Origin of the sequence: Sphingomonas sp. M1-B02, assembly GCF_026167525.1 — a bacterium.
Taxonomy (GTDB): domain Bacteria; phylum Pseudomonadota; class Alphaproteobacteria; order Sphingomonadales; family Sphingomonadaceae; genus Sphingomonas.
In genome coordinates this window covers 3,083,991-3,139,523 of sequence record NZ_CP110679.1, presented here as the reverse complement: position 1 = coordinate 3,139,523, position 55,533 = coordinate 3,083,991, and the positions used below count along the sequence as shown (strand labels likewise).

The 55,533-nt window shown below is 66.6% G+C and carries 56 protein-coding genes (2 of these 56 running past the window's edge); 24 read left to right on the top strand and 32 right to left on the bottom strand.

Annotation, left to right across the window (positions count from 1 at the left end; all coding sequences use genetic code 11):
• A protein-coding gene (locus tag OKW87_RS15100; protein WP_265540732.1) for an SDR family oxidoreductase crosses the window boundary here: on the top strand, positions 1-543 show its 3' portion. 243 nt of this gene lie to the left of the window's left edge; 543 of the gene's 786 nt are visible here — the last part of the coding sequence; its start codon lies off the left edge, out of view; its stop codon occupies positions 541-543.
• On the opposite strand, the gene OKW87_RS15095 is transcribed toward OKW87_RS15100, so the two are convergent.
• Entirely contained in the window at positions 540-2,798 is a 2,259-nt protein-coding gene (locus OKW87_RS15095) for an NADP-dependent malic enzyme (protein ID WP_265540731.1), read from the bottom strand. The two genes, OKW87_RS15100 and OKW87_RS15095, sit on opposite strands and share 4 nt — an antisense overlap.
• A gap of 122 nt (positions 2,799-2,920) precedes the next feature.
• On the opposite strand from OKW87_RS15095, the gene mutS reads away from it, so the two are divergent.
• Positions 2,921-5,503 carry a DNA mismatch repair protein MutS gene (mutS, locus tag OKW87_RS15090; RefSeq protein ID WP_265544150.1) on the top strand — a complete coding sequence of 861 codons (2,583 nt, stop codon included), beginning with the start codon at positions 2,921-2,923 and terminating at the stop codon, positions 5,501-5,503.
• The gene (locus tag OKW87_RS15085) at positions 5,500-5,727 is read left to right on the top strand and encodes a hypothetical protein (RefSeq protein WP_265540730.1); all 228 of its coding nucleotides are present in this window, start codon (positions 5,500-5,502) and stop codon (positions 5,725-5,727) included. The genes mutS and OKW87_RS15085 overlap by 4 nt, the downstream gene beginning before the upstream one ends.
• Before the next feature lie 389 nt (positions 5,728-6,116).
• On the opposite strand, the gene OKW87_RS15080 is transcribed toward OKW87_RS15085, so the two are convergent.
• From OKW87_RS15080 to uvrB, 3 genes are all read right to left on the bottom strand, one after another.
• On the bottom strand, positions 6,117-6,665 hold the full coding sequence (locus OKW87_RS15080; protein ID WP_265540729.1) for a hypothetical protein: 549 nt from the start codon (positions 6,663-6,665) through the stop codon (positions 6,117-6,119).
• A 43-nt stretch (positions 6,666-6,708) separates the two neighbouring features.
• The gene (locus OKW87_RS15075) at positions 6,709-7,134 is read right to left on the bottom strand and encodes a hemerythrin domain-containing protein (protein ID WP_265540728.1); all 426 of its coding nucleotides are present in this window, start codon (positions 7,132-7,134) and stop codon (positions 6,709-6,711) included.
• 78 nt (positions 7,135-7,212) lie between these two features.
• Positions 7,213-9,411 carry an excinuclease ABC subunit UvrB gene (gene uvrB, locus OKW87_RS15070; protein ID WP_265540727.1) on the bottom strand — a complete coding sequence of 733 codons (2,199 nt, stop codon included), beginning with the start codon at positions 9,409-9,411 and terminating at the stop codon, positions 7,213-7,215.
• Positions 9,412-9,464: 53 nt separating this feature from the next.
• Here uvrB and OKW87_RS15065 point away from each other — a divergent pair, with 53 nt between their 5' ends.
• Entirely contained in the window at positions 9,465-10,013 is a 549-nt protein-coding gene (locus tag OKW87_RS15065) for a DUF3617 domain-containing protein (protein ID WP_265540726.1), read from the top strand.
• Positions 10,014-10,019: 6 nt separating this feature from the next.
• On the opposite strand, the gene OKW87_RS15060 is transcribed toward OKW87_RS15065, so the two are convergent.
• Together OKW87_RS15060 and OKW87_RS15055 are read right to left on the bottom strand one after the other, a co-directional pair.
• Positions 10,020-10,487: a hypothetical protein gene (locus OKW87_RS15060; RefSeq protein WP_265540725.1), complete on the bottom strand. Its 468-nt coding sequence runs from the start codon at positions 10,485-10,487 to the stop codon at positions 10,020-10,022.
• A gap of 84 nt (positions 10,488-10,571) precedes the next feature.
• On the bottom strand, positions 10,572-11,738 hold the full coding sequence (locus OKW87_RS15055; protein ID WP_265540724.1) for an MBL fold metallo-hydrolase: 1,167 nt from the start codon (positions 11,736-11,738) through the stop codon (positions 10,572-10,574).
• Positions 11,739-11,810: 72 nt separating this feature from the next.
• Here OKW87_RS15055 and ligA point away from each other — a divergent pair, with 72 nt between their 5' ends.
• The 5 genes from ligA (at position 11,811) to OKW87_RS15030 (ending at position 19,740) form a co-directional block, all read left to right on the top strand.
• Complete coding sequence (gene ligA, locus OKW87_RS15050) at positions 11,811-13,889, top strand: NAD-dependent DNA ligase LigA (RefSeq protein ID WP_265540722.1); 2,079 nt, start codon at positions 11,811-11,813, stop codon at positions 13,887-13,889.
• A 164-nt stretch (positions 13,890-14,053) separates the two neighbouring features.
• On the top strand, positions 14,054-16,717 hold the full coding sequence (locus tag OKW87_RS15045; protein WP_265540720.1) for a TonB-dependent receptor: 2,664 nt from the start codon (positions 14,054-14,056) through the stop codon (positions 16,715-16,717).
• Positions 16,718-16,875: 158 nt separating this feature from the next.
• Entirely contained in the window at positions 16,876-17,985 is a 1,110-nt protein-coding gene (locus tag OKW87_RS15040) for a sensor histidine kinase (protein WP_265544149.1), read from the top strand.
• Positions 17,982-18,785, top strand: a complete 804-nt coding sequence (locus tag OKW87_RS15035; protein WP_265540718.1) for a LytR/AlgR family response regulator transcription factor — start codon at positions 17,982-17,984, stop codon at positions 18,783-18,785. Before OKW87_RS15040 ends, OKW87_RS15035 begins: the two co-directional genes overlap by 4 nt.
• Before the next feature lie 202 nt (positions 18,786-18,987).
• The gene (locus OKW87_RS15030) at positions 18,988-19,740 is read left to right on the top strand and encodes an isocitrate lyase/PEP mutase family protein (RefSeq protein ID WP_265540716.1); all 753 of its coding nucleotides are present in this window, start codon (positions 18,988-18,990) and stop codon (positions 19,738-19,740) included.
• A gap of 165 nt (positions 19,741-19,905) precedes the next feature.
• Here the strand turns inward: OKW87_RS15030 and OKW87_RS15025 are convergent, their stop codons facing one another.
• A complete protein-coding gene (locus OKW87_RS15025) occupies positions 19,906-20,769 on the bottom strand; it encodes a LysR family transcriptional regulator (RefSeq protein ID WP_265540714.1) in 864 nt (287 codons plus the stop codon).
• A 175-nt stretch (positions 20,770-20,944) separates the two neighbouring features.
• On the opposite strand from OKW87_RS15025, the gene bla reads away from it, so the two are divergent.
• On the top strand, positions 20,945-21,751 hold the full coding sequence (gene bla, locus OKW87_RS15020; RefSeq protein ID WP_265540713.1) for a class A beta-lactamase: 807 nt from the start codon (positions 20,945-20,947) through the stop codon (positions 21,749-21,751).
• 100 nt (positions 21,752-21,851) lie between these two features.
• On the opposite strand, the gene OKW87_RS15015 is transcribed toward bla, so the two are convergent.
• The 3 genes from OKW87_RS15015 to OKW87_RS15005 form a co-directional block, all read right to left on the bottom strand.
• Complete coding sequence (locus tag OKW87_RS15015) at positions 21,852-22,160, bottom strand: DUF3297 family protein (protein WP_265540711.1); 309 nt, start codon at positions 22,158-22,160, stop codon at positions 21,852-21,854.
• Positions 22,161-22,175: 15 nt separating this feature from the next.
• Complete coding sequence (locus tag OKW87_RS15010) at positions 22,176-23,828, bottom strand: FAD-dependent oxidoreductase (RefSeq protein WP_265540709.1); 1,653 nt, start codon at positions 23,826-23,828, stop codon at positions 22,176-22,178.
• Positions 23,829-23,913: 85 nt separating this feature from the next.
• Entirely contained in the window at positions 23,914-24,267 is a 354-nt protein-coding gene (locus OKW87_RS15005) for a hypothetical protein (protein WP_265540708.1), read from the bottom strand.
• Positions 24,268-24,402: 135 nt separating this feature from the next.
• Here OKW87_RS15005 and OKW87_RS15000 point away from each other — a divergent pair, with 135 nt between their 5' ends.
• Positions 24,403-24,801 (top strand): EVE domain-containing protein, encoded by a 399-nt coding sequence (locus OKW87_RS15000; RefSeq protein WP_265540706.1) that lies wholly within the window; start codon positions 24,403-24,405, stop codon positions 24,799-24,801.
• Between the two features lie 49 nt (positions 24,802-24,850).
• On the opposite strand, the gene typA is transcribed toward OKW87_RS15000, so the two are convergent.
• Complete coding sequence (typA, locus tag OKW87_RS14995; protein WP_265540705.1) at positions 24,851-26,677, bottom strand: translational GTPase TypA; 1,827 nt, start codon at positions 26,675-26,677, stop codon at positions 24,851-24,853.
• A gap of 95 nt (positions 26,678-26,772) precedes the next feature.
• On the opposite strand from typA, the gene OKW87_RS14990 reads away from it, so the two are divergent.
• From OKW87_RS14990 to OKW87_RS14980, 3 genes are all read left to right on the top strand, one after another.
• Positions 26,773-27,345 (top strand): NADPH-dependent FMN reductase, encoded by a 573-nt coding sequence (locus tag OKW87_RS14990; protein ID WP_265540703.1) that lies wholly within the window; start codon positions 26,773-26,775, stop codon positions 27,343-27,345.
• A 104-nt stretch (positions 27,346-27,449) separates the two neighbouring features.
• Positions 27,450-28,655 carry a toxic anion resistance protein gene (locus OKW87_RS14985; RefSeq protein ID WP_265540702.1) on the top strand — a complete coding sequence of 402 codons (1,206 nt, stop codon included), beginning with the start codon at positions 27,450-27,452 and terminating at the stop codon, positions 28,653-28,655.
• A gap of 3 nt (positions 28,656-28,658) precedes the next feature.
• A complete protein-coding gene (locus tag OKW87_RS14980) occupies positions 28,659-29,372 on the top strand; it encodes a hypothetical protein (protein WP_265540701.1) in 714 nt (237 codons plus the stop codon).
• Here OKW87_RS14980 and OKW87_RS14975 read toward each other — a convergent pair.
• Positions 29,351-29,800 (bottom strand): Rrf2 family transcriptional regulator, encoded by a 450-nt coding sequence (locus OKW87_RS14975; RefSeq protein WP_265540700.1) that lies wholly within the window; start codon positions 29,798-29,800, stop codon positions 29,351-29,353. The genes OKW87_RS14980 and OKW87_RS14975 overlap by 22 nt on opposite strands.
• Positions 29,801-29,896: 96 nt before the next feature.
• Here OKW87_RS14975 and OKW87_RS14970 point away from each other — a divergent pair, with 96 nt between their 5' ends.
• The gene (locus OKW87_RS14970; protein WP_265540699.1) at positions 29,897-30,667 is read left to right on the top strand and encodes a class I SAM-dependent methyltransferase; all 771 of its coding nucleotides are present in this window, start codon (positions 29,897-29,899) and stop codon (positions 30,665-30,667) included.
• Here OKW87_RS14970 and OKW87_RS14965 read toward each other — a convergent pair.
• The 3 genes from OKW87_RS14965 to ubiA are packed head-to-tail and all read right to left on the bottom strand — an operon-like array spanning position 30,664 to position 33,725.
• Positions 30,664-31,440 carry a 3'(2'),5'-bisphosphate nucleotidase CysQ gene (locus OKW87_RS14965; RefSeq protein ID WP_265540698.1) on the bottom strand — a complete coding sequence of 259 codons (777 nt, stop codon included), beginning with the start codon at positions 31,438-31,440 and terminating at the stop codon, positions 30,664-30,666. The two genes, OKW87_RS14970 and OKW87_RS14965, sit on opposite strands and share 4 nt — an antisense overlap.
• On the bottom strand, positions 31,433-32,779 hold the full coding sequence (locus tag OKW87_RS14960) for a TldD/PmbA family protein (RefSeq protein ID WP_265540697.1): 1,347 nt from the start codon (positions 32,777-32,779) through the stop codon (positions 31,433-31,435). Before OKW87_RS14960 ends, OKW87_RS14965 begins: the two co-directional genes overlap by 8 nt.
• A 31-nt stretch (positions 32,780-32,810) precedes the next feature.
• Positions 32,811-33,725: a 4-hydroxybenzoate octaprenyltransferase gene (gene ubiA / locus OKW87_RS14955; protein ID WP_265540696.1), complete on the bottom strand. Its 915-nt coding sequence runs from the start codon at positions 33,723-33,725 to the stop codon at positions 32,811-32,813.
• A 110-nt stretch (positions 33,726-33,835) separates the two neighbouring features.
• Between ubiA and OKW87_RS14950 the strand changes: the two genes are divergently transcribed.
• Both OKW87_RS14950 and OKW87_RS14945 read left to right on the top strand, forming a co-directional pair.
• Entirely contained in the window at positions 33,836-34,576 is a 741-nt protein-coding gene (locus tag OKW87_RS14950; RefSeq protein ID WP_265540695.1) for a 16S rRNA (uracil(1498)-N(3))-methyltransferase, read from the top strand.
• A gap of 55 nt (positions 34,577-34,631) precedes the next feature.
• A complete protein-coding gene (locus OKW87_RS14945) occupies positions 34,632-36,008 on the top strand; it encodes a glutamate--cysteine ligase (protein ID WP_265540694.1) in 1,377 nt (458 codons plus the stop codon).
• Here OKW87_RS14945 and OKW87_RS14940 read toward each other — a convergent pair.
• Positions 36,005-36,550, bottom strand: a complete 546-nt coding sequence (locus OKW87_RS14940) for an MOSC domain-containing protein (protein ID WP_265540693.1) — start codon at positions 36,548-36,550, stop codon at positions 36,005-36,007. The two genes, OKW87_RS14945 and OKW87_RS14940, sit on opposite strands and share 4 nt — an antisense overlap.
• 40 nt (positions 36,551-36,590) lie before the next feature.
• Positions 36,591-37,889: a methyltransferase family protein gene (locus OKW87_RS14935; RefSeq protein WP_265540692.1), complete on the bottom strand. Its 1,299-nt coding sequence runs from the start codon at positions 37,887-37,889 to the stop codon at positions 36,591-36,593.
• Between the two features lie 118 nt (positions 37,890-38,007).
• Between OKW87_RS14935 and OKW87_RS14930 the strand changes: the two genes are divergently transcribed.
• The 3 genes from OKW87_RS14930 to OKW87_RS14920 are packed head-to-tail and all read left to right on the top strand — an operon-like array spanning position 38,008 to position 41,175.
• Positions 38,008-39,897 (top strand): M61 family metallopeptidase, encoded by a 1,890-nt coding sequence (locus OKW87_RS14930; RefSeq protein WP_265540691.1) that lies wholly within the window; start codon positions 38,008-38,010, stop codon positions 39,895-39,897.
• Between the two features lie 33 nt (positions 39,898-39,930).
• The gene (ppa, locus tag OKW87_RS14925; RefSeq protein WP_265540690.1) at positions 39,931-40,515 is read left to right on the top strand and encodes an inorganic diphosphatase; all 585 of its coding nucleotides are present in this window, start codon (positions 39,931-39,933) and stop codon (positions 40,513-40,515) included.
• A gap of 18 nt (positions 40,516-40,533) precedes the next feature.
• On the top strand, positions 40,534-41,175 hold the full coding sequence (locus tag OKW87_RS14920; protein WP_265540689.1) for a DUF1345 domain-containing protein: 642 nt from the start codon (positions 40,534-40,536) through the stop codon (positions 41,173-41,175).
• A gap of 9 nt (positions 41,176-41,184) precedes the next feature.
• Here the strand turns inward: OKW87_RS14920 and OKW87_RS14915 are convergent, their stop codons facing one another.
• The 3 genes from OKW87_RS14915 to OKW87_RS14905 are packed head-to-tail and all read right to left on the bottom strand — an operon-like array spanning position 41,185 to position 42,928.
• The gene (locus tag OKW87_RS14915; RefSeq protein WP_265540688.1) at positions 41,185-41,544 is read right to left on the bottom strand and encodes a TfoX/Sxy family protein; all 360 of its coding nucleotides are present in this window, start codon (positions 41,542-41,544) and stop codon (positions 41,185-41,187) included.
• Positions 41,544-42,026, bottom strand: coding sequence for a GNAT family N-acetyltransferase (locus tag OKW87_RS14910; RefSeq protein ID WP_265540687.1), 483 nt, complete (start codon positions 42,024-42,026; stop codon positions 41,544-41,546). The genes OKW87_RS14915 and OKW87_RS14910 overlap by 1 nt, the downstream gene beginning before the upstream one ends.
• Positions 42,023-42,928 carry a DMT family transporter gene (locus OKW87_RS14905; RefSeq protein WP_265540686.1) on the bottom strand — a complete coding sequence of 302 codons (906 nt, stop codon included), beginning with the start codon at positions 42,926-42,928 and terminating at the stop codon, positions 42,023-42,025. Before OKW87_RS14905 ends, OKW87_RS14910 begins: the two co-directional genes overlap by 4 nt.
• A 180-nt stretch (positions 42,929-43,108) precedes the next feature.
• Here OKW87_RS14905 and OKW87_RS14900 point away from each other — a divergent pair, with 180 nt between their 5' ends.
• Positions 43,109-43,369, top strand: coding sequence for a hypothetical protein (locus OKW87_RS14900; RefSeq protein ID WP_265540685.1), 261 nt, complete (start codon positions 43,109-43,111; stop codon positions 43,367-43,369).
• Between the two features lie 311 nt (positions 43,370-43,680).
• Here OKW87_RS14900 and ispG read toward each other — a convergent pair whose 3' ends face one another.
• Entirely contained in the window at positions 43,681-44,805 is a 1,125-nt protein-coding gene (gene ispG / locus OKW87_RS14895; RefSeq protein ID WP_265540684.1) for a flavodoxin-dependent (E)-4-hydroxy-3-methylbut-2-enyl-diphosphate synthase, read from the bottom strand.
• Positions 44,806-44,892: 87 nt separating this feature from the next.
• Between ispG and OKW87_RS14890 the strand changes: the two genes are divergently transcribed.
• From OKW87_RS14890 to OKW87_RS14880, 3 genes are read left to right on the top strand one after another with little or no spacing between them, the layout of a single operon-like run.
• A complete protein-coding gene (locus tag OKW87_RS14890) occupies positions 44,893-46,107 on the top strand; it encodes an acyltransferase family protein (protein WP_265540683.1) in 1,215 nt (404 codons plus the stop codon).
• Positions 46,108-46,139: 32 nt separating this feature from the next.
• Complete coding sequence (locus OKW87_RS14885; protein ID WP_265544147.1) at positions 46,140-47,093, top strand: isoaspartyl peptidase/L-asparaginase family protein; 954 nt, start codon at positions 46,140-46,142, stop codon at positions 47,091-47,093.
• On the top strand, positions 47,090-47,929 hold the full coding sequence (locus OKW87_RS14880; RefSeq protein WP_265540682.1) for a S1/P1 nuclease: 840 nt from the start codon (positions 47,090-47,092) through the stop codon (positions 47,927-47,929). Before OKW87_RS14885 ends, OKW87_RS14880 begins: the two co-directional genes overlap by 4 nt.
• Before the next feature lie 150 nt (positions 47,930-48,079).
• On the opposite strand, the gene OKW87_RS14875 is transcribed toward OKW87_RS14880, so the two are convergent.
• The 11 genes from OKW87_RS14875 to OKW87_RS14825 all read right to left on the bottom strand — a co-directional run.
• Positions 48,080-48,349 carry a hypothetical protein gene (locus tag OKW87_RS14875; protein WP_265540681.1) on the bottom strand — a complete coding sequence of 90 codons (270 nt, stop codon included), beginning with the start codon at positions 48,347-48,349 and terminating at the stop codon, positions 48,080-48,082.
• A gap of 91 nt (positions 48,350-48,440) precedes the next feature.
• Positions 48,441-48,653, bottom strand: coding sequence for a toxin-antitoxin system HicB family antitoxin (locus OKW87_RS14870; protein WP_265540680.1), 213 nt, complete (start codon positions 48,651-48,653; stop codon positions 48,441-48,443).
• Between the two features lie 10 nt (positions 48,654-48,663).
• Positions 48,664-49,569: an SPFH domain-containing protein gene (locus OKW87_RS14865; RefSeq protein ID WP_265540679.1), complete on the bottom strand. Its 906-nt coding sequence runs from the start codon at positions 49,567-49,569 to the stop codon at positions 48,664-48,666.
• 257 nt (positions 49,570-49,826) lie between these two features.
• A complete protein-coding gene (gene pal / locus OKW87_RS14860; RefSeq protein WP_265540678.1) occupies positions 49,827-50,339 on the bottom strand; it encodes a peptidoglycan-associated lipoprotein Pal in 513 nt (170 codons plus the stop codon).
• Positions 50,340-50,402: 63 nt separating this feature from the next.
• On the bottom strand, positions 50,403-51,788 hold the full coding sequence (tolB, locus tag OKW87_RS14855) for a Tol-Pal system beta propeller repeat protein TolB (protein ID WP_265540677.1): 1,386 nt from the start codon (positions 51,786-51,788) through the stop codon (positions 50,403-50,405).
• Complete coding sequence (locus OKW87_RS17495) at positions 51,788-52,087, bottom strand: TonB C-terminal domain-containing protein (RefSeq protein ID WP_322740318.1); 300 nt, start codon at positions 52,085-52,087, stop codon at positions 51,788-51,790. The genes tolB and OKW87_RS17495 overlap by 1 nt, the downstream gene beginning before the upstream one ends.
• A gap of 625 nt (positions 52,088-52,712) precedes the next feature.
• Positions 52,713-53,150 (bottom strand): protein TolR, encoded by a 438-nt coding sequence (gene tolR / locus OKW87_RS14845; RefSeq protein WP_265540676.1) that lies wholly within the window; start codon positions 53,148-53,150, stop codon positions 52,713-52,715.
• A gap of 148 nt (positions 53,151-53,298) precedes the next feature.
• Positions 53,299-53,985, bottom strand: coding sequence for a protein TolQ (tolQ, locus tag OKW87_RS14840; RefSeq protein ID WP_265540675.1), 687 nt, complete (start codon positions 53,983-53,985; stop codon positions 53,299-53,301).
• A gap of 7 nt (positions 53,986-53,992) precedes the next feature.
• Positions 53,993-54,439, bottom strand: a complete 447-nt coding sequence (locus OKW87_RS14835) for a YbgC/FadM family acyl-CoA thioesterase (RefSeq protein WP_265540674.1) — start codon at positions 54,437-54,439, stop codon at positions 53,993-53,995.
• 44 nt (positions 54,440-54,483) lie between these two features.
• Positions 54,484-55,506 (bottom strand): Holliday junction branch migration DNA helicase RuvB, encoded by a 1,023-nt coding sequence (gene ruvB / locus OKW87_RS14830; protein ID WP_265540673.1) that lies wholly within the window; start codon positions 55,504-55,506, stop codon positions 54,484-54,486.
• On the bottom strand, positions 55,503-55,533 hold the end of the coding sequence (locus OKW87_RS14825; RefSeq protein ID WP_265540672.1) for a hypothetical protein. The gene runs 371 nt beyond the window's last position; 31 of the gene's 402 nt are visible here — the last part of the coding sequence; the start codon falls outside the window, past its right edge — the gene reads right to left on this strand; its stop codon occupies positions 55,503-55,505. Before OKW87_RS14825 ends, ruvB begins: the two co-directional genes overlap by 4 nt.

Here is a 55,533-nt window from a genome sequence, read left to right as displayed (position 1 = left end):
CGCGAGCCGCGCCTCGACATCCTCGTCAACAATGCCGGCGCCGCCTGGGGCATGCCCTTCGACGAATTTCCCGAAGCTGGCTGGGACAAGGTGATGGACCTGAACGTCAAGTCGCCCTTCTTCCTGACCCAGGCGCTCCACGGCCTGCTCAAGGCGGGCGCGGCCGAGCGGCCCGCGAAGGTGATCAACATCACCTCCATTGACGGCCAGCGCGTCAATCCGTGGGAGACCTACAGCTATCAGGCGTCGAAGGCGGCGCTGATCCACCTCACTCGCCGCATGGCCGCGCGGCTGATCCAGGACGATATCGTCGTATCCTCGCTCGCGCCCGGCGCCTTCCCGAGCGACATGAACAAGGCCGCGCGCGATCATGCCGACGGCGTCGCCAAGCGGATCCCCGCGCGCCGCATCGGCGTCGCCGAGGACATGTCCGGCGCCGCAATCTACCTCGCGAGCCGGGCGGGCGACTATGTGGTCGGCGAGACGCTCACCGTCGATGGCGGCCTCGTCAACGCCTCACTCGGAGGCAGTATCGACAGCTAGCGCGCAATCCCTCCCGCCGCGAGCACCGCCAGCGTCACCAATTCGCTCGCCGTCGCGGTCATCGGCGCGATCTGGACCGGCTTTTCCATGCCGATCAGCATCGGGCCGATCGTCGAATCCCCGCCCAGTTCGCGCAGCAACTTTGCCGAGATGTTGGCAGATTGGAGCCCCGGCATGATCAGCACATTCGCCGGGCCCGAGAGCCGCGCGAAGGGATAGTTCGCCATCTGGCGCGGATTGAGCGCGACGTCGGGCGACATCTCGCCCTCATATTCAAACTCGGCACCGCGCTGGTCGAGCAACTTGATCGCGCCGCGGACATTGTCGAGCCAGCGGCCTTCGGGATTGCCGAAATTGGAGTAGCTGAGGAAAGCGACGCGCGGCTCATGCCCCATCCGCCGCGCGACTTGGGCGGTGCCCTCGGCGATGTCGGCAAGCTCCTCCGCGTTGGGCCGCTCGTTGACCGTGGTGTCGGCCATGAACACGGTATGCGACTGGCCGACCAGGACATGGACGCCGAACGCAGTGCGGCCCTCCTGATAGTCGATCACGCGCTTCACCTGGCGCATCGTCTCGGCATATGTGCGGGTGACGCCGGTGAGCATAGCATCGGCCTCGCCCAGCTGGAGCAGCAAGGCGCCGAAGATATTGCGATCGCGATTGACCATCCGCTCGATATCACGGCGCAGATAGCCCCGCCGCTGCAGCCGTTGGTAGAGGAACTCGACCATCCGCGGAACGAGCGGTGAATTGACGCTGTTATGGACTTCGAACTCGTCGGCGTCGGCGCCGAGCATGCGCAGCCGTTCGGCCACCGACTCGCGGCCGACCAGCACCGGCGTGCCATAGCCGCCTTCCTTGAACGCGATCGCGGCACGGAGCACGACTTCCTCTTCGCCCTCGGCGAAGATCACGCGCTTGGGGTGCGCGCGCGCACCTTCATAGGCGAGGCTGAGAACCGACGTCGTCGGGTTCAATCGCGCCTTCAGCGATTGTCGATAGGCCGCCATGTCGGCGATCGGCTTGGTCGCCACCCCTGAATCCATCGCCGCCTGCGCGACGGCGGCGGGCACCAGCTCCATCAGCCGTGGGTCGAAGGGCGCAGGGATGATATAATCGGGGCCGAACGTATGCTGCGTACCATAGGCAGCCGCGACTTCCTCGGGCACCTGCTGGCGGGCGAGTTGGGCGAGTGCCTGCGCCGCGGCGACCTTCATCGCATCGTTGATCGTCGTCGCGCGCACATCGAGCGCGCCGCGGAAGATGAACGGGAAACCGAGCACGTTGTTGACCTGGTTCGGATAATCAGAACGCCCAGTGGCGATGATCGCGTCGGGCCGCGCGGCCTTCGCGACCGGTGGGCTGATCTCCGGGTTCGGGTTCGCCATCGCGAAGATGATCGGCTTCGGCGCCATCGTCTTGAGCAATTCGGGTGGCAGGGAATTGGCCGAGGCGAGCCCGAGGAACACGTCCGCCCCGTCGAGCGCGTCGGCCAGGCTGCGCTTCGTGGTGTTGACCGCATGGGCCGACTTCCACTGATTCATGCTCTCCTCGCGGCCCTGGTAGATCACGCCCTTGAGATCGAGCATCAGCAGATTGTCGTGCGGCAGGCCCATCGCCTTGATCAGCTCGGCGCAAGCGATCGCCGCCGCGCCGGCGCCCAGCACCACGACATGCGTCGTCTTGATGTCGCGCCCGGTGAGATACAGCGCGTTGATGATCCCCGCTGCGGCGATGATCGCGGTGCCGTGCTGGTCGTCGTGGAAGACCGGAATGTTCATCCGTTCGCGCAGCGTCTGCTCGATCACGAAACATTCCGGCGACTTGATGTCCTCCAGATTGATGCCGCCGAAGCTCGGCTCCATCAGTTCGACCGCGTCGATGAAGCGATCGACGTCCTCGGTCTTGAGTTCGATATCGATCGAATCGACGTCGGCGAAGCGTTTGAAGAGCACTGCCTTGCCCTCCATCACCGGCTTGGACGCAAGTGCGCCGAGATTGCCGAGACCGAGGATCGCCGTGCCGTTGGAGATCACCGCGACCAGATTGCCCTTCGCGGTATAATCATATGCCAGCGCCGGATTTTCGGCGATCGCCAGCACGGGCACCGCGACGCCAGGCGAATAAGCCAGCGCCAGATCGCGCTGGGTCGCCATCGGCTTGGACGCGACGATCTCGATCTTACCGGGCCGCCCCTCGGAATGGTAGAGCAGCGCCTCGCGCTCCGAGAACTGGACGTTGGCTTCGTCGGACATGCATCTCTCCTGATCCGCCCCCTTTAGGCACGACTTGTCCCCAAGAAAACCCGCCCCGGGTGTTGATCGGGGCTTCGCATCCGCTAGGCGTCGCTGTGATGTCCTCGGCAGCCCCGTCCCCGATGATGGCGCAATATCTGGCGCTCAAGGCAGAGGCCGAGGATTGCCTGCTTTTCTATCGCATGGGCGATTTCTTCGAGCTGTTCTTCGACGATGCGAAGATTGCCAGCGCCTGCCTCGATATCGCGCTGACCGGGCGCGGCGAGCATGAAGGCGAGCGCATCCCGATGTGCGGCGTGCCGATCCATGCGATGGAGGGCTATCTCGCGCGGCTGATCAAGGCGGGGCATCGTGTCGCGATCGCCGAACAGATCGAAACGCCCGAACAAGCCAGGAAGCGGATGGGCGCCAAAGCGCTTGTCGCACGCGCGATCGTCCGCGTGGTCACGGCCGGCACGCTGACCGAGGAAGCGCTGCTCGACAGCCGCTCGGCGAACTGGTGCGCCAGTATCGGCGAAGTCGGCGACCAGGTGGTGATCGCCTGCGCCGACATTTCTACCGGCAGGTTCGAAGTCGTCGAGACCGACGCGGATCGCGTCTCCGCCGAGATCGCGCGGCTCGCCCCCGCCGAGATCATCGTCTGCGAAGCATCAGCCTTTCCCGATCTGGGCACGACGATGCGGCCAAAGGCGGATTTCGACAGCACGGCGGGCGAGACGAGACTGAAGCGGCTATACGGCGTCGCGACACTGGACGGATTCGGCAGTTTCTCGCGCGCGGCACTCGCCGCCGCGGGCGGGCTGGTCGCCTATCTCGATCATACCGCGCGGGGTGCGCTGCCCTTCCTGCGCCCGCCCCGGCTGAGCCGCACCGATGCGACGATGGCGATCGATCCCGCGACGCGCGACAGCCTCGAACTCTGCATCAGCCAGGCGGGGGTGCGCAAAGGCAGCCTGCTCGACAGCGTCGATCGGACGATCACCGGCGCCGGCGCGCGGCTATTAGGCGCCGATATCGCTGCGCCGCTGATGGATCGAACCGCCGTCGAGGCGCGGCTCGATCTGGTCCAGCGCTTCCACGACGATCCGGGGCTGCGCGACCTCGTGCGCGGCGCACTGCGGGCGCTGCCCGATATCGGCCGTGCGCTGGGCCGGCTCGCGGCGGGACGGGGATCCCCGCGCGATCTCGGCCAGCTCCGGGACGGGCTGGATGGCGCCTGGCGGCTGGGCGAGCGGCTGGACGCGCTGCCCGATATGCCGCCGTTGCTCGCCGCGCTGATCCCGCTGATGCGCGGCCACGGCGCGCTCATCGACCTGCTCGCGCGCGCGCTCGTCCCCGAGCCGCCGATCGAAGCCGACAAAGGGGGGTACATTGCGGAAGGCTACGACGCCGCGCTCGACGACCTGCGCGACGCAGGCGCGGGCGGGCGGCGGGCAATTGCGGCGTTGGAGGCCGACTATCGCCAGCGAACCGGCATCGGCGCGCTCAAGATCAAGCATAATGGCGTGCTCGGCTACCATATCGAAGTCGCCGCCCGGAGCGCCGATCCGCTGATGGCCGCCGACAGCGGCTTCACCCATCGCCAGACGCTCGCCGGCGTGGTCCGCTTCAACGCGCCCGATCTTCACGACGTGGCGATCAAGGTGACGCAGGCCGGCGCCCACGCGCTCGCCGCCGAGGCCGCGCATCTCGAAGAGCTTACCGCCACCGCGCTCGAACGACGCGAGGCGATCGCCGCCACCGCTGACGCGCTCGCCCGGATCGACGTGTCCGCCGCGCTGGCCGAACGCGCCGCCGAAGGCGGTTGGGCACGACCTGCGCTCGTTGATCATGCCTGTTTCGAGATCGAGGGCGGGCGCCATCCGGTGGTAGAGGAAGCGATTGCACGCTCGGGCGGGCGCTTCGTGGCGAACGACTGTTCGCTTTCCGAAAGTTCGCGACTGTGGCTGGTCACCGGCCCCAATATGGGCGGCAAATCGACCTTCCTGCGCCAGAATGCGCTGATCGCGGTGCTCGCGCAGGCCGGCAGCTATGTGCCCGCCACCCGCGCCAAGCTCGGGCTGGTCGATCGCCTGTTCAGCCGCGTTGGCGCCTCCGACAATCTGGCGCGCGGTCGCTCGACCTTCATGGTGGAGATGGTCGAGACCGCGGCGATCCTGGCGCAGGCCACCCCGCGCAGCTTCGTGATCCTCGACGAGGTCGGGCGCGGCACCAGCACCTATGACGGGCTCGCCATCGCATGGGCGGTGGTCGAGGCGATCCACGAGGATAATCGCTGCCGCTGCCTGTTCGCGACGCATTATCACGAACTGACCCGGCTGGCCGAGCGATGCGAGGCGCTGAGCCTGCACCATGTCCGCGCGCGCGAATATAAGGGCGACCTGGTCCTGCTCCACGAAGTTGCCGACGGCCCCGCCGATCGCAGCTTCGGGATCGCGGTCGCACGGCTCGCCGGCCTGCCGCCGACCACACTCAAGCGCGCCAAGGCGGTGCTCGAAAAATTGGAGGCGGGACGCGCGAAGACCGGCGGGCTCGCGGCGGGGCTCGACGATCTGCCGCTGTTCGCCGCGTTGGCGGAGCAGGAGGCCGAAGCCGTCGATGCGCTGCGCACCGAACTGGAATGCGTGGACGTCGATGCGCTCAGCCCGCGCGACGCGCTCGATTTGCTCTATCGGCTCAAGAAGCTCGCGGCGGACGGAGCATGACCACGCACGACCTTCAGGACCTGTTCCTTGCGACATTGCTGCGCAGGATCGGCGGTAATCGCCGGCGCTGGAAAACCGTGATCGGGCCGGTCCGCGTCTACGATCTTGCGACGCACGCACATTGCAACTGGAGCATCACGCCAAATGGGGCGTCAGCGGAAATCGCCTGCGTCGAGCGGATCGCCGACGAGCTGCGCCTCAGCCACCCGATCGTCAGCGGCTAAGCTCCAAAACGAAGAAGGCCGCCGGACACGCTTCCCAGCGTATCCGGCGACCTCCGACATGGTCAGCGATCGGAAGCTCCGAGCGCGGGAGACCATGCGGGCCGCAATGCTTTCGGCTGGCAGGCGTTGATTGGAGGAGAATACCTCCCGCTTGCCTGAAGGACGGAGGGCTTCCGTCCCCGCCTCAGCTCAGCGGCGCGTCTCCCGAACGAACTGAACCGACCCCTTTGCTGAACCATGAGACATCGGATCACCTCCTTTCGCTAGTTGAAACAGCGTGCCGCCACCGGCACGTGCAGGCATCATGAATCAGCGCGAGTCGCAGAACAAGTCTTGTTTTACGTTGCGATATCGACGATTCTCACAGGTCTGGGCGCGAGCCTCCCGGACTAGCGGCAATCCTCCGCCACGCGCAGGATTTCGGCCCAGGCCGGGATCACCAAGGTCGGCAATCCGGCACTCTCCATCACGAAGCGTCCGCGGCTGTAGCCCATCGCATCCGGCAACGCATCGCGCACGCCCAGTTCGGCGGCGAGATAATGCGGTGTGCCGCCGGTCGGTGCCATGCTCAGCGTGCGCAGCAGCGTCGACGTTCGCAACACGGCCGTCGCCGGCGTCGTCGCAGATCCCGCCCGGCGCGAGAGATAGAGTCGGGCACGATCGCGATCGCAGCGCAGCGTGAAAACCGCATCCTGGCCAGCCACCCCGAACAAGGCGATGCTGCCGCGACCGTCCTGGCGATAGGTCCAGGTGCCCGGCGTCAGCGGCCAATCGCGCCAATCCGCCCCCAGCGGAGCCGGCGCCGGAGCCGGGGCTGGCGCAGGGATCGGTACAGGCGCAGCCGGTGCCGGCCGGGGCTCCGGCTCGGATGGCGTCACGCAGCCTGTCACGGCCAGCGAAGCGGCGGAAATTGTTGCGATCATCAGGAGTTTGCGCATGCGGCGCCTTATGGGCGAACTGTTGCGCTGGCTCAACCGCCGATCAGGCGGCGCGAGCCTCGATCACGTGCAGGGCAAGCGTGTTCAGGCCGTCCTTCTCCAGCGCGATGCCGGCGGCGAGCGCCTCGAGTGCGGCTTCGGATTCTGCGCCGAACCTTTCCCATTCGCAGGCGATCCTGCCCAGCGGCCACGCATCGATATAGGCGGCGAAGCTTCTCGCCAGAGCGCGATGCTGATCGCGATAGCGTTCGGCGAGTTCGACCGCCGCATCGTCGCCCGAATCCCGCAACGCCTCATAAATCGCGCGGTCCTTGCGCGCGCAATGCGAGAAAAGCTGTTGCGCCATCGTCCACCGCATCGCCGCGACCGCCGCCGTATCCGGCACGCTCGCCGAGACGATCCGGAGCAACTGCGCGGCATGGGCTTCAAGAGCCCGATGTTCCGCGCAAAGCTGTGAGATCGAGGGCATTATGGATTTCTCCCGAGGCGCGGACCCACAACACAGCCGAGCCTTCGGCGATAGTACGTAGAGTCCCCGCCGGGTCGATCAGCGCCGCCGCCCGTTCGAACCCATCCGCATCTTGCTCTCCTTGCCATAGCGCCCCTTGCGGGTACCGGCCTTGCCTTCGTTGGAGCGGCCCATAATCGGTGCCTTATGCTCGCTGGCGGGCAATCCGAGTTCCTCGGCCTCGAGACTGCGAATCTCGTCGCGCAGGCGCCCGGCCTCCTCGAATTCGAGATTGGCGGCAGCGTCGCGCATCTTCTTTTCCAGGCTCTCGATGTAGGAGCGGAGATTGTGGCCGACCATGTGGGGGCGATCCTCGTCGATCTTGACGGTGACCTGATCCTTCGATGCGACGTGCGAGATGATGTCGCCGATGTTGCGCTTGATCGTGGTCGGCGTGATGCCGTGCTCGAGATTGTACGCGTGCTGCTTCTCGCGGCGGCGGTCGGTCTCTCGAATCGCGCGCTCCATGCTGCCGGTCATGCGATCCGCATAGAGGATGACCCGACCGTCGACGTTGCGCGCGGCGCGGCCGATCGTCTGTATTAGGGAGGTTTCCGAGCGCAGGAAGCCTTCCTTGTCGGCATCGAGGATCGCGACGAGCCCGCATTCGGGGATGTCGAGCCCTTCGCGCAGCAGGTTGATGCCGATCAGCACGTCATAGACGCCCATCCGCAGATCGCGGATCAGTTCGATCCGCTCCAGCGTCTCGGTATCCGAATGCATGTAGCGGACCTTGATCCCGGCCTCGTGCATATATTCGGTCAAATCCTCGGCCATCCGCTTGGTCAGCGTGGTGACGAGGCTGCGATAGCCGAGCTCGGTGGTCTTGCGGCACTCGACGATGAGATCCTGGACCTGCTCCTCGACCGGCTTGATCTCGACCGGCGGATCGATCAGCCCGGTCGGGCGGATCACCTGCTCGGAGAAGACGCCACCGGTCTGCTCCAGCTCCCACGCGCCCGGGGTCGCCGAGACATAGGTGGTCTGGGGGCGCATCGCGTCCCACTCGTTGAACCGCAACGGCCGGTTGTCGATCGCCGAGGGCAGGCGGAAGCCATATTCGGCGAGCGTGATCTTCCTTTTGTGATCGCCGCGCGACATGCCGTTGATCTGGCCGATCGTCTGGTGGCTCTCGTCGACGAACAGCAAAGCATTCTCGGGCAGATATTCGAAGAGCGTGGGCGGCGGCTCGCCGGGCATCCGGCCGGTGAGGAAGCGCGAATAATTCTCGATGCCCGCGCAGCTGCCGGTGGCCGCGATCATCTCGAGATCGAAATTGGTGCGCTGCTCGAGCCGCTGCAGCTCTAGCAATTTGCCCTCGGCCTCCAGCTCCTTGAGCCGTTCGGTCAGCTCATGCTTGATCGCGCCCATCGCCTGCTTGAGCGTCGGCCCCGGCGTCACATAATGCGAATTGGCAAAGACGCGGACATAGTTGAGGCTCGCCACCTTCGATCCGGTCAGCGGATCGAATTCGGTGATATCCTCGATATCGTCGCCGAAGAAGCTGATCCGCCAGGCGGTATCCTCATAATGCGACGGGAAGATTTCGAGGCTGTCGCCCCGCACCCGGAAATTCCCGCGGGCGAAGGCCTGATCGTTGCGCTTATACTGGAGTGCGACCAGCTTGCGGATCACCTCGCGCTGGTCGGCGACCTGGCCCTTCTTCAGGTCGAAGATCATCGCCGAATAGGTTTCGACCGAGCCGATCCCGTAGAGACAGGAAACCGAAGCGACGATGATCACGTCGTCGCGCTCGAGGAGCGATCGGGTGGCCGAATGGCGCATCCGGTCGATCGCCTCGTTCACCGAGCTTTCCTTCTCGATGTACGTGTCCGAACGCGGCACATAGGCCTCGGGCTGGTAATAATCATAATAGCTGACGAAGAATTCGACGGCATTGTTCGGGAAGAAGGCCTTGAACTCGCCATAGAGCTGCGCCGCCAGGATCTTGTTGGGGGCAAGGATCAGCGCCGGGCGCTGCAATTCCTCGATCACCTTGGCGACGGTGTAGGTCTTGCCCGATCCGGTGACCCCCAGCAGCACCTGATCGCGCTCGCCCGCGCGCGCCTGCTCGACCAGTTCGGGGATCGCGAAACGCTGGTCGCCCGCCGGCTCATAGTCGGAGACGAGTTCGAAACGCCTGCCCCCCTCCAGCTTGTCCGGCCGGTTGGGCCGATGCGGGATGAAGGTGTCGCCGGTATCCGGCTCGGCGAGGTTGGTGCGAATCTGGATTGCCATCGCTGGCAATATGGGGTGTGAGCGCCCACGCGAAAAGCTCCAGGGAAGATGATATGCGCGCCTCCGTCCTGATCGCAGCGCTTGCGCTGGCCGGCTGCCAGTCCGCCGAGGAAAAACACGCCGCCGATACGGGCGAGATCAAGGTCGTCAATGCCGACATCGATCAGGTCGCGGGCTTGCTCAAGGCCGCGGCGCCCAAGACCGCGGTCAAGCCCGGGCTGTGGAAGGCCGAGCTGCGGATCGAGGACGTCCAGGCGGGTGCGAACAGCGCGGCGCAGCTCCGCGCCGCCAAGGCGCTGGAGCGAACCACCACCGAATGCCGCACTGCCGAGCAATTGAAGCCGTTCGACATCGAGAAGCTGGAGAAGGCCGCCGGCACCTGCACCTTCCTCCGTTTCAATTCGGGCGCGGGTCAGGTCGATGCGCACATCAAGTGCAGCAAGTTCGAGGCACCCGTGACCGAGATCTTCATCAAGGGCACGACATCGAGCACCCAGTTCGACGTCGCGACGGAGAACCGCAGCGGCGTGGCCGGCCAGCCGAACTACGCCGTCGTCAAGATGCGCTCGACCGGCACCCGCGTCGGCGATTGCAAGGGCTGAGCGCGCCTAGCCGCCGAGCTGCGGGCGATAGGCGATCCGCCACATGATCGCGCCGATCGCCGCGGCGATCCCCGCCAGCAAGGCACTGGTGGCGATCGCGCTCAGCCAGCGAAACAGCCAGGCGCGATTGTCCATCGGCGGCATTTCGAACATTCCGAAGCCATAGGTCTGCGCGCCGACGAAGATCGCCATCGCCGTCACCGCACCGACCAGAGCGGCATGCCGCGCTCGCCTTAGCCCGGCGACATGCATCACCAGCCAGAGCGGTCCCCCGACCGCGGCGATGGCGATGCCCGAAAACAGGCTGCCGATCGCCCATCCACCCATCAGCGTCAGCGGCGCACGCTGTCCGCCGAGCAGCAACAGTCCGACGATGATCCCGCCCGCCAGCACACTGCCGACGCCCAGCGCGATGCCGACGCGATCGATCGTGGTGTCATAGCGGTGCGGCGCTTGCAGCGCGCTTCGTGTCATCGGTTCAGGCCCCCCTCCCGTTAGCCCGATGCTACGCGCGACTCCGATCCGCCTCAAGCACCTGCGTCGCGCGACGCGTTCCGTTCAACGAAAGCGGTCGAATACACCTTGGCGGCGGCAGCGTTCGACTCCCTCCCACCGACTCTGCGGCGCAGCCTGCCCCAGCGGCGGAACCGCCACCGCCTGCCCGATCGCGATCGGCGCGAAGGCGGATCTGTCCGCGCCGGCGCACTGCATCGCCGCATCAAGCATGCGCGGGGGCGTATCATAGCCTTCGCTGGAGAGCCTGAAGGTGCCCCAGTGAATCGGGATCGCCTGCGGGCGACCCAGCCCTTCCCAGACCCGGACCGCCTCCAACGGACCGATATGGCTACCGCTCGACATCTGCCCGGGCGCGAAGCGGAAGGCGCCGATCGGAATCGCGGCGAGGCGGATCGGGCCGAGCGCCGCTGCTTCCGCGGGCCATTCGCCATCGCCGAGCCCGGTATCGCCCGCGAAGAAGAAATTGCCGCCGGGAAGCGTCACGACGAAGCTCGACCACAAGGCCCGGTTGCGGTCCCTGAACCAGCGGCTGCCCCAATGGTGGTTGCGCATGACCGTCACCCCCACCCCCGGCCGCACCGCGCGCCGCTGCCCCCAGTCGAGCGCATGCGCGGCCACGCCGGCCTGCGCGATGACGCTGTCGTTGCCGAGGCTCGTGACGATCATCGGCCGATCGCGGTCCCACAGCCGCCTGAGGGTCGCCAGGTCCATATGATCATAATGGTTGTGGCTGACGAGGATGAGGTCGATCTTCGGCAGATCCTCGAAGCGCACCCCCGGCGCCGCAACCCGGCGCGGACCGAAGCCGAAGGGACCGGCTTGCTCGCTCCAGATCGGGTCGGCCAATATGTTGAGGCCATCGGCCTGCACCAGCAGCGTGGCGTGCCCCACCCAGGTCGCGAGCATCGCGCTGCCCTCGACTCGCGCCGGAGGCTTCGAAGTCCGCACGGCAACCGCGGCCGGCCATTCGGGCTGGTCGCTGTCGCCGAAGATCCGCCGCGCGATGAAGCCCGCGCGGCTGCGTCCGCCCGGCGCTGCGATCCGCTCGTCGTCGCCGTCCGGATTGAAGAAGCGCGCGCCGTCGAAATGGCTGCTCGCCGCTCCGCGATAATAGATGCGATCGAGGAAATGCGGCACGATCGTCAGCGCCAGACACACCGCAACGACGGTCCACAACAGTAGCGCCAGGAGAATTTTCAGGACACGCATCGCGCTTTGTCGCGGCCTGTGGCGACGCAATCAAGCTTGATCGCCGCCCTGCCCCTCCCCTAACCCCCACGCATGACCACCGCGCTGCCCCAGACCGACGATGAAGCCGCCGCCGAACTCGCGACGCTTGCCGCCGAGATCGCGCATCACAACCGGCGCTACCATTCCGAGGATGCGCCCGAGATCAGCGATGCCGAGTTCGACGCGCTGGTGCGCCGCAACGCGGCGATCGAAGCGGCTTTTCCCGCGCTCATCCGCGCCGATTCGCCCTCGCGCATGGTGGGCTCCGCGCCGGCCGCGCATCTCTCGAAGATCGCGCATGCACGGCCGATGTTCAGCCTCGACAATGCCTTTTCGGACGAGGATGTCGCCGATTTTCTCGGCCGAGTCCGCCGCTTCCTGAGCCTCGCGCCCCATGCGCCGATCACGCTCACCGCGGAGCCCAAGATCGATGGCCTGTCCTGTTCGCTGCGCTACGAGCAAGGGCGCCTTGTCCGAGCGCTCACCCGGGGCGACGGGCAGGTGGGCGAAGACGTGACCGCCAATGTCCGGACGATGGACGACATCCCCGATCTATTGCCGGGCTCGGTCCCGGAAATCGTCGAAGTGCGCGGCGAGGTCTATATGGAGAAAGCCGCGTTCCTCGCGCTCAACGCCCGCTTGCTCGACGAGGCCGAGGACCCGGCAAAGGCGCGCCAATTCGCCAACCCGCGCAACGCGGCCGCGGGCTCGCTGCGCCAGAAGGATGCCGGCGTCACCGCAGTGCGGCCGCTTCGCTTCCTCGCCTGGGGCTGGGGCGAAGTCTCGGAGGATCTGGCCGCCGGCCAGTATGACGCGATGCGCCGGATCGCCGGCTGGGGTTTCCCGGTTTCCGATCTGCTGGTCCGTAGCGACACGCTCGACGCGGCACTCGCCCAATATCGCACGATCGAGGCGCAGCGCGCCGATCTGCCCTTCGACATCGACGGCGTCGTCTACAAGCTCGATCGGATCGACTGGCAGGCGCGACTGGGCTTCGTCGGCCGCGCCCCGCGCTGGGCGGTCGCGCATAAATTTCCTGCCGAACGCGCCCAGACCCGGCTCAACGACATCGAGATCCAGGTCGGCCGCACCGGCAAGCTGACCCCGGTCGCCAAGCTCGAACCCGTCACCGTCGGCGGTGTCGTCGTGCGCAACGCGACGCTGCACAATGCCGACGAGATCGCCCGGTTGGGGGTTCGCCCCGGTGATCGCGTCATCCTTCAGCGCGCGGGCGACGTGATCCCGCAGATCGTCGAAAATCTCAGCCGCGACGAGGATCGCCCGGCTTATGTTTTCCCGGATCACTGCCCGCGCTGCGGCTCCGAAGCGGTCGCCGAGGAAGGCGAGGTGGATGTCCGCTGCACCGGCGGGCTGATCTGCCCGGCGCAGCGGCTCGAGCGGCTCAAGCATTTCGTCAGCCGGGGCGCGCTGGATATCGAAGGGTTGGGCGAAAAGACGCTGGTCGAGTTTCTCGATCTCGGCTGGATCACCGAACCCGCGGACATTTTCCGCCTGTCCGAGAAGCGCGACGCGCTGGTCGGGCGCGAGGGGTGGCAGGCCAAGTCGGTCGACGCGCTCTATGCTGCGATCGAAGCCAAGCGCGCACCCGATGCGGCCCGGCTGCTGTTCGGGCTCGGCATCCGCCATGTCGGCCAGATCACCGCGCGTGACCTGATTAAGCATTTCACCACTTTGCCCGCGCTGCGCGCCGCGGCCGAAGACGCGCGCGCGGGCGATGCGGATGCGCTGGCGGAGTTCGCGGCGATCGACGGCGTGGGCCCTATCGTCGTCGCGGCGCTCGGCGACTTCTTTCATGAAGCGCACAATATCCAGGCCTGGAACGACCTGCTCGACCAGGTCGCCCCGCCCCCCTTCATCGTGACCGCGCGCGACTCGGAAGTGACTGGGATGACATTGGTCTTCACCGGCAGCCTCGAGTCGCTGAGTCGCGACGAAGCGAAGGCGCAGGCCGAGTTGCTGGGCGCGCGGGTCGCCGGATCGGTCTCCGCGAAGACCGATCTCGTGATCGCGGGCCCGGGGGCCGGCTCGAAGCTCAAAAAGGCCGCGGAACTGCAGATTCGCGTCATTTCGGAGCAGGATTGGCGCGAAATTGTCCAGAAATCGCAGTGACTTTTTTGCAACGCAGCAAAGTGGAATCGCACGCTACTCACAGCTGGACGATTGGTTCCGATTGACTGTCATCGGACCGACATAAATTACTCGCATGGGCGGCCCGGACGGTGAACCGCACCGCGTGATCAGTGCTTCCGATGCACACCGACAGGGGAATACCAATGCGCACCAAGTTTTTCGCCGGCGTGGCTTTTGCCGCGCTCATGATTCCTGCGAGCGCCTACGCGCAGTCGACCGGCTCGATCGACTTCGATAACGACGCGGAAATCGTGGTTTCGGGAACCCGCACCAACGACGGCGTGAACGGCATTGTCGTTCCCGACACGTCGAAGGCGAAGGGCGTTCTCACTTCGGAGTTCATCCAGCGCCAGGCGCCGGGCCAGTCCATCAACGATGTGATCAACCAGCTTCCGGGTGTCAGCTTCCAGAATAACGATCCGTTCGGTTCCTCGGGCGGCACGATGACGATCCGCGGCTTTTCGGCAGACCGTATCAGCCAGACCTTCGACGGCGTACCCCTCAACGATTCGGGCAACTACGCGATCTATTCCAACCAGCAGCTCGATCCGGAAGTGATCGAGCAGGTCAACGTGAACCTCGGCACGACCGACATCGACAGCCCGACCGCATCGGCGACCGGATCGACAGTCAACTATCGCACGCGCGTTCCCGGCCAGGATTTCGGCGTGAAGCTGCTGGGCTCGGTCGGCGACTTCGAATTCTTCCGTATCTTCGGCATGGTCGACACCGGCGAGTTCACGCCGTTCGGCACGCGCGCTTTCTTCGCAGCCAGCACCGCGCGCAACGTTTCGCCCTTCAACCGGCGCGCGCAGGTCGAGAAGCAGCAGTATAACGGCCGCATCTATCAGCCGCTGGGCAGCAGCGGCGATTTCATCTCGCTCGCCGGCCACTACAATGAGAATCGCAACAACTTCCAGGGCTCGGTGCCGTTGCGCACCGACACCGCGGCAGTCACCGGCGCCCGCGTCGTGGGTCCAAACTCGAACAACCGCTTCCCGATCTCCAAGGACGAGCGCGAGTATGACGTGCCGCTCTGCACCATCAACACCGTCGCCCGCGCCGGCGTTGCCGACGTCGCAAACGGCTGCGGCTCGATCTTCGACGAGCGTTTCAACCCGTCGAACACCGGCAACATCCGCGGCGCATCGCGCTTCACGCTGGCCGAGGGCCTCGTCCTCGCGGTCGATCCGAGCTTCCAATATGTGAAGGCCAATGGCGGTGGCACCGCAGTCGGCCAGGAAGTGCGTCGCGACGTCAACGGCACCGGCGGCAATGCAAACTGCAACACGACGCCCAACGGCGCCGCAGTCAGCTGCCAGGTCGGCTATATCGGCGGCACGCCCTATTTCGGTCGTGACCTCAACGGCGACGGCGATCTGCTCGACACTGTTCGCGTCCTCGCGCCCAGCCAGACCCAGACGCACCGCATCGGCGTGATCTCGTCTGTGCGTTACGATCTCAGCCCAACGCAGAGCGTCCGCCTCGCTTACACCTACGATCGCGCTCGCCATCGCCAGACCGGCGAGACCGGCTTCCTGCAGCTCGATGGTCAGCCGTACGACGTGTTCCCGGTCAACAATGCTGTCGTTGACGTGAACGGCAACCCTCCGCAGAAGCGCGACCGTCTGTCGTTCGCGATCCTGCACAAGGGCGCGATCCAGTATAACGGCCGCTTCTTCGACGAGACGGTCCGTATCGAGGCAGGGCTGAGCATGCCCTTCTTCAAGCGTAACCTGACCAACTATTGCGCCACGTCGAGCGCAGCAGGCTTCGTCGAGTGCTTCGGCCCCGACACTGCCGGTCAGGCCGCCTATCTGGCCACCAACCCGACGCAGAATGTTCCCGGCGTGGGCGTCTTCCCAACCCAGGGACCGCAGAAGCGCGTGTTCAACTACAAGAAGCTGCTGCCGAGCATCGGCTACACCGCCGACATCAGCGATCGCTTCTCGCTGTTCGGCAATTATTCCAAGGGTATCCAGGTTCCGGGCACGGACAATCTGTACAACTCCTTCTACTTCCCGCGCAGCGCCGAGCAGGCCAATCCCGAGCCGGAGACGACCGACAATTTCGATACCGGCGTTCGCTATCGCTCGTCGGCCATCCAGGCGCAGGTCAGCATCTGGTACACCGACTATAAGAACCGGCTCGCTTCTGCCTATGACGCCGAACTGGACCGCACGATCTATCGCAACCTCGGTCGCGTGAAGAAGTCCGGCATCGACGGCAGCATCGCCTATCAGCCGATCCGTGAACTCAACGTCTATGCTTTCGGGTCGTATCTCGACTCGGAAATCCAGCAGGACGTCCAGATCGGTCGTACGTCGATTGCCAGCGCATTCGGCCCGGCCGGCACGGCAGTGTTCGCTCCGACCGCAGGCAAGCGTGAGGCCGGCGCGCCGGTCTACACCTTCGGCGGTGGCGCACAGGCGATCCTCGGCCCGGTCGAGCTCGGCTTCAACGTCAAGCGTACCGGTCCCCGCTACGTCTATGACACCAACGAGCCGGTGCGCGCGATCGTCGCGGGCACGACCTACCAGGTCTTCGGGAACAAGATCCCGGCCTACACGCTGGTCGACCTCAACGCACGTATCGGTCTCGAATGGGCCGGCCTGAACGACACGACCTTCTTCCAGCTGAACGTGCTCAACGCGTTCGACGAGTTGTGGGTCGGCGGCGTTGCCGGCAACCTCAACCAGGGCCCGACCTTCAACACGGCGGGTACGATCACCAATTATGGCTCGGCGCCGAACTCGCAGATCGGTTATCCGCGCACCTTCATCGGTTCGCTGGTAGTCGGCTTCTAAACTCGACCCAACCAAGCCTAGACGAAGCCGCCGCCCCAGCGATGGGGCGGCGGTTTTCGTTTGGGCCCCCGACCCACCCCTGCCGCCGCATTGCCCCCGCGAAGCCGGCGGTGTTAGAGGACGCTGTGCCCAATCCAGTCAAATCCGCGCGGCGGCTGATGCCGCCCACGTTGAAGGACCCCGGCCTGCTCTCGCGTCCCTTCTTCGAGGATAAGGGCCGCGCCTTCTGGATGCTGCAGGCGGCGGGGTGGAGCGGCTATCTGCTGCTGCGCACCGTCTCCAGCATCTCCAACACGATGTCGGTCGAGAATATCATCGTGCCGATCATCGAATCGATCGTCGGCTATTGCCTGACGCTGCTGCTCTCGGCGCTCTACGGCTATTATCGCAGGCTACCGCGGATCACCGGCATCCTACTGACGCTGGCGACGCTCGCCGCGGCGACGTTGATCTATGCGGTGCTCGACGCCTTCACCTTCTCGCTGATCAAGGCGGTCGAGCCGGGGATCAGCCTGAGCCTGGTGCTCGCCACCCTGTTCCTCAACTTCACCGTGCTCGCCGGCTGGTCGGCGCTCTATTTCGGGATCAATTTCTACCTGATCGTCGAGCAGCAGATCGATCAGATGCAGATCCTCGAGAACCAGGCATCGTCCGCACAACTGGCGATGCTGCGCTATCAGTTGAACCCCCATTTCCTGTTCAACACGCTCAACTCGATCTCGACGCTGGTGCTGCTCAAGCAGACCGAGCGGGCGAATATCATGCTCAGCCGCCTCTCCTCCTTCCTGCGTTATACGCTCGCCAACCAGCCGACCGCGCATGTGACACTGGCCCAGGAAGTCGAGACGTTGCAGCTCTATCTCGAGATCGAGAAGATGCGCTTCGATGAGCGGATGCGGGCGCATTTCGACATCGATCCGCGCTGCGCGAAGGCGCGATTGCCGTCGCTGCTGCTCCAGCCTTTGGTCGAAAACGCGATCAAATATGCGGTGACGCCGCAGGAAGAGGGCGCCGATATCACCGTCACCGCTCGGCTCGCCGGAGAACGGGTGCAGATCGCCGTATCGGATACCGGTCCTGGATTGATCGAAAGCAAACCAAGGCCGACCCTTTCAACCGGTGTGGGGCTCACCAACATAAGGGAGCGGCTGGCGCAGGCTTTCGGGCCCGACCACCGCTTCGAGACGCGTACGAACCCGGGGCAGGGGTTCAGCGTCGAGATCGAGATACCGTTCCAGCTCGAGGAACCCAACCGAGAGGCCGCATGACCATCCGAACCATCCTCGTCGACGACGAACCCCTTGCCATTCAGGGGCTCGAACTCCGCCTCGCCGAATATGAGGACGTCGAGATCATCGACAAATGCTCCAACGGCCGCGAGGCGATCCGCGCGATCAAGACCCACAAGCCCGACCTGGTCTTCCTCGACATCCAGATGCCCGGCTTCGACGGATTTTCGGTCGTCCAGGGGCTGATGGAAGTCGAGCCGCCGCTCTTCGTGTTCGTTACGGCCTATTCGGACCATGCGATCCGCGCCTTCGAAGCGCAGGCGATGGACTATCTGATGAAGCCGGTCGAGCCGAGCCGCCTCGCCGACACGCTCGATCGCGTCCGCCAGCGGCTGACCGAAAAGCGCGGCGTGGAGGAAGTCGAGAAACTGAAGGAAGTGCTGGCCGAGGTCGCCCCCGACGCGGCCGACGAGATGGCAGCGGCAGACGGCGGCGAGATGGCGGCGAACCGCTTCGAGAAGCTCATCAACATCAAGGATCGCGGCCAGATCTTCCGCGTCGACGTCGACACGATCGAGCGGATCGACGCCGCGGGCGACTATATGTGCATCTATACCGGCGACAATACGCTGATCCTGCGCGAGACCATGAAGGATCTGGAAAAGCGCCTCGATCCGCGCCGCTTCCAGCGCGTCCACCGCTCGACGATCGTCAATCTGGACCTGGTTCGGCAGGTGAAGCCGCACACCAACGGCGAATGCTTCCTCGTGCTGAACTCGGGCGCGTCGGTGAAGGTGAGCCGGTCGTACCGCGACGTTGTGGCGCGATTCGTCCACTGAGCATTAGGCGTTCGCGGGCTTAGCTTCGCACTTTTCGCGTGTTTCGTGAAACTCCGTTGCTCGACCGCGCAAGATCGTTGCTTGCAGCAATTTGGGTCGGGCTGACGATGAGAAAGATCGGGCGGCCGACCTAGCATATTTCACGCTTGATTGACAGGAACAAATCGGCAACATTGTGGCTCCGTAACGAGGGAGCGTCTCGATGCCCGATCAGTTCCACGCCTTCGCCGCGCTCCATGTGCCCGGCGATCCGCTGATCTTGTTCAACGTATGGGATGCGGGCAGCGCGGTCGTGGCCGCACGTGCCGGCGCCAAAGCGGTGGCGACGGGGAGTGCCTCGGTAGCGACCGCGCATGGCTTTAGCGACGCCGAGGCGTTGCCGATCGACCTGGCGCTGGCCAATGCCGAGCGAGTGAGGCGCGCGGTTTCGGTGCCGGTCTCGATCGACTTCGAAGGCGGCTATGCGGTCGATCCTGAGGCGCTGGGGGAGAATATGGCGCGGCTGCAGGCGACGGGGGCGATCGGGTGCAATTTCGAGGATCAGGTGATCGGCGGCGCGGGCATGCATGGCCTCGCCGCCCAGGCTCGTCGCATCGCCGCCATCCGGCGCGCGGTGGGGACGGATTTCTTCGTCAACGCGCGGACCGACATCTTCCTGCAGGCCAAGCCCGGGACGCATGACACAGCGATGGCCGATGCCGCGATCGAACGAGGGCGTGCCTATACAGATGCGGGGGCGAGCGGCTTCTTCGTGCCGGGGCTGGCGGATTTGCGGCTGCTCGAGCGCATTTGCGCGGCGGTGCCGTTGCCGGTGAATTTCATGGCCTTTCCGGGGGCGCCTGCCGCTCGGGATGTCGCGGCAACCGGGGTTGCGCGAATCAGCCATGGGCCTTTTCCGCATTTGCTGGCGCTGAAGGCGTTCGAGGATGCGGCTCGGGTGGCGTTTGGGGACTGACCGTCAAGAAGAGTGATTTCGCGCAACGACGCAACGACGCAACGATCTAGTGGGGTGAATGCTCTCGGGCGATGGGCTTTCAGACCGACTCAATGAGAAGATGCCGCTTCGCGGCCTTTTCTTTCGTTGCGTCGTCGCGTCGTTGCGCGATATCTCCTTCGGTGGTCAGGCCGCCCCTAGCAACCAGCCGCGAAACGCCGCCATCGCCGGGCTTTCGGCGCGGGAGTGGAGGCGGGTCAGCCAATAGGCGCCGGTGGCGACTTCTTGAGGAAACGGGCGCACCAGCCGTTCGGCGGCGAGATCGCGGGCGAACATGGCCGCAGGCAGCAGCGCCACGCCGAAGCCGGCCATCGCCGCGGCGGCCATGGCCGGGGAGCTGTCGAACACGGGGCCGCGCACCGGCGGACAAGGCGTGCCGGCCTGCGCGAACCATAGCGGCCATTCGTCGGCGCGGTAGGAGCGGAGCAATGGGTGGCGGACGAGATCGGCAGGGCTCGCCAGCCCGGCCGCCAGCGCGGGGGCGCAGAGCGGGGTCAGCGCTGCGTCGAGGATGCGATCGCTGTGGGTGCCGTGCCAGGCGCCGTTGCCGAAGCGGATCGCGACGTCGAGCCCCTCCCCCGCCAGATCGACGCGGTTGTTGTTGGTCAGCAGGCGCAAGTCGATGCCGGGATGCCGCGCGGTGAAATCGGGGAGCCGTTCGAGCAGCCAGCCGATCGCGAAAGTGGCGACGACGCCGACGGTGAGCACTTCCTGGAAGCGCCCGCCCGAGAAGCGACCGAGCGTTGCGCCGATCGCATCGAACGCCGATTGCACCACCGGGACCAGCGCCAGCCCCTCGTCGGTGAGCGCGATGCCGCGCGGCAGGCGGCGGAACAAGGGCACGCCGAGCCGTTCCTCGAGCGCCTTTACCTGATGGCTTACGGCGCCCTGGCTGACGCAGAGTTCGAGCCCGGCGCGGGTGAAGCTGAGATGGCGCGCCGAGGCTTCGAAGGCGCGCAGGGCGTTGAGCGGGAGCTGGGGGCGATCCATGCCTATCCATTAGCTCAGTTCATGGCTCTGTCGAGATTTGATGCTTTGCGGGCACGCGGTGGACGCGGCAATTTGTCGCTCGCAAAGGAGACAATAGATGGATCGACGGACATTCCTGTGGGCGAGCGGCTGCGCGATTGTGGCGACCGGTGCGGCTGCGGCCCCAATGAAGCTAATGACGCCACGTTTCGACGGAGCGTTTCAGGACGCAGTGCTCGCCACCGAAAAGGCCAGCGGCGGGAAGCTGGGGCTGGCGGTGATCGACACCGGAAGCGGCGAGCGTTTCCTGCACCGCGGCGACGAGCGCTTTCCGATGTGCAGCACCTTCAAGTTCGCACTGGCGGCAGGAATTTTGCGCAAAGTGGCGCAGAGAAGCGAACGTTTGGACCGAAAAATCGCAATAAGGCGCGCGGATCTGGTCAGCAATTCGCCCTTTTGCGAGGCGCGGGTGGGCGGCTCTGCGAGCATAAGCGAGCTGTGCCACACGACGATCATCACGAGCGACAATAGCGCCGCCAACCTGCTGCTGCGCACGGTCGGCGGGCCGGCGGGGTTCACGTGCCGGCTGCGGAGTTTCGGCGATACGGTGACGCGGCTCGATCGCTGGGAGACCGACATGGGCGAGGCCGCGCCGGGCGACGTGCGCGACACGACATCGCCGCGGGCGATGGCCGGGCTGGCGCAGCGGCTGGTGCTGGGCGATGCGCTGGCGCCTTCCAGCCGGGCGCAGCTGGTGGCCTGGATGAAGGATACGCGCACCAGTGCGACCAGCCTTCGCGCGGGGCTGCCCGAGGGCTGGGTCGTGGCCGACAAGACCGGGTCCGGCGGCTATGGCACGGACAATCTGGTCGGGGTGGTGTGGATGCCGGGGCGCGCGCCGCTGGTGGTGGCGAGCTATGTTACCGGGAGCAGGCTGGAGCATGCCCAGCGGCGCGGGCTGCATGCGCGGATCGGGCGGGCGCTTGGGGTGGCGTACGCGTAGCGTTCCCCACTACGCCGTCATCCCGGCGAAAGCCGGGATCCAGGGTCGCAGAGGGCTGGGCCGAGTAAGCTGGATCCCGGCTTTCGCCGGGATGACGAAGTCAGGGTTGTGGGGTCGTTTCGGGGGCGTCTTCAGCCGAAATATCCTCGCCCGTCTCGTCCGCACCCTCGGCAGGCCGCTCGAACCAGGCCTCCACCGGGCCGACCAGCTTGATCGTCAGCGGATTGCCCTTGCGATCGACCTTCTTGCCCATGGCGACGCGGACCCAGCCTTCGGAGAGGCAATATTCCTCGACGTCGCGGCGCTCGGCGCCCTTGAAGCGGATGCCGATGCCGCGTTCCAGGATCGCCTGATCGAAGAAGGGGCTGTTCTGATTGACCGAGAGGCGGTCGGGAGGAGTGTCGCTCATCGCCGCCCTTTGCCGCTATTGTTCGAGGCTTTCAAGATAACGGTGGATCGAGGAGACGACGACCGATCCCTCGCCCACCCCCGAGGCGACGCGCTTGACCGATCCGGCGCGGACGTCGCCCACCGCGAATATCCCCGGGCGGGTGGAGCAGAAGAAGGTCTCGCCCGAGCCGGTCTTGACGAAGCCGGCGCCATTGAGCGCGAGGCAATCGCCGAGCCAATCGGTGTTGGGCTGGGCGCCGATCATCACGAACAGCGCGCCGACCTCGTGGCGCCGGCGCTCGCCGGTCTGGCGGTCGGTCCAGGCGAGCGCATGCAGGTGGGTGTCGCCCTCGAGTTCGGAGACTTCGCTATACGGGTGGAGGGTGATGCGGTCCGATGCCTCGATCCGATCGATCAGATAGCTCGACATCGTCGCGGCGAGCCCCGGGCCGCGGACCAGGATATGGACGTGCGCCGAGGTGCGCGCGAGGAATATCGCCGCCTGCCCCGCCGAATTGCCTCCGCCGACCACGACGACCTCCTGGCTGGCGCACAGCCCGGCCTCCATGGCGGTGGCTGCGTAATAGATGCCGTTGCCCTCGAGCTCGGCATAGAGCGGCAGATCGAGCTTGCGATAGCGCGCGCCGGTGGCGACGACCACCGCATGCGCCTTCAGCGAGGCGCCGTCGTCGAGTCGGATGACGAAGGGCCGGGCGTCGCAATCGATGCCGGAGGCGCTGCGCGAGACGAGCAGCCGGGCGCCGAACTTCTGCGCCTGGACCTGTGCGCGGCCGGCGAGCGCCTGGCCCGAAATGCCGGTGGGGAAGCCGAGATAATTTTCGATCTTGGAACTGGTGCCTGCCTGGCCGCCGGGGGCGATCGATTCGATGACGATCGTGTCGAGCCCTTCGGACGCGGCATAGACCGCGGCGGCGAGCCCGGCGGGGCCGGCGCCGACCACCGCGACGTCGTGGACATGCTCGGGATCGACCTCGGTCGCCAGGCCGAGCGCGTCGGCCAGCTCGGCGATGCCCGGATTGCGCAGCGCCTTGCCCTCGGCGATCACCACCGGCAGATCGGCCTCGGTCAGCGCGAAGCAATCGAGGAAGCCGGCGGCGTCGGCGTCGGTCTCGGTATCGATGCGGCGATGGGGCAGCGCGTTGCGCGACAGGAAGGTCTCGATCCGCGCAGTGTCGGACGAATGCGCGGGGCCGATCAGCGCAACCCCCGCCTCACCGTGGAGCAGCATGCCGACCCGGCGCAGGATGAAGGCGCGCATCACGATCTCGCCGATATCGGGCTCGGCGACGATCATGCGGCGGAAGGCGGCGCGCTCGACCCGGACGACGCGGGTCCCCGGCGTGGCGCGGCCGGTGACGAGGACCTTGCGATCGTTGAACAGATCCAGCTCGCCGCTGAACTGGCCGGGGCGGTGGACATGGACGATATGATCGCGGCCTTCGGCATCGCCGTCGACGATCTCGATCGCGCCCTGGAGGCAGAGGAAGAAGTCTACGCTGCGATCGCCGCGGCGGAAGAGCAAGGCGCCCTCGGGAATCTCCTCGACCGTGCCGAAGGCAGTAACCCGCTCGGCCATGTCGGCGGCCAGGATCGGGAAGGTCTGCTCGGCGCGCGCATAGGGATCGGAAGGATCGAGCGCGGCGGCGGGCGAATCATGCTGGTTCATGCAGCTATCCTAGCCGTCTGCGCAGCGGATGCGACCCACCTATAAGTATGGCGGCGCAGACCCCGGGCCTGCGCCGCAATCAGGTTCAGCCGCAATAGCGGACGCGCACCCGTCGATCGAGATAGGGATCGTAGACTCGGCGCACCGAGCAGCGCTCATAGCCACGAAAGCGGCGATAATTGTCGCGATAATAATAGCCGTTGGTCGGATAATAACCGCGCTGGCGATAGTAGCGCCGGTCATAATCGTAGCGGCGATCGCCGCCGGCGATGGCGGCGCCGATCGCAAGGCCGGCGATGCCCGCGACGATCGCGGTGCCCGTATTGTCGCGGTCGCGATAGTGGCGGTAGCGCTGGGCGTCGGCAGTGGGGGCGACGGCGGTGAGGACACCGGCGCCGAGGACGGTGCCGAGCACGGCCTTCTTGACGAGACTGGTCATAATACTTCCTCCTCTAGTCTGGCACCGAAGGACCCCCGAGCGAGTCGCGGCGCTGATGATGGGGACGTAACGCATCGCGCCTGAACCGGTTCGAAATCGCGTGTTCAGCCGCGGTTTAGGCGATAATGACGCGCGATGAACTATTGGCTGCTTCGCTCCGAACCCGATGCCTATGGCTGGGACGACCTGATCCGCGATGGCGGCACCGAATGGAACGGCGTGCGCAACTATACGGCGCGCAATTTCCTGAAGGAAATGCAGCCGGGCGACCAGGCGATCTTCTACCATTCGAATACCGAGAAGGCCGCGGTGGGGGTGATGGAAATCACCCGCGCGTGGCAGCCCGACGGCGACGACGGCAAATGGGCGAGCGTGGCGGTAAAGCCGGTCGCGAAGCTGGCCAGGCCGGTGCCGCTAGCGGACATCAAGGCCGAGCCGCGGCTGAAGGAGCTGGAGATGATCCGCCAGTCGCGGCTGAGCGTGACTCCGGTGCGCGCCGCCGAGTGGAAGGTGCTGATGGAGATGGGCAGCTAGCCGCGCACCGATAAAAAAGGCCGGGCAGTTTCCCGCCCGGCCTGATTGCTTATGCCGTGACCTTCGCCCGGCTCGCCTTCTTGCGCTCGTGCGGATCGAGGTAGCGCTTGCGCAGGCGGATCGTCTTGGGGGTGACTTCGACCATCTCGTCATCGTCGATATAGGCGATGGCCTGCTCGAGCGTCATCTTCCAGGGCGGAGTCAGGCGGATCGCGTCGTCCTTGCCGCCCGAGGCGCGGAAGTTGGTGAGCTGCTTGGCCTTCATCGGATTGACTTCGAGATCGTCGGGCTTCGCATTCTCGCCGATGATCATGCCCTCATAGAGCTGCTCCTGGGGTGCGACCATCAGGATGCCGCGCTCCTCGAGCGGGCCGAGGGCGTAGGCGTTCGACTCGCCCGAGCCGTTCGAGATCAGCACGCCGTTCTTGCGGCCTTCGATCTTGCCCTTGTGCGGACCATATTTCTCGAACAGCCGGTTCATGATGCCCGTCCCGCGCGTGTCCGACAGGAACTCGCCATGATAGCCGATCATCCCGCGCGAAGGCGCCGAGAAGGTGATGCGGGTCTTGCCGCCGCCCGAGGGGCGCATGTCGGTCATCTCGGCCTTGCGGATGTTCATCTTCTCGACGACCGTGCCCGAATATTCCTCGTCCACGTCGATGATGACGGTCTCGTAGGGCTCGGTCTTGTTACCGTCCTCGTCGACCCCGAACAAAACCCGCGGGCGGCTGATGCCGAGCTCGAAGCCTTCGCGGCGCATCGTCTCGATCAGCACGCCGAGCTGGAGCTCGCCGCGGCCGGCGACTTCGTAGGAATCGCGGTCGTCGGCCTCGGTGACCTTGATCGCGACGTTCGATTCGGCTTCGCGGAACAGGCGATCGCGGATCATGCGGCTGGTCACCTTGGTGCCCTCGCGGCCCGCCATCGGCGAATCGTTGACGGCGAAGCGCATCGACAGCGTCGGCGGATCGATCGCCTGGGCGTGGAGCGGATCGGTGACCGAGGGATCGCAGATCGTGTTGGACACGGTGGCGACGGTCAGGCCGGCGAGCGAGATGATGTCGCCGGCATTGGCCTCGTCGGTGGGGACGCGCTCGAGACCGCGGAAGGTCATGATCTTCGATGCGCGGCCGGTCTCGACGACCTTGCCGTCATTGTCGAGCGCATGGATCGCCTGGTTGGTCTTGAGCGAGCCCGAGAAGACCAGGCCGGTGAGGATGCGGCCAAGGAAATTGTCGCGATCGAGCAGGGTCACGAGGAACTTGAACGGACCATCGGGATCGGCGGAAGGCGCGGGCACATGATCGACGATCTTCTGGAACAGCGGCTTCAGCGTGCCCTCGCGCAGATTGAAATCGCCTTCATTGGCATAGCCGTTGCGGCCCGAGGCATAGAGCACGGGGAAATCGAGCTGCTCGTCGCTGGCCTCCAGGCTGACGAAGAGATCGAACACTTCGTCGAGCACTTCCTGGATGCGCTCGTCGGGACGATCGATCTTGTTGACGACGACGATCGGCTTGAGCCCGAGCGCGAGCGCCTTGCCGGTGACGAACTTGGTCTGCGGCATCGCGCCTTCCGACGCGTCGACCAGCAGGATCACGCCATCGACCATCGACAGGATGCGCTCGACTTCGCCGCCGAAATCGGCGTGGCCGGGCGTATCGACGATGTTGATCCGCGTGCCTTCCCACTCGACCGAGGTGCACTTGGCGAGAATGGTGATGCCACGCTCTTTTTCGAGATCGTTCGAATCCATCGCCCGCTCTTCGATGCGCTGGTTGTCGCGGAACGTGCCGGACTGGCGGAAAAGCTGGTCGACGAGCGTGGTCTTGCCGTGATCGACGTGGGCGATGATCGCCACGTTGCGAAGATTCATGAATGCTATCCTGGATGCCGCTGAGATGCGGTGCGCGGGGCCTTTAGCGGATTTTGTGCGTTGCGGGAAGACCAAGCCGAACTAGGATCAGCGACATGGCCGATAGATTGAAGATTCTCGTGATCCTGGGGAGTGTCCGCGAAGGCCGAATGGCGCTTCCGGTCGGGCAATGGGTGGTCGAGCAGGCGGCTTCTCGGGAGGCGCTCGACTGCGAGCTGGTGGACCTCAAGCAATGGGACCTGCCCTTCTACCCATTCGCGAAAGCGCCGTCGGCGGGGCACTATAGCGATCCGCTGCAGATTCGATGGGCGGAGAAGGTGGCGAGCGCGGACGGCTATATCCTGATCGCGCCGGAATATAATCATGGGCCGCCCGCGGTGCTGAAGAACGCGCTCGACTTCGTCTATGCCGAGTGGAACCGCAAGCCGGTGACCTTCGTGGGCTATGGCGGCAACGGCGCGGCGCGATCGATCGAGCAGCTGACCTGCATCGCCCGCGAGCTGCAGATGGCGCCGCTGGAGGGTTCGGTCCACATCATGGGGGTGTGGGGCAAGGTGAAGGACGGGACCTTCGCCGGCGACGAGAAGGACCTGCGCTGGCTGGGGCATGCGTTCGACGAGGTGGAATGGTGGGGCCGCGCGCTGGCCGCGGCGCGACGGGAATCCTGACCGCCCTTGGCGAAGCCGCTCGCGTGTATTATCTGAATGACACAGTTGGATCGCGACGGCTTAGCCTCTATTGGTAGTCCGATCAGCTTTGGAGGCGGTTTGAGATGGCGAGCGAGACTTTGGTAGCCGAGCAGGATCTGGTCCTCACCCCGCCCGAACCGGTGCCGGTGGTGGCGCCCGCCAAGGCGGCGGGGCTGGTGCCCGTCGAGGATGCGAAGAAGACCGAGCTGCAGGCGCGGGTCGACCAGTTCATCGACGATCTGGTGGTGCAGGACGTCAATTCGCCCGAATTCGGCAAGCGCGTCGATGCGATCGCGGCGATGGGCCAGAAAGAAATCCGCGACGCGGCGGGGCAATCGAACCGCTTCCTCGATCGGCCGATCAAGGCGATGGGCAGCGACACCGGCGTCGGAGCGGACCTGTTGGCATTGCGTCGCACGGTCGAGCAGCTCGATCCCAGCAAGAATGGCAAGCTGATCGGCGGCAAGGGCGGCGGCATTTTCGAGCGGCTGTTCGGCAGCGGCATGACCAAATATTTCCAGAAATATCAGTCTTCGCAGACCCACATCAATTCGATCCTCAAGAGCCTCGGCAACGGCAAGGACGAGCTGCTGATGGACAATGCCGCGATCGACACCGAGCGCGCCAATCTGTGGAACGCGATGGGGCGGCTGGAGCAGATGATCTATCTCTCCAAGGCGATGGACGAGCGGCTCGAGGACAAGGCGAACGAACTCGACCATAGCGATCCGGCCAAGGCCAAGGCGATCCGCGAGACCGCGCTCTTCTATGTCCGCCAGCGCACGCAGGATCTGCTGACCCAGATGGCGGTGACGGTGCAGGGCTATCTGGCGCTGGATCTGGTCAAGAAGAACAATGTCGAGCTGGTGAAGGGGGTCGATCGCGCCTCGACCACCACGGTCGCAGCGCTGCGTACGGCGGTGACGGTGGCGCAGGCGCTGACCAACCAGAAATTGGTGCTCGACCAGATCACCGCCCTCAACACGACGACCGCGGGGCTGATCGATTCGACGGGGCAATTGCTCAAGAGCCAGTCGGCGGCGATCCACGAGCAGGCCGCCGCCTCGACGATCCCCGTCGAGACGCTGCAGCGCGCCTTCCAGAATATCTATGACACGATGGATGCGATCGACACGTTCAAGCTGAAGGCGCTCGATTCGATGAAGACCACGGTCCACACGCTTTCGGGCGAGGTCGAGAAGTCGAAGGGCTATATCGCGCGGGCCGAGGGGGCATCGCAGAACCAGCTCGGCGGCCCTGCCGACAGCTTCAAGCTGGAGGCGATGTAGGCCGTGACCGACGTCGATCGCCTGAGTGCGCGCGCCAACGAGCTGATCGAGCGGACGCGCGCCCGTGCCCCCGCTACCGCCGCCGACCAGCGACTCCGCCGGCGGCGCGAGGCCGAAGTGGTGGGCCGCGTGGGGCGGATCGCGATCGCCGACGGGGCGATCCTGCTCGGCGCCTTCATCTTCGCGCTTGCGGTGGCGCCGCTGGGGGTGACCGGGGTTATGCTGGTCGCGGCGCTGCTGGTCGCTGCCACCTTGCTGTTCGCGTTCATGCCGGTGGGCGGCGCGCCCGACGTGGTGCAGCTGAGCCAGGTACCCCTGAAGTCGCTGCCGCGGACGACCGAGCATTGGCTCGACACGCAGCGCCCTGCTTTGCCCGCGCCGGTGCTCGGGCTGGTCGATTCAATCGGGGTGAAGCTGGAAATGCTGGCGCCGCAACTGGCGATGCTCGACGAGAGCCAGCCGGCGGCGGGCGAGGTGCGAAAGCTGATCGGCGAGCAATTGCCCGAGCTGGTCAAGGGCTACACGCGCGTGCCCGAGCCGCTGCGCCGCGTCGAGCGCAACGGGCTGACCCCGGACCAGCAACTCGCGCAGGGGCTGCAGGTGATCGACGACGAGATCGCCGAGATGTCGGCGCAGCTGGCGCAGGGGGACCTGGATCTGCTGGCGACGCGCGGGCGCTATCTGCAGATAAAATATCAGGGGGATGGCGAGGGCTGATCCGGCCCGGCATAGTCCGCGTCGAACGCCCGCGCGAGTTCGCCCAGACTGATCGACCCGAAACGCGCGATCAGCAGCGCCTCGGCCTCCTGCAGCGCATCCGCGACGGCTTCGTTGACCAGCTTTTCGACGAGGCAATGGGTGGGCCCGGCCTCGTTGCCGATCGCGAAGATCTGTGGCCCGCCGACCGCGCGATGGACGTCGAGCAACGAGATCCGATCTAGATCGCAGGCGAGCAGCCAGCCGCCGCCATGACCCTTTTCCGAGCGGACATAACCCGCGTCGCGCAGCCCCGCCATCGTGCGGCGGACGACCACCGGATTGGTGCGTAGCATCGTCGCGATCGTCTCCGACGTCATCGGCCCGTCATGGCGCGCCATGTGCAGGAGAATATGAAGCATTCGGGAAAGACGGCTGTCGCGGCGCATCACTCGATCCTTGGACCGCATGCCCGGATTGGCAAGCATCGAATATCATGATACATTTGTTGTTACATGATTCGCTGGAGATGGGAAATGCGCCGAATGAACGACCCCGACCGCTGGAACGACCTGGCCCATCATTATGAGGCGACCGCCCATCCGTTCACCGCGGCCTTCGCCGAGGCGGCGCTCGCGCGGGTCGCGATAGGTCCGCAGACCCGGCTGCTCGACGTGGCGACGGGCACGGGCGCGCTTGCGCTGGCGGCGGCCTGGGCCGGTGCCCAGGTGCTGGCGACCGACTTCTCGTCCGCGATGGTCGCGCGGGTGGCGGCGCATGACATGCCGAACCTCGAAGCGCGGACGATGGACGGGCAGGCGCTCGACCTGGCCGATGCCTCCTTCGACGCGGTCTTCTCGATCTTCGGGGTGATGCTGTTCGCCGATTGGCGCAAGGGGCTGTCCGAGATGGCGCGAGTCACGCGGCCGGGCGGGCATGGCGTGGTCGCGACCTGGCAGAGCGAGGGCGCGGCGACGCATCTATTGCTGTCGCAGGTGGTCCGCAGCCTGTTTCCGGAGCGCGACTGGCGATCGGGATTGCCCGAGGGGCTGACGGTGCTGGGCGATCCCGAGCGGCTCGCGGCGGAGATGGTGGCGGCGGGCTTTTCGGCACCGCGCATCGAGACGATGACGCACGACTATCCGCTGCGGATGACCGATCTCGATCCCCAGACGCAGTTCGGGCTGAGCGAGGATTGGGCGTTGCTGGGGGCGCACGACCAGCAGGCGGTGATCGACGAAGTGTATCGCCGCGCGGCGGGCAGGGAAATATTGCCGGTCCCATCGACCGCGCTGATCGGGGTGGCGCTGCGCTAGCGCTTCACGCCCGCCGCCGCGCGTTCGGCGAGGCGCTCGACGGCGGCGGCGTGGATGCCCGGGACGGTAACGAGCACGCCGAACGCCTCGGCATCCGGCGTGTTGAAATCGAGCGGGTCGCCGAACGCGTCGCTGACCGTCGCACCGGCCTCGTGCGCGATCAGGACCGCGGCGGCGATGTCCCATTCGTTGCCCCAGCGGATCGTGGCGAGCAGGTCGGCTTCGGCCGCGGCGACCATCGCGATGCGCAGCGCGATCGAATTGGGCTTGGCGACGGTGACCAGATCGCGATCGACGCGGGAGAGCTGGTCGGCGGGGACGCGGGCGCCGGCCAGTTCGGAGCGATGGCCGACCTGCAGCCGCGCGCCGTTGCGCCAGGCGCCTTTGCCCGCCTCCGCAGTCCAGACCTCGCCCCGCGCGGGGGCATCGAGCACGCCTACCAGCGGCTGGCCATGCTCGACCAAGGCGACCGACACGCACCAGCCGGGGCGGCCGCGCAGATAATCGCGAGTACCGTCGATCGGATCGACCACCCACAGCCGGGAGGCCTGCAGCCGATCGGCGTTGTCGATCGTCTCCTCCGACAGCCAGCCGGCATCGGGCAGCAGCCGCGAGAGCCGGTCGCGCAGCATGCCATCGACTTCGAGGTCGACCGCGCAGACCGGGTTGCCCGGCGATTTCTCCCAGCGGCGGAAATCGGTGTCCCACAATTTCATCGCCAGCCGGCCGGCATCGGCGGCGATCGCGGCGATCTCGGCGGCGAGTTCAGGCACCGGCGATCGTCATCCCGTCGATCCGCAGCGTCGGGGCGTTGATCCCGAAGCGGAATTCGAGATCGTTGGCGGGGGTGAGCGCCAAGAACATGTCCTTGAGATTGCCCGCGATCGTGATCTCCGACACCGGCCGGGTGATCTCGCCCTTCTCGATCAGGAAGCCCGCGGCGCCGCGGCTATAGTCGCCGGTCACGCCGTTGACCCCCTGCCCGATCAGTTCGGTGACGAGGATGCCATGGTCGATCTCGCCGACCAACGTCTCGGGCGGGGTGCTACCGCTTGCCATGTAGAGGTTGCTCGGCGCGACGCCCGGGGCGCCGGCGATGCCGCGCGAGGCATGGCCGGTGGGCTCGAGGTTCAACTGGCGGGCGGAGGCGCTGTCGAGCAGCCAGGTCTCGAGCATGCCGGCATCGACCAGGGTGATCGGCAGCACCGGCAGACCCTCGCCGTCGAACGGGCGCGAGCGCAGGCCGCGGGGGCGGTGCGGATCGTCGCAGATGGTGATCGATTTGGCGAAGACCTGCTTGCCGAGCATATCCTGCAGGAAACTGGTCTTCCGCGTGATCGCGGCGCCGCCGATCGCCCCCAGGAAATGGCCGAGAATCCCCGACGAAACGCGGCGATCGAACACCACCGGCATCGCCCCGCTGGCGAGCTTGGCGGGGTTCAGCCGGGCGACTGCGCGTTCGCCGGCGCGGCGGCCGACGATCTCGGGCGCCTCGAGCATGCGCGCGTGACGGGCGCTGGCGTGGGCATGATCGCGCTCCATCGCGCCGCCGCTGCCGGCGAGCACGCTGGCCGAGACGCCGTGGCTGGTCTGGGCATAGCCGCCGGTGAAGCCATGGCTGGTGGCGAGCGCCATCAGGGTGCGGCTGGCGCTGGCGCTGCCGCCTTCGCTGTTGGTGACGCCGGGAACGGCGCGGGCGGCATCCTCGGCGGCGAGCGCGCGGGCCTTGAGCGTCTGGGGATCGTCGTTGGCGCCGTCGTCGAGATCGAGATGCGGCGGCGTGCCGCGCAGCAGACGTTCGGCCGGGGCGAGGCCCGCCCATTTGTCCTCGGGCGCCTCGCGCGCCATCGCCAGCGCGCGCTCGACCAAGGTGTCGAGCGACTCGCTGCCGAGATCGGAAGTGGAGACGCTGGCCGAGCGGCGGCCGACGAAGACGCGCAGGCCCAGTTCTTCGTTCTCCGACCGCTCGACCTCCTCGAGCGCGCCCATCCGCACCGAGACCGACAGCGAGCGATCGATCGCGAAGACGGCATCGGAGGCATCGGCGCCTGCCGCGCGGGCACGCGCGACGATATCGTGGACGCGGTCGCAGGCTTGTTCGGTGGTCAGCATCTGGGGGACTTAGGTATGCGGGCCCCCAAGGTCAAAGAGTCTGGCCCACCACGAAGCAGGCGGCGAACATCAGGAAGCCGGCATTGCGGTTCGAGCGGAAGCGGTGGAGGGCGTTGGCGCCGTCGGCCGGGTCGAGCGTGGCGACCTGCCAGCCCAGATGGAGCGCGATCGGCAGCAAAGCCGCGAGCGCGATTGGATCGGGGCGGAGCCGCCAGAAGGCGGCGGCCCATAGCGCAAATGCCAAAGCATAGAAGAGCGCGACGCCGGTGCGGACGCGGCCGCCCAGCCGCCGGGCGGAGGAGCGTACGCCGACCAGCGCATCGTCCTCGACATCCTGCAGCGCATAGATCGTGTCGTAGCCGATCACCCAGAGGATGCAGCCGGCATAGAGCAGGAGCCCGGGAGCCCAGGCCATCTCCGGCGCCTCGGCCCAGCCGACCAGTGCCGCCCAGGAGAAAACGAGGCCGAGCCACGCCTGCGGCCACCAGGTGATCCGCTTCATGAAGGGGTAGGCCGCGACCAGCGCGAGGCTGCCGACCGCCACGCCCGCCGCGAGCGGACGGAGCTGGAGCAGGACGACCAGCCCGACCAGGCACAGCGCCAGCAGCCAGACCCACGCCGCCTTGAGCGACACCGCCCCGCTCGCCAGCGGACGCGAGGCGGTGCGCGCGATCTGGCGGTCGAGATCGCGGTCGACGATGTCGTTATAGACGCAGCCCGCGCCGCGCATCGCGATCGCCCCGAGCAGGAACCACAGGATCAGGTCCCAGCGCGTGGCCGCCTGACCCGAAAGCGCGATCGCCCAGGCGCCGGGCCAGAAGAGCAGCCACCAGCCGATCGGCCGATCGAAGCGGGCGAGCAAGGCGAAAGGGCGCGCGGCCGCGGGCAGCCAGCGGACGAAGCCGCGATGCTCGCTGTCGGGGACGATATCGGACTTGCTTGCCAAAATTCCTCCGCCACCCCGGACTTGTGCCGGGGTCTCCTTGCCTTTGCCCCCGGCCGGACCCCGGAACAAGTCCGGGGTGACGATGGGATTTGGCGCGGTTAGAGGAGGCCATGCCCGCAACCCCCGCCTGGCCACCGCAATCCACCCCGCGCCTGTTCGTGGAGACCGCGCTCGCGCCCGGCGAACTGCGGGTGGACGGGCCCCAGGCGCATTATCTCGTCTCGGTGATGCGGATGAAGGTGGGCGATCCGGTGAAGCTGTTCGACGATGTCAGCGGCGAATGGCTGGGCGTCGCGCACCATGTCGGCAAGCGCGATCTGGTTTTGGAGGTGACGGAGCGGCTGCGCGAGCGCGAGGCGGTGCCGGACCTGTGGCTGTGCGCCGCGCCGATCAAGAAGGGACGGATCGACTGGGTTGCCGAGAAAGCGTGCGAGCTGGGGGTCGCGCGGCTGGTGCCGGTGCTGACGCGGCGCGCGGTGGTCGACAAGCTCAATCCAAGCCGGCTGCGCGCGCATATGATCGAGGCGGCCGAGCAATGCGGGCGCACCGCGCTGCCCGAACTGGGCGAACTGGTAAAGCTGGCGGCGCTGCTGCGCGACTGGCCGGCGGAGCGGGCCCTGTTCTTTGCCGACGAGACCGGCGGGGTGCCTGCGGTGGAGGCAATGCGGGCGCGGCCGGGGCCTGCGGCGATCCTGGTCGGCCCCGAGGGCGGCTTCGACGATGCCGAGCGGGCGGCGATCCGGGCGCTGCCGCAGGCGGTGGGGATCGCGCTGGGGCCGCGGATCCTGCGCGCCGATACGGCCGCGGCCGCCGCGGTTTCGCTGTGGATGGCGGCGGCGGGCGATTGGTGACCGATCGGTAGTGATTGGGCTGGCGCGGCAAATCGCCCGCGCGTAAGGGGCGGAAATGAGCACGAAAACCGTTTCGGACAGCAAATCGGCGGTGATCGAAGACCGCGCCCAGCTGGTCGACTATTTCGCCCGCGGCGAGAAGCCCAAGGACCGCTGGCGGATCGGCACCGAGCATGAGAAATTCGTCTATTGGAAGACGCCCGATCACCGCGCGCCAAGCTATGAGGAACCGGGCGGCATCCATGCGCTGCTGATCGGCCTAACCGAGTTCGGCTGGAAGCCGGTCTATGAAGGCGAGCATATCATCGCGCTTTCCGGTCCCGACGGGGCGATCAGCCTGGAGCCCGCCGGGCAGTTCGAATTGTCGGGCGCGCCGCTGGAGAATCTGCACGATACCTGCGCCGAGACCGGGCGGCACCTCCAGCAGGTCAAGGCCGTCGGCGACAAGCTCGGCATCGGTTTCCTGGGGCTGGGCATGTGGCCCGACAAGACCCGCGTGGAACTGCCGATCATGCCCAAGGGGCGCTACAAGATCATGCTCGACCATATGCCGCGCGTCGGCAGCATGGGGCTCGACATGATGCTGCGCACCTGCACGATCCAGGTGAACCTCGATTATGCGTCCGAAGCAGACATGGCGAAGAAGTTTCGGGTCGGCCTCGCGCTCCAGCCGCTGGCGACCGCGCTCTTCGCCAATTCGCCCTTCACCGAGGGCAAGCCCAACGGCTTCCTCTCCTATCGCAGCCATATCTGGTCGGACACCGATCCGGCGCGCACGGGCATGCTGCCCTTCGTGTTCGAGGACGGCTTCGGCTACGAGCGCTACACCGACTATGCGCTCGATGTGCCGATGTATTTCGTCTATCGCGACGGCAAATATATCGACGCCGCGGGGCAGAGTTTCCGCGACTTCCTGCGCGGCGAGCTTCCGGCCTTTCCGGGGCAGAAGCCGACGATCGACGATTGGGCGGATCATCTTTCCACCGCCTTTCCCGAAGTGCGCATGAAGCAGTTTCTCGAGATGCGCGGCGCCGATGGCGGGCGGTGGGGACGGATCTGCGCGCTGCCCGCTTTGTGGGTCGGGCTGCTCTATGACGAGGGCGCGTTGGATGCGGCGTGGGACTTGGTCAAGGACTGGAGCATCGAGGGGCGGCAGACGCTGCGCGATGCGGTGCCCAGGCTCGCGCTGGACGCGCCGATCCCGGGCGGCGGCACGTTGCGCGACATTGCGGGCGAAGCGCTCGATATCGCCGCGGCGGGGCTCAACGCGCGGGCAAGGCTCAACGCTTCCGGCGACAATGAGAGCGGCTTCCTCGATCCACTGCGCGAAGTGGTGCGGACGGGCAAGGTACCGGCGCAGGTGTTGCTCGATCGCTTCCATGGCGAGTGGGGCGGCGATATCTTTCGGGTGTACGAGGAAGCGAAATTCTAGACCCGCTCGAGCGGATAGTGCGGAAGCGGGGGTAGCGCTACGTCGATCGCATCGCCGGCCCGCACCGTGCCTCCGGCCCGGACGACCGCCATGATCCCCGCCTTGCGGGTCACTTCACCGCGCGGGCCACGATCGAGCACGGCCGCGAGCAAGCCGGGCCGGAATGCGTCGATCTGCGCGCAGGGATTGCGCAGGCCGGTCACTTCGAGCACCGCGGACTCGCCAAGGTGCAGAAGTGCGCCGCGCGGAAGCCCGAGCAGATCGATGCCGCGAGTCGTGATATTCTCGCCCAGATCGGCAGGGCCGATATCGAAGCCCTTGCCGGCCAGTTCGTCGAACAGCTCGCCGTGGATCAGATGCACCTGCCGCAGATTGGCTTGGGTGGGATCGATCCGGACGCGCGAGCGATGCTTTACCGTCTCCCCGCAATGCGCGTCGCCCGCGATCCCCAGTCCGGCGACAAGGTCGACCGAATGCATGAGCCGCTTGGAGAAATGGTGGCCGCCATCCTGCGCCACCGCCATGATCCTGGCTTCGCTCATCGACGACACCTATCGCCCGAAGCGGGCGCAAGGCGAGCGGTTATTTGGCCCGCAGCGCCCCGGCCAGCCGTGCAAAAACGCGCGGCACCGGGCCGTTGCGCTCCATCCAGGCGCTGTAGGCCTGGTAGGTCGGATCGAGCCCGAGATGGCGCTCCTCGGTACGTGCACGCCAATAATAGACGCCGCTGACCGCGACCATCACCGCGCCGTTGCGGATCGCGTCGCTCCAGCCGGTGGTGGCGAGGAAGGGCATGGTCGAGAGCCACCAGAACAGGTTCTTCGACAGATAGGCCGGGTGGCGGCTCCAGGCATAGGGGCCGTGGGTGAGGACGCCGCGGTGCGTGAGGTTGGAGAAGCGCAGGCCGAAGGCGATCGTCGCCCAGGCATAGATGCCGGTCAGCACCACCAGCACCGCGCCCATCGCCGCCAGCAGCCAGGAATGCGCGCCGAGCCAATAGGTCCAGTCGGCGGTGCCCTGGTGATAATCGAGCGGGCCGCCCTCCCCCATCAGCAGGAAGGGCGGATAGCAGATCAGCGCCGCGGTCCAGCCGGCGGCATAGGGGTTGGCGCTGCGGATATGCGAATCGAGCGGGCGGAAGGTCAGGATATAGCCCGCGGTCGCGAAGGCGACGTCGATCACGAACATGAAGGTGATCAGATAGCCCGCCAGCCGCACCGGATCGGACAGCGCCTCCATCGGATCGATCGAGACGAATTCGCCGAAGCCGGGCGGCACGATCGCGATCATGAAGGCGAGGAAGAAGGCCTTCACCCCCCAGCTGCGCAGATGGTTGTAGATGTCGTGGCGGTCGACGCCGTCGAGGCCCATCGCCCAAGCGCCGAGCGACCATGCGCCGTCCCTTGGGTTCACGAGACGACGGTCCAGCCACAATACATAGGGGATCGAGAGCAGGAACAGCGCGGGCGCGACCAGCCCGAAGCACCACATGGCGAACGGATAGTTGGCGAAGCGCGTGTCCCACCAGACGCGGCTGAGGACGTAGATCGCGGCGATTCCGCCCCAGGTGAGCCACAGGCCGACCAGCTTGGTGACCGATATGTCGAGCGTTTCGCGCCAGGGCCGGACGCGCGCCCAGTCGATCCCGGTCGAGGGATTACGATAGACTCTGTCGACGAAGATCGACCACAGCACCATCGGCAGCGCGCAGGCGGCGACGTTGACCAGCGCCGAATAGGGCCCGTCCATCCCGAAGATGTGGGCGACCGCGACCCAGGCGGTCATTCCGGCGAGTCCCGCGAAGCCGACCCCGGCGCTGACCGCCGACGGGGGACGCGGATCGGCCTTGGCGGCGCTGGCCAGTGCGGGATCGTGATACATGGCCCAAATATCTAGGCCGGATTGGTTAGCGAGCCGTGAAGGATGGAGACGAGGCTTTACCCGCCGCATTTCAAAGGCCTATGCTTCGGCATCCCCCTTTTCGATCCGAGGCCGCTAAATGTATCGTGCGCTTTCCCTTGCCGCTCTCCTTCTCGCCACGACCCCCGCATCCGCCCAGAATTCCGCACCGCAGCCGGTGACGATCGTGGACACGATCCCCGCCGCGCGGGATATCGACTATCCCGGCACGCTGCTGCTCGACGTGGACGCGACCGACACCCAGCGCGGTATCTTCCGCGTCAAGCAGACGATCCCGGTGGAAAAGAGCGGGCCGATGGTGCTGCTCTATCCGAAATGGCTGCCCGGCAAGCATGGGCCACGCGGCGAGATCGAGAAACTGACCGGGCTGCAGATCCGCGCAGGCGGCAAGCGGGTGGCGTGGAAGCGCGATCCGATCGACGTCTTCGCCTTCCACATCGACGTGCCGGCCGGCGCGAAGAAGCTCGACCTGGAGTTCCAGTTCGCCTCCGCCACCGTCGCCGACCAGGGGCGCATCGTCATGACCCCGGCGATGATGAGCCTGCAGTTCAATTCGATGAGCCTCTATCCCGCCGGCTATTTCGTCCGCCGCATCCCGATCAAGGCGACGGTCAAATATCCCGAGGGCTGGACCGCCGCCTCGGGCCTGCCCGCGAAGGCGACCGGATCGACCTATGCCTATGAAAAGACCAATTACGAGGTGCTGGTCGATTCGCCGGTGCTCGCCGGCCGCCATTATCGCGCGTTCGAGCTCAGCCCGCGGGTGACGATGGATGTCTTCGCCGACTCGCCCGAGGAACTCGAGGCCAAGCCCGAGCAGATCGACGCGCACAAGCGGCTGGTCGATCAGGCGGTGAAGGCGATGGGATCGCAACAATATGACCGCTACCATTTCCTCGTGTCGATCAGCGACGAACTGGGCGGGATCGGGCTCGAGCATCAGCGCAGTTCGGAGAACGGCGTGAAGCCTGGCTATTTCACCAAGTGGAGCGACAGCTTCACCGGACGCAACCTGCTCCCGCACGAATTCACGCACAGCTGGGACGGTAAATATCGGCGCGGCGCCGACCAGTGGGCCCCCGATTACCGCACCCCGACGGTGGGGTCGCTCTTGTGGGTCTATGAGGGGCAGACGCAGTTCTGGGGCTATGTCCTCCAGGCGCGTTCGGGGCTGGTGGCCAAGGAGGATACGCTCGAATCCTATGCCTCGATCATGGCCTCGCTCGACAATCGTCCGGGGCGTCAGTGGCGGCCGATGGGCGATACGACCAACGATCCGGTGATCACCGCGCGCGCGCCCAAGGGCTGGGTGAGCATGCAGCGCTCCGAGGATTATTATAATGAAGGGCTGCTGATCTGGATGGAGGTCGATTCGATCCTCCGCGAGAAATCGGGGGGCGCGAAGTCGATCGACGATTTCGCCAAGGCCTTCTTCGGCAGCGGCCGCGACGGCGATTTCGGGCAGGTGACCTATACGTTCGACGATGTCGTCCGCACGCTCGAGGGGATCGTGCCGCACGACTGGCGCACGCTGCTCGACATGCGCGTCAACCAGGTCTCCGAGCGCGCACCGCTCGGCGGGTTCGAGCGCAACGGCTACAAGCTGGTCTATAGCGACGTGCCGAACAAGGCGACGGCCAAGGCCGCGGTCGACCTGGCCTACTCGCTCGGCCTGACGCTGGGCGCCAAGGGCATCACCGGCGTGATCTGGGACAGCCCGGCGTTCAACGCCGGGATCAGCCTGGGCGACGAGATCGTCGCGGTGAACGGCCGCGGCTATAGCGGCGACCGGCTGAAGGATGCGGTCAAGGCCGCGAAGGGCAGCAAGGAGCCGATCAAGCTGATGCTCAAGAGCGGCGATCGTTTCCGCGAAGTGTCCATCGACTATCATGACGGGCTTCGCTATCCGCACCTCGTGAAGACCGGCACGGGAGAGGCCGGGCTCGACAAGCTGCTCCAGCCCCGCTGAGACGGGGGGCAGCGCCAGCAACAGGGTGTTTCAATGCGTATTGATTTGATTCCGGTCGGCGACAATCCGCCGCACACGCTCAACGTGATCATCGAAGTGCCGACCGGCGGCGAGCCCGTGAAATATGAGTTCGACAAGGCCAGCGGCGCGCTGTTCGTCGATCGCATCCTCCACACGCCGATGCGCTATCCGGCAAATTACGGCTTCGTGCCGCACACGCTCTCGCCCGACGGCGATCCGCTCGACGCGCTGGTGATCGCGCGATCGCCCTTCATCCCGGGCTGCGTCGTGCGGGCGCGGCCGATCGCGGTGCTCAACCTGGAAGACGAGGCCGGCGGCGACGAGAAACTGGTCTGCGTACCCGACGACAAGACCTTCCCTTATTATTCGGACATCGAGGAAAAGGACGACCTGCCTTCAATCGTGATGGAGCAGATCGAGCATTTCTTCACCCACTATAAGGACCTGGAGAAGAAGAAGTGGGTGCGCGTCGGCACCTGGGGCGGGGCCGACGATGCGCGCCGGATCACGCTGGAAGCGATTGCGCGCTACGACGAAAACAAGGCCGCTGCGGCGGCGTCGGTCGATGCGACCGGCGTCACGACCCCGCAGGGCTGATCGCGGCGGGCAGCGGCGATGCGGCGGAGCGGCCCGGCGATCGGCAACCTGATCGCCCCGCCGCGCTTCCTGCTCTTCATCGCCGCCACCGCGCTTGCCCTGTTCGTCGCGATTCCGGCGCTGGGACTGCCCGCCGGGGTGATGATCGGGTTCGACGCGGGCGCGATCGTCTTCCTGCTGTCGGCTGTGCCGCTGCTGCGGCATCGCTCGGACGACATGCGCCGCTCGGCGGCGCGCAACGACGCCAACCGGCTGCTGCTGCTGTTCGTGACGCTCGCGGTGAGCCTGGTCGTCCTCGTCGCGGTCGCCAGCGAATTGCGCGAGGGGACATCGCTCGACACGCGGATGATCGCGCTGATCGTGGGGACGCTGGCGCTTTGCTGGATCTTCAGCAACACGATCTATGTGCTGCATTATGCACATCTCTATTACAGCGCGACGCAGGAGGGCGATGCCGGCGGGCTGACCTTCCCCGACACGCCCGAGCCCGATTATTGGGACTTCGTCTATTTCGCCTTCTGCCTGGGGATGACCTTCCAGACCAGCGACGTCGAGATCCGCCAGGGGCGCCTGCGCCGGCCGGTGACCTTGCACTGCCTGGCCGCGTTCATGTTCAACCTGGGCGTGATCGCCTTCACGATCAACGTGCTGGGGCGCTGAGCTGCGAGCCTAGCTCGCCTTTCTTGCCTTCTTTGCCGGAGCGCGCTGCCCCGCCGCGATCCCGAGCGCGGCCCATTCGCGCATCGCGTCGGCGTCGTCATAGACGTCGCTCGGCGCGCGGCGATAGTTCATCGAGTCGACGCGGCCATCCTTGAAGGTCATCGTGAAGCGCTCGCAGCCCGCTTCGTCCCAGGTCGCATCGCTCGCCGCGTCCGCCTTGAACCACAGGTCGCCGCTGCTGGCGACGATCGCGAAGATGGTGCCGTCGAGATAGAGCGTCGCGCCGCCCATCATCTTGCGCATGGTGACGGTGCCGACCGGCTCTAGCGCCTCGGCCACCCAGGCGACCAGCCCCTCGTCCACCGCCATCAGCGCTCCCCCGCAAGCCTGGCCAGCGCATCGCCCGAGACGCGATTGACCCGCCACTCGTCCATGCTCACCGCCCCCATCGCACGATAGAATTGGATCGCCGGCTCGTTCCAGTCGAGGACCGCCCATTCGAAGCGGGTGCAGCCGCGATCGAGCGCGATGCCGGCTAGGTGGCGGAGCAGCGCGGTGCCGACCCCGGCGCCGCGCGCGGCGGGGGTGACGTAGAGGTCTTCGAGATAGAGGCCGCGCCAGCCGGTCCAGGTCGAGAAATTGTGGAAGAACAATGCCATCCCGACCGGCGCGCCGTCGATCTCGGCCATCACCGCCTCGGCGGCGGGGCGATCGTCGCCGAACATCGCTTCGTGGAGCAGTGCCTCGGTCGCGACGACCTTGTCGGCCGCGCGCTCATACTCCGCCAGTTCCTTCACGAAGCGCAGGATCTGGGGCACGTCGGCCGGTTCGGCATTTCGCAGGGTGATCATGGCAGTGCAGCCTCCGCATCGTGCGCGACGAGCCCGGGCTTGCGCCGCGCGGCCAGGATGCAGGCGGCGACGATCAGCGCCGCGCCTGCCAGCGTGTAGAGCGAGACCGTCTCGTCGAATATCAGCCAGCCGAACAGCGCCGCCCAGACGAACGAAGTATATTCGGTAGGAGCAAGATAATTGGCCTCGGCCCGGGCATAGGCCCAAGAGAGCAGGAATAGCGAGCCGGTGGCGAGCGCCGCCGCAAGCAGGATCGGCGCGACCTGCTCGCTGGGGGGCAGCGCGCCGAGCCAGGGCGCGGCAAGCAGCAGGATTCCGCCGACGACCAGGCTCTGGAAGAAGCTGATCTCGGCCGGGCCGGCGAGCAAAGCCTGCTGGCGCATCAGGATGATATTGTAGGAATAACAGACCGCCGAGGCGAGGATCGCGGCGGTGCCGAGCAGCACTTCCTCGCCCATCTGCGCCTGGGTCTGACCGAGCAGGATGACCCCTACCCCGCTGACCGCGATCAGCGATGCGCCGATCACCGAACGGCCGATCCGCTCCTTGAGCAAGACCGCCGCCAGCACGAGCGCGAGCAAGGGCGCGATGTAGCAAAGCGCGATCGCCTGGGCCATCGGCACCCGGGCGAGGCCCCAGAAGAAGAGCAGCGCCATCACCACGGTCACGCAGCCGCGGATCAAATGGAAGCGCATCGCGTCGCGCCGCGGCATCGACGGTCGGCCCGCGAGGTAAAGGATCGCGGTCATCACGAAGATCGCGCCGAAGCGCCACAGCATCGCATTGTACACGCCCATCGCGATGGTCATGCCCTTCATCACGGCGTCCATCGCGGAGAAGAGCGCGATGCCGAGCGTGCCGGCCGCGAAGGCGATCGGGAGCGGGGTTGGGCGGGCGGGCATGCGGGGCGACTAGCGGGTTGCGGGGGAAAAAAGAAGCTGGCGTGGGCTCCGCCAGCACGCGACTGCGCCTGAAGGTCACACCAGGGTCACACTATGCCGTTGGCTCATAAGTCAGGAACGGCGGGAATTGGGTGGGTTGCGGTCGTTGACGAGCGAGGCTGCGGCTTGCATCCTTCGCGCATGAACCGATCCGGTCGAAGCTGGCTTCCAAGTGGCGGCGCTATCGCGGGCGTGCTCGCGGCATTCGTCGTCTTCCTGTTCATCGGCTTGCCATTGATGGTGATAGTCCTGCAATCAGGAGGAGGGTGTGAGGGACGCCCGCGCCCATGTGAGCCAGACAACATGGCCCTGTATGTTGGACTGATCGCGTTACTACTGCTGCTGGCAGGCACGTGGTGGGGCACCCGCAAGCTGGTCAACTTCTTCGTTCACGGCGATTGACCTACTTCGGCCAATGTCCGGAAGTGGGTCGATAACTGCCATACCAGTTACGAGTTCACGATCTAGGAACGTGCTTCGATCATGAGGTTCAAAGAGCGTGGCGGAGCCAAGGCCCCGCGCGTGCTTGCCAAGCAAATCAAATTCTACATTGCAAGCCGTTTTGGCGCAGACAACGGCCGGGGCCATGGCCTTCCACTTTAAGTCCGTCATCCCGGCGAAAGCCGGGATCCAGGGTTATTCTTCCCCGGCCAGTCCTGCTTGGCTCTGGATCCCGGCTTTCGCCGGGATGACGGTTGGGGAGAGGGCCGGGACTATTCGGCCGCCTGCACCAGCGCCGTCTCCGCCGCCTCGATCTCGGCCGCCTTGGCTTCGACCAGCCGGACGATGTGATCGACCATGCCCTCGTCCTGGACGTGATGATCGGTGACACCCGAGAGATAGACCATATGCTTGCCGGCGCCGCCGCCGGTGATGCCGATATCGGTCTCGCGCGCTTCGCCGGGGCCGTTGACGACGCAGCCGAGGACCGAGAGCGACATCGGGGTGCGGATATGCTGGAGCCGTTCTTCCAGGGCCTGGACGGTGCGGATCACGTCGAAGCCCTGGCGCGCGCAGCTGGGGCAGGAGACGACGCGGACGCCGCGGTTGCGGATGCCCAGGGCCTTCAGGATCTCGAAGCCGACGCGGACTTCCTCCTCGGGCTCGGCCGAGAGCGAGACGCGGATCGTGTCGCCGATGCCGTACCAGAGCAGGCTCCCCATCCCGATCGCCGACTTGACCGTGCCGCCGACGAAGCCGCCCGCCTCGGTGATGCCGAGATGGAGCGGGCAATCGACCTGGTCGGCGAGCTGCTGGTACGCCGCGACCGCGAGGAACAGGTCCGACGCCTTCACCGCGACCTTGAATTCGTGGAAATCATGATCCTGGAGCAGCTTGATATGATCGAGCGCGGACTCGACCAAAGCCTCCGGGCACGGCTCGCCATATTTTTCGAGCAGATCCTTCTCCAGGCTGCCGCCGTTGACCCCGATCCGGATCGCGCAGCCATTGGCCTTGGCGGCGTTGACGACTTCGCGGACGCGATCGGACGAGCCGATATTGCCCGGATTGATCCGCAGGCAGGCGGCGCCCGCATCGGCGGCCTCAAGCGCGCGCTTATAGTGGAAATGGATGTCGGCGACGATCGGCACGCGGCTGGCGCGGACGATCTGGCGCAGCGCGGCGGTGCTTTCGACGTCGGGGCAGCTGACCCGGATGATGTCGACCCCGGCATCCTCGCAGCGGCGGATCTGATCGATCGTCGCGCCGGGATTCGACGTCGGCGTGTTGGTCATCGTCTGCACGGTCACCGGCGCATCGCCCCCGACGGGGACGTTGCCCACCATGATCTGGCGGCTGTGCCGGCGCGTGATATCGCGCCACGGACGAAGGGACATCGGGGACTACTCGCTAACGCTTTGCTTACGCACCGACCCATATAGCCTTCCCGAGCGCGCCGCGAAAGGCGCGCGAGGAAGCCGTCGTTGAAGCAGCCGGGCGCAGCCATCGAAACCCAGCCCAGCCAGCGCCATTACGGGCTCGATTGGCTGCGCATCGCCGCGTTCGGGCTGCTGATCCTCTACCATGTCGCGATGGCGTTCGCGCCGTGGACCTGGGTGATCCACACCCCCTATCGCTACACCGCGCTGATCCCGCCGATGGCGCTGCTGACCCCCTGGCGGCTGGCTTTGCTGTTCGCTGTCTCGGGCTATGCCTCGCGCAGACTGTTCGACCGTTCGGGCGGCGCGCGGGCCTTTGCCCGTTCGCGCGCGCTGCGGCTGCTGGTGCCGCTCGCCTTCGGCATGGCGGTGCTCGTCCCCCTGGAGATGTGGGTGCGGGTGATGGAGACCGGTTACCGCAGCGGCTATCTGCATTTCTGGGCGGTGGATTATTGGCGCGTCGGCACCTTCCATGGCCGCGAATTTCCGAGCTGGGAGCATCTCTGGTTCGTGGCTTATCTTGCCGCGTACAGCCTGCTCCTCGCCGCCGCGATCGACAGGTTCGGGGCGCGGCTGTTCGCGGGGCTCGACCGGCTTGCCGACTGGTTCGCGCAAGGGGCCCGCCTGCTGTGGGTGCCGATCGCCTTGCTCGTCACCCTGCGGCTCGCCTTGCTGTTCGTCGCGCCCGAATCGCAGGGGCTGCTGCGCGATTGGAGCGGGCATGCGCTGTACGTGCCGGTCTTCCTGTTCGGCTTCGCGCTGGCGGGAGCCCCACAGCTGTGGCCGGCGATCGGACGTGGCTGGAAAGCCGCGCTGCTGATCGCCGGAGTGGCGGGTGCGATCGCGGTGACGATCGAGATGCGCTATCCGGGCAGCGCGGTCCCCTCGCACGCATGGATGGCGCTCAATCGCGCGGCGCGGGTGACGATGGCCTGGTGCATGATCGTTGCGCTGTTCCACATCGCCGAGAGCTATTGGAACCGCGATCACCGCTGGCGTCGACCGCTCGCCGAGGCGGTCTTCCCCTTCTACATCGTCCACCACCCGGCGATCGTGCTGATCGCGTGGTATTCGCTGCCGCTGCGGCTCGGCGCGCTTGCCGAATTCGCGCTGCTGCTGAGCGGGACGGCGGCGGTGTGCCTGGCGACCTATCTGGTCGGCCGGGAAATCGGCTGGCTGCGGCCGCTGATCGGCCTGAGTCCGCTGGCGCGCGACAGGCGTTCTGCTAGGAGGGCACGGCCAGTCCCAGGAGTGCCGTGATGCGCCTCGTCCTATTGCTCGGAGCCCTCCTCATGCCGCTTTCCGCCCAAGCCCAGCCGAAGCCCAGCTGGACGCTCGTCATCCATGGCGGCGCCGGGATCATCGAGAAGGGGCGCGTCACCCCCGAGCAGGAGAAGGGCGTCCAGGCCGGGCTCGACGCGGCGCTCGATGCCGGCGCCAAGGTGCTTGCCGCCGGCGGATCGTCGCTCGATGCCGTGCAGGCGGCGGTGCAGGTGCTGGAGGACGATCCGCATTTCAATGCCGGACGCGGCGCGGTGTTTACCTGGGACGCGACCAACGAGCTCGACGCGGCAATCATGGACGGCAGCAACCGTGCCGCCGGTTCGGTCGCGGGGACGACCACCACGCGTCACCCGGTCGCGGCGGCGCGCGCGGTGATGGAAAAGAGCCCGCACGTCTTGCTCGCCGGCCCCGGTGCCGACCAGTTCGCGCGCGAGCAGGGGCTGGAGCAAGTCGAGAATAGCTGGTTCGCCACGCCGGAGCGGCGCCGCCAGCTCGACAAGATGAAGGCCAACGACAAGCTCGGCTGGTTCGACGTCGACCTGAAATATGGCACGGTCGGCGCGGTGGCGATGGACAGCCAGGGCCATGTCGCCGCCGCCACCTCGACCGGCGGGCTCACCGGCAAGCGCTGGGGCCGGATCGGCGATGCGCCGATCATCGGCGCGGGCACCTATGCCGACGATCGCGCCTGCGCGGTCTCCGCCACGGGCGCCGGCGAGTTTTTCATCCGCGAGGGCGTGGCGCACGAGATTTGCGCGCGGGTCCGCTTCAAGAACGAGACGCTCCAGCAGGCCGCCGACGTGGTGATGGCCGAGACCAAGCAATTGGGCGGCAGCGGCGGGGTGATCGTCACCGGCCCGAGCGGCGAGATGGCCTGGAGCTTCAACACCCCGGGCATGTATCGCGGCCGGGCATCTTCCAACGGCGACCGGCTGGTCGCATTCTATGGTGACGAACGATGAAGCATATCCTGTTGATTGTCGCCGCCTTCCTCGGCTTCGCGACGCCTGCCCAGGCCTATTGGGAATATGGCCATGAGACGGTGGCGGCGATCGCCTATCGCAACGTCACCCCGGCGGTGCGTGCCGAGATCCGGCGGCTGCTAGCGCGGCAGGCATTGCTCGAGACGCCGGGATGCCCGGCGGGGACGATCGAGCAGGCCAGCGTCTGGGCCGACTGCATCAAGACGCTGGGGCCGCGCTTCAGCTATGCCTATAATTGGCACTACCAGAATGTGGACGTCTGCAAGGATTTCACGCTCAAGGGCAATTGCCCCGACGGCAATTGCGTGTCGGCGCAGATCGAGCGCGACGTGAAGCTGCTGAAGGACAAGACGGTGCCGCAGCGCGAGCGGGTGATGGCGCTGGCCTTCCTCGTTCATTTCGTCGGCGACCTGCACCAGCCGCTCCATGCGGGCGACCGCAGCGACCTGGGCGGCAATCGCGCGCTTTCGACCTACGGCGCCTATTCGACGGCCCGGCTGAACCTGCACAGTATCTGGGACGGGTTGGTCGCCGAGCGGGCGATCTCGACTCCGCCGGGGCTGGTGCGGGTGTATAGCTCCGCCGAGCGTGCGGCGGTGGACGGCGGCACCGTGGAGGATTGGAGCCGCGACAGCTGGCAGGTGGCACGCGACGTGGTCTATGCCAGCGCCTATGGCGGCCAGCCCTGCGGACCGATCCCTGCGCGGGCGACGCTCAGCGATGCGCAGATCGCGGCTTTGGTGGAGCCGGCGCGCGCGCAGGTGATCAAGGGTGGGCTGCGGCTGGCGCGGCTGCTGAACGAGGCTTTGGGCTGAAGCTTATCCGGACGATATCGGACGCGTACCACCCCGGCGGAGGCCGGGGCCCAGCTGCGATGCATGTGAGAGGGTGTCTGAGCGCTCCGGGTTCGCCGAAACTGGGCCCCGGCCTCCGCCGGGGTGGGCTTCATCGATGCCGGACTGAGCTCAGTTCCGCTTGCCCCAGCGCCACTGCCAGTCGCCGTCGGTCTTGCTCCACAGTAGCCATAGGAAGCCAAGCAGCAGCGGCGCGAGCAGCCACAGATAGACTGCGCCGCGATGCTCGGCGAGGTTGGCGATGAGCGCCGCGGCGACGACCATGAGCAACGTCGCCACCCAGCCCTGCCAGGTTGCCGGGGTGGCGCCCCAGCCGAACGCCTTGGGCACGAACCAATAGCCAGGACGAACCCGCGCGCCGCCGAGGATCCGCCCGATCATAGCGCCATCATCGCGATGCCGATCGCCAGCGTGGCGGTGAACAAGCCGATCAGCCAGGGCAGGTGCCGGCGGTTGAGGTGAAATGCCATCATCATGGTTCGTCTCCATTTGCTTTGGGTGGCCGGCCGCGTTTGGCGCGGACCGGCGCTTCGAGCTTCACCCCCCGTCGTCCCAGCGCCTCGCGCAGCAAGCATTCGACCTGGGCGTTGACGCTGCGCAGGTCGCTCGCCGCCGCGCGCTCGATCGCCGCGTAGAGCGCGGGATCGAGGCGGAGCGGGAATGCCTTTTTGGGCGGAGCCGACACGGGGCCATCCTTACTGATAGAGCGACCCCGCATTGACGATCGGCTGGGTGTCGCGCTCGCCGCACAGCACGACCATCAGGTTCGAGACCATCGCCGCGCGGCGCTCGTCGTCGAGCTCGACGACATTTTTCTCAGAGAGCAAGGCGAGCGCCATCTCGACCATGCCGACCGCGCCTTCGACCAGCGTAGTGCGCGCCGCGACCACCGCCTGCGCCTGCTGGCGCCGCAGCATCGCGCCGGCGATCTCCTGGGCATAAGCGAGATGCGTGAAGCCGCATTCGTCGACGGTGATGCCGGCGACGTGGAGCCGCTCGATCAGCTCGGCACGCAGCTCGCCGCCGACCTGATCGTGATTGCCCCGCAGCGTGACTTCCTGATGCTCGAAATCGTCATAGGGGTAGCGCGAGCCGATCGTGCGCACCGCCGCCTCGATCTGGACGTTCACGAACGCCTTGTAATCGTCGACGTCGAACAAAGCCTGCGCGGTGTCGGTCACCCGCCACACCACCTGCGCCGCCATCTCGATCGGATTGCCGCGCAGATCATTGACCTTGATCCGCTCCGAAATGATGTTGTTCGAGCGGACCGAGACCTTCTTCCCGCCCATCCACGGCCAGGTCCAGCGCAGCCCGGCATTGCGATCGGTGCCGCGATAATCGCCGAACAGGGTGATCACCGACGCCTGGTTGGGCTGGAGCAGATAGAAGCCGCACGCTACGAACAGGAACAGGAAGCTGGCCGCGATGAACCAGGCGACGATCGCGCCGTCGGCTAGCCGATCGATCTGGGTGAAGGCTGCCAGTCCGGCGACCAGCGTAAACAGCAGCACGAGCAGCATGCCATAGCCGCTCGTCGTCTGCGCCGCCGTCTCATGGCTTTGCCGCAGCGCCGAGGCGGGTGTGCGAACGTCCGTCATCTGATACCTCCCGTTATTATGATATCATCATTATATCGGGTGGGAAGTGTACGCAAGTGGAAACGATCCCGCTCCCATTGGGAGAGGGAGGGAGACGCGTAGCGGCGGAAGGGTGAGGGTGAGAGTTGTCGCCCTCACCCTTCCCATCGCTACGCGATGGGCCCAGCGTCAGGTAAATAGCGCCCCGCGCTATTTAGGCGATGCCGGGGGCATCGCCGACCTGACACTCCTCTCCCAAAGGGAGAGGGAGTTTTAGTTTAATTGATGACGATGGTCACCGCGCGGCGGTTCTGCGCCCAGGCGGCTTCGTCGGAGCCCATCGCGACCGGGCGTTCCTTGCCGTAGCTGATCGTGGTGATGCGCGAGGCCGAGACGCCGCGCGCCGCGAGATAATTCTTCGCGGCGTTGGCGCGGCGATCGCCGAGGCCGAGATTATATTCGCGGGTGCCGCGCTCATCGGCGTGGCCCTCGATCGTGATCCGCGCTTCAGGGCGGGAGACCAGCCAGGTCGCCTGACTGTCGAGGATCGCGCGCGCCTCGGGATCGATGTCGTACTGGTCGAGGTCGAACAACACGGTGTCGCTCATCACCGCGCGCTTGAACTGGGCGTTGAGCGGTCCGGCCTCGCTGTCGCTGTTGTTCATGTCGCTACCGGTGCCCGGGCCCTGCTCGCTCGGCGTCGGCGGCAGTTCGGGCGGGCGCTTCTTGGCGCAGCCGGCGGTGGCGATCAGCGCTGCACCCAGCACCAGGCTGGTCATGATCTTGGCCATCGTTCTTCTCCTTTTGTCGAAATCTGCCGCTTCGAAGCGACGTTTGCATGAACAGGTAACGGTTCAGGGCCGAATGGGTCCCCAATTGGGGTCGGAGCCGTCCAGCGGGGTCGGGATCTTGCGCGCGTTCACGCCGGTGAGATCGACCGACCAGAGATCGGGCTTGCCCGAGCCCTGCGCCGAGCGGAAGAACATCAGCACGCGGCCGTTTGGCGACCAGCTCGGCCCCTCGTCGCCCCAGCTGTTGGTCAGCAGCCGCTCGCCGCCGCCCGCCGGGCTCATCACGCCGACGCGGAAAGCGCCGCCGCCCATCCGGGTGAAGGCGATCACATCGCCGCGCGGGCTCCACACCGGGGTGGCATAGCGCCCGCCGCCGAAGCTGATCCGGCGCTGGTTCGAGCCATCGGCATTCATCACATAAAGTTGCTGGGTGCCGCCACGATCGCTTTCGAACACGATCCTGGAGCCGTCGGGCGAATAGCTGCCGCCGGTATCGATGCCGGGCGAATTGGTGAGCCGCTGCGGCGTACCGCCCGAGGATGCGACCCGGTACACGTCGGTATTCCCCGCTGCCGCCATCGAGAAGAGCACCCAGCGGCCATCGGGCGAAAAGCGCGGGGCGAAGGTGAGCGATACGTTCGACACGAGCAGCCGGCTGCGGCGGGCGCCCAGATCGTAGAGGTAGATCGACGGCCGGCGATTCTCGTAGCTCATATAGACGATCGCATTCTGCGCCGGGCTCAGCCGCGGCGTCAGCACGATCGACTGGCCGTTGGTCAGGAAGCGGTGGTTGGCGCCGTCCTGGTCCATGATCGCGATCTGCTTGCGACGCCGGCCCTTCGGGCCCTGCTCGGCGACATAGACGACCTGGCTGTCGAAATAGGGGCCCTCGCCGCTCAGCCTTGTGTAGATCGCGTCGGCGCATTTATGCGCGGCGCGTCGCCAGTCGCCGGGCGAGACGACGAAGCCCTGGCGGACCAGCTCGCTCTGCAGCGCGACGTCGTAGAGATAGCAGCCGACGGTCAGCGAGCCGTTGCCGTTGGCGCGGACATAGCCCTGGACCAGGGCCTGCGCCGAGCGCGCGCTCCAGGTGCCGAAAGTAGGCGCGTTGACTTCGCCATATTGGATGCCGCCCGCCTGGGCGGGGCCCAGCGTCTTGAACAGGCCGGTGTTGCGCAGATCATCCTCGATCACCTGCGCCAGCTTGCGGCCGAGCTCGTCGGTCGGACCCGCGGCGGTGGCGACCACCTGCGCGGTGGGCATGGCCGGAATTGCGAGGAACAGGTCCTGCGCCGCCTGGTTGGTCACGTCGACGCTGAGGACAGAATCCTGCCCCGCCTCGGGCTGCTCGGTGCCGAGCGACGCCGCCGGGATATCCTGTGCGTAGGCAACGGGTGCGGTCCCGATCGCCAGCGCGACGGCGAGTGCGAAATTCCTGGCCTTCATCATCACAAACCCTCGTACAAAGTCGGACCGATCGTCTTCCATGCGTCGTAGAATTGCGCCGGCAGCTTGAACGGCGCGGCGAGCTTCACCGCGCGGATCGCGCGCTCGCGGGCCAGCTCGGCCTGGGCGCGGTTGCTGGCGGTAACCCCCGTCTGCGTAACGCGCGGCTCGCCGGCAAGCGCGCCGTCACGCCCGAGTGTTACCACCACTCGGGTGCGCAACTTGTCCGAATCGGCGCCGCTGGGCGGCGACCAATGCGGGCGGATCTGGCGGATGATCTCGGCGCCCAGGGCCGCCTTCACCTGCGGCCCGATGGCTGCGGCGGGGGGCGTTACCGAAGAGCTGGCGGTCTCGCGATCGCTGATGCCGAGATCGAGCCCGTTGAGCCGGCCGGTGGGCTTTACCGGGCCGCGCGCTGTCGCGGGACGCGCGGGCGCAGCCTTGGCGGGGGCGGCCTTGGCCGGCGCGGGGCGAGCCGGCCGGGCGGGCGCGGGCTTTGCTGCGGGCGGGCTGGGCCGGGGACGGCGCAGGCTTGGCGGCCGGCGCCGGGCGAGTCGGCTTGGACGGCGCGGGTTTCGCGACCGGCGCGGGCGCGGGCCTTGGCGGCGCGGGCCGGGGCGGAGTGGGTCGCGGCGGCGGCGGCGCGGGCTCGGGCGGCGCTTCGGGGGCTGCCGCTTCCGGCTCCGGGGACGTCTCGGGCTCGAGCGGGGCTTCGACCGGCGATTTGCGCGCGGCCGGAGACTCGGCGCTGAGCACCGGCGCCTCGCTCACCAGGCCCACCTCGTCGCTCAGCGTCACTTCGATGGGCGTGCTGCGTAATTTCTCGGGATTGGGCGACGCGAAGCCGGCCGAAAGGAAGCCGAACAGCAGGATATGGCCGACCGATGCGACGCCGAGGGCAATGGCTTCGGAGCGCGACAACGCCATCTATTTGCTCGTCGGCTCGGTGAGCATCGAGACGCGGTTGAGCCCGGCGCGGTTGAGCTCGCCCATCACCTGCATGACCTTGCCATAGCCGAGCCCCTGATCGCCGCGCAGATAGATTTGCGGCGGCTTGGCATCGTCGCCCAATTGCTGGGCGATCGCATCGAGCCGCGCGGGGAGCGCGGCATCGGTGGTGGGCTCGTCATCGATGAAGACCTGGCCTTTCTCGTCGATCGATATCTGGATGGGCTTTTCCTCCTGCTCGAGCGCCTTGGCGCGGCTGTCGGGCAGGTTGACGGGCACACCCGCGGTCATCAGCGGCGCGGTGACCATGAAGATGATCAGCAGGACGAGCATCACGTCGACCAGGGGGGTGACGTTGATCTCCGCCATGGGCGCGCGGCGCCCGCGGGACTTGTTGGAGGGGAGGTGCATCGCCATCAAATCCTCTCCGGTACGGGGAGGGGGACCGTTCGCGCAGCGAATGGTGGAGGGGGCGCGCCACGAAGGGTTCGCTCGCGGAGAGCCCCCTCCACCAGCCTGCGGCTGGTCCCCCTCCCCGTGCCGGGGAGGATCGAAGAAGCGTCCGTCACGCCTCCATCTCCAGCCGGCGGCTGAGCGTCGCGTGGAAGCCGTCGGCGAACCGGTTGAGCCGCGCCTCTACACGGTTCACGCGGTGCGAATAGCGATTATAGGCGATGACCGCGGGGATCGCCGCGAACAGGCCGATCGCGGTGGCGAACAGGGCTTCGGCGATACCCGGCGCCACCACCGCGAGCGACGAATTCTGCTCCGCTGCGATCGCGGTGAAGCTTCGCATGATCCCCCACACGGTGCCGAACAGCCCGACGAAGGGCGCGACCGAGCCGACGGTGGCGAGGAAGTTCAGCCGATCGGCCAGCCGATCGATTTCCTGCGCGATCGTGGCGCCCATCGCGGTGGCGAGGCGCTCACGCGTGCCTTCGCGATCGATCGACTTGCCCGCGGTCGAGCGGCGCCATTCGGTGACCCCCGCGCCGAACACGCGCGCGATCGGCTGATCGAGGTTCGCAGTGCGGCGGTGGAATTCGTCGATATCGTCGGCTTCGCGATATTCGCCCTCGAACGTGTCGATCGCCTTGCGCACCGATCCCACCTTCAGCCCGAAGCTGAGGATGATCGCCCAGGTCCACAGGCTCGCCAGCAGCAGGCCGATCATCACCGCCTTCACGACGATATCGGCCTGCAGGAACAGGTGGACCGGGGAGATGGTCGCAGCGGTGGTAATCGGATCCATGAGGCCTTCAGTTTCCCTTCGATACGAGCGGTTCGAATGCCGCCATCCAATGCGCCGGCTGGCGCCGCGGCCGCCCGGTGGGCGAGACGAACACCGCCTCGACGTCGGCTTCGGCCAACAAAAGAGTCCCGCGCATGACTCGTTGCTGAATGATCACCGCCGCCGGCCGCAGCGCGGACAGGTGGCTGACGACGACCAGTTCATCGCTCAATCGCGCGGGCGCGCGATAGCGCATCGCGATATCCCGCACCGCATAGGCCCCGCCCCCGCCCTCGAACGTGGCGCGCTGGTCTATCCCCGCCGCCAGCAGCATATCCGATCGCGCGCGCTCGAGATACCTCAGGTAATTCGCGTGATAGACGACGCCGGTGAGGTCGGTATCCTCGAAATAGACCCGCAGCCCGAAATAGTGCTCGAGGCCTTCGAAGCGGCCGAGGGCGGGCAAAGCGTGCATCGCCCGGCCCTAAACCAGCGCCCCCATAGGGGGAACCCCCGCCCTCAGTCGAACAGCCCTTCCTGCGCGGTGGGCGGAGGGTTGAGGCCGAGATGCTTCCAGCCGGCGGCGTTGAGGCAGCGCCCGCGCGCCGTCCGGGCGATCATGCCGATCTGGATCAGATAGGGTTCGATCACTTCCTCGATCGTGTCGCGCGGCTCCGAAAGCCCCGCGGCGAGCGTCTCGACCCCGACCGGGCCGCCTTTGTAGATATCGGCGATCATCATCAGATAGCGGCGATCCATCGTATCGAGCCCGAGCGCGTCGACTTCGAGGCGAGTGAGCGCGGCATCCGCCGCCTTGGCATGGACCGTCGCCTCGCCCAGCACATTGGCGAAATCGCGTACCCGGCGCAGCAGCCGGCCGGCGATGCGGGGCGTGCCGCGCGAGCGCCTGGCGATCTCATGCGCGCCGTCGGGGGCGATGTGCAGATCGAGCAATGCCGCGGCGCGGGTGACGACGCGCTCCAGCTCTTCGACCGTGTAGAATTGCAGCCGGATCGGGATGCCGAATCGATCGCGCAGCGGCTGGGTGAGCAGGCCCTGTCGGGTGGTGGCGCCGACGAGGGTGAAGCGCGGCAAGTCGATCCGCACCGAGCGGGCGGAGGGGCCTTCGCCGATCATCAGATCGAGCGCGCGGTCTTCCATCGCCGGGTAGAGGACTTCCTCGACCGCGGGGGCGAGGCGGTGGATCTCGTCGATGAAGAGGACGTCGCCATCCTCGAGATTGGTGAGCAGCGCCGCGAGATCGCCCGACTTGGCGATCACCGGGCCCGACGTGGCGCGAAAGCCCACCCCCATTTCGCGCGCGACGATCTGGGCGAGCGTGGTCTTGCCGAGGCCGGGGGGCCCGAAGAACAGGACATGGTCGAGCGCCTCGCCGCGCGACTTGGCGGCCTGGATGAACACGCGCAGATTCTCGCGCGCGGCCTTCTGGCCGACGAATTCGTCGAGATGCTTGGGGCGCAGCGCTGCGTCGATGTCCTCGGGCGTGCGTGCCGGGGCGAGGATGCGATCGGCGTCGGTCATGGCGCGGATCGCCGCAACAGCAGATCT

Coding starts and splice junctions, on each gene's coding strand:
- OKW87_RS15095 (WP_265540731.1), bottom strand. CDS start 2,798: ATGTCCGACGAAGCCAACGTCCAGTTCTCGGAGCGCGAGGCGCTGCTC.
- mutS (WP_265544150.1), top strand. CDS start 2,921: ATGATGGCGCAATATCTGGCGCTCAAGGCAGAGGCCGAGGATTGCCTG.
- OKW87_RS15085 (WP_265540730.1), top strand. CDS start 5,500: ATGACCACGCACGACCTTCAGGACCTGTTCCTTGCGACATTGCTGCGC.
- OKW87_RS15080 (WP_265540729.1), bottom strand. CDS start 6,665: ATGCGCAAACTCCTGATGATCGCAACAATTTCCGCCGCTTCGCTGGCC.
- OKW87_RS15075 (WP_265540728.1), bottom strand. CDS start 7,134: ATGCCCTCGATCTCACAGCTTTGCGCGGAACATCGGGCTCTTGAAGCC.
- uvrB (WP_265540727.1), bottom strand. CDS start 9,411: ATGGCAATCCAGATTCGCACCAACCTCGCCGAGCCGGATACCGGCGAC.
- OKW87_RS15065 (WP_265540726.1), top strand. CDS start 9,465: ATGCGCGCCTCCGTCCTGATCGCAGCGCTTGCGCTGGCCGGCTGCCAG.
- OKW87_RS15060 (WP_265540725.1), bottom strand. CDS start 10,487: ATGACACGAAGCGCGCTGCAAGCGCCGCACCGCTATGACACCACGATC.
- OKW87_RS15055 (WP_265540724.1), bottom strand. CDS start 11,738: ATGCGTGTCCTGAAAATTCTCCTGGCGCTACTGTTGTGGACCGTCGTT.
- ligA (WP_265540722.1), top strand. CDS start 11,811: ATGACCACCGCGCTGCCCCAGACCGACGATGAAGCCGCCGCCGAACTC.
- OKW87_RS15045 (WP_265540720.1), top strand. CDS start 14,054: ATGCGCACCAAGTTTTTCGCCGGCGTGGCTTTTGCCGCGCTCATGATT.
- OKW87_RS15040 (WP_265544149.1), top strand. CDS start 16,876: ATGCCGCCCACGTTGAAGGACCCCGGCCTGCTCTCGCGTCCCTTCTTC.
- OKW87_RS15035 (WP_265540718.1), top strand. CDS start 17,982: ATGACCATCCGAACCATCCTCGTCGACGACGAACCCCTTGCCATTCAG.
- OKW87_RS15030 (WP_265540716.1), top strand. CDS start 18,988: ATGCCCGATCAGTTCCACGCCTTCGCCGCGCTCCATGTGCCCGGCGAT.
- OKW87_RS15025 (WP_265540714.1), bottom strand. CDS start 20,769: ATGGATCGCCCCCAGCTCCCGCTCAACGCCCTGCGCGCCTTCGAAGCC.
- bla (WP_265540713.1), top strand. CDS start 20,945: ATGACGCCACGTTTCGACGGAGCGTTTCAGGACGCAGTGCTCGCCACC.
- OKW87_RS15015 (WP_265540711.1), bottom strand. CDS start 22,160: ATGAGCGACACTCCTCCCGACCGCCTCTCGGTCAATCAGAACAGCCCC.
- OKW87_RS15010 (WP_265540709.1), bottom strand. CDS start 23,828: ATGAACCAGCATGATTCGCCCGCCGCCGCGCTCGATCCTTCCGATCCC.
- OKW87_RS15005 (WP_265540708.1), bottom strand. CDS start 24,267: ATGACCAGTCTCGTCAAGAAGGCCGTGCTCGGCACCGTCCTCGGCGCC.
- OKW87_RS15000 (WP_265540706.1), top strand. CDS start 24,403: ATGAACTATTGGCTGCTTCGCTCCGAACCCGATGCCTATGGCTGGGAC.
- typA (WP_265540705.1), bottom strand. CDS start 26,677: ATGAATCTTCGCAACGTGGCGATCATCGCCCACGTCGATCACGGCAAG.
- OKW87_RS14990 (WP_265540703.1), top strand. CDS start 26,773: ATGGCCGATAGATTGAAGATTCTCGTGATCCTGGGGAGTGTCCGCGAA.
- OKW87_RS14985 (WP_265540702.1), top strand. CDS start 27,450: ATGGCGAGCGAGACTTTGGTAGCCGAGCAGGATCTGGTCCTCACCCCG.
- OKW87_RS14975 (WP_265540700.1), bottom strand. CDS start 29,800: ATGCGCCGCGACAGCCGTCTTTCCCGAATGCTTCATATTCTCCTGCAC.
- OKW87_RS14970 (WP_265540699.1), top strand. CDS start 29,897: ATGAACGACCCCGACCGCTGGAACGACCTGGCCCATCATTATGAGGCG.
- OKW87_RS14960 (WP_265540697.1), bottom strand. CDS start 32,779: ATGCTGACCACCGAACAAGCCTGCGACCGCGTCCACGATATCGTCGCG.
- OKW87_RS14950 (WP_265540695.1), top strand. CDS start 33,836: ATGCCCGCAACCCCCGCCTGGCCACCGCAATCCACCCCGCGCCTGTTC.
- OKW87_RS14945 (WP_265540694.1), top strand. CDS start 34,632: ATGAGCACGAAAACCGTTTCGGACAGCAAATCGGCGGTGATCGAAGAC.
- OKW87_RS14940 (WP_265540693.1), bottom strand. CDS start 36,550: ATGAGCGAAGCCAGGATCATGGCGGTGGCGCAGGATGGCGGCCACCAT.
- OKW87_RS14935 (WP_265540692.1), bottom strand. CDS start 37,889: ATGTATCACGATCCCGCACTGGCCAGCGCCGCCAAGGCCGATCCGCGT.
- OKW87_RS14930 (WP_265540691.1), top strand. CDS start 38,008: ATGTATCGTGCGCTTTCCCTTGCCGCTCTCCTTCTCGCCACGACCCCC.
- ppa (WP_265540690.1), top strand. CDS start 39,931: ATGCGTATTGATTTGATTCCGGTCGGCGACAATCCGCCGCACACGCTC.
- OKW87_RS14920 (WP_265540689.1), top strand. CDS start 40,534: ATGCGGCGGAGCGGCCCGGCGATCGGCAACCTGATCGCCCCGCCGCGC.
- OKW87_RS14915 (WP_265540688.1), bottom strand. CDS start 41,544: ATGGCGGTGGACGAGGGGCTGGTCGCCTGGGTGGCCGAGGCGCTAGAG.
- OKW87_RS14910 (WP_265540687.1), bottom strand. CDS start 42,026: ATGATCACCCTGCGAAATGCCGAACCGGCCGACGTGCCCCAGATCCTG.
- OKW87_RS14905 (WP_265540686.1), bottom strand. CDS start 42,928: ATGCCCGCCCGCCCAACCCCGCTCCCGATCGCCTTCGCGGCCGGCACG.
- OKW87_RS14900 (WP_265540685.1), top strand. CDS start 43,109: ATGAACCGATCCGGTCGAAGCTGGCTTCCAAGTGGCGGCGCTATCGCG.
- ispG (WP_265540684.1), bottom strand. CDS start 44,805: ATGTCCCTTCGTCCGTGGCGCGATATCACGCGCCGGCACAGCCGCCAG.
- OKW87_RS14885 (WP_265544147.1), top strand. CDS start 46,140: ATGCCGCTTTCCGCCCAAGCCCAGCCGAAGCCCAGCTGGACGCTCGTC.
- OKW87_RS14880 (WP_265540682.1), top strand. CDS start 47,090: ATGAAGCATATCCTGTTGATTGTCGCCGCCTTCCTCGGCTTCGCGACG.
- OKW87_RS14875 (WP_265540681.1), bottom strand. CDS start 48,349: ATGATCGGGCGGATCCTCGGCGGCGCGCGGGTTCGTCCTGGCTATTGG.
- OKW87_RS14865 (WP_265540679.1), bottom strand. CDS start 49,569: ATGACGGACGTTCGCACACCCGCCTCGGCGCTGCGGCAAAGCCATGAG.
- pal (WP_265540678.1), bottom strand. CDS start 50,339: ATGGCCAAGATCATGACCAGCCTGGTGCTGGGTGCAGCGCTGATCGCC.
- tolB (WP_265540677.1), bottom strand. CDS start 51,788: ATGATGAAGGCCAGGAATTTCGCACTCGCCGTCGCGCTGGCGATCGGG.
- tolR (WP_265540676.1), bottom strand. CDS start 53,150: ATGGCGATGCACCTCCCCTCCAACAAGTCCCGCGGGCGCCGCGCGCCC.
- tolQ (WP_265540675.1), bottom strand. CDS start 53,985: ATGGATCCGATTACCACCGCTGCGACCATCTCCCCGGTCCACCTGTTC.
- OKW87_RS14835 (WP_265540674.1), bottom strand. CDS start 54,439: ATGCACGCTTTGCCCGCCCTCGGCCGCTTCGAAGGCCTCGAGCACTAT.
- ruvB (WP_265540673.1), bottom strand. CDS start 55,506: ATGACCGACGCCGATCGCATCCTCGCCCCGGCACGCACGCCCGAGGAC.